This window comes from Paenibacillus sp. P13VS, from assembly GCF_015143645.1.
In the GTDB taxonomy this organism is placed as follows: domain Bacteria; phylum Bacillota; class Bacilli; order Paenibacillales; family Paenibacillaceae; genus Paenibacillus; species Paenibacillus xylanilyticus_A.
The window spans coordinates 1-57671 of record NZ_WYEV01000001.1 but is presented as its reverse complement, the minus strand read 5'-3'; the positions used below and the strand labels follow the sequence as shown (position 1 = coordinate 57671).

The window sequence follows — 57671 nt, the reverse complement described above, 5'->3', positions numbered from 1 at the left end:
TTATCGCTCATCGTCTGGCTACGCTTGAACAGGTTGATCAGATCATGGTACTGGGGGATGGCCGGATATTGGAATTCGGTGCGAGGGAAGACCTGGCGAACAATCCGAATTCTCATTATGCACGGCTGCGAATGACAGGCAGAGAGGAGGAACTTGCGTGAATGTGGCAGGATTTATTGGACGGCTGTTTCGGTTTAGAATGGTATTATTTATCATTAACGGTTTGTTGTGGTGCTTGTTTCATTCATTGCCATTAGCTATTGGTATTGGGATGCAATGGTTTTTTGACCGGGTAACGATTGGCTCCAGTGATTACCTATGGCTGGCAGTGCCGCTAATATTCATTGCGCTAGTTAGATTAGCCAGAGTAGGCACGTTCTTTGCCGCTTTCTATGCGTGGATTACATATGTCTTTCACATTCAGGCCATTCTTCGTACCAATATGCTGGCTGGCATTATGCGCTGGCCTGGACGTAATCTTCCAGCATCACCCGGAGAAGCGATGAGTCGCTTTCGTGATGATGTGGACGAAGTTGTTGAGTATGTTGAGTCCTGGGTAGATTTCTGGGGAAGGCTCGTGTTTGCAATTGTATCCATCGTCATTATGGCAAATATCAACTGGAAAATCACACTGGTCGCCGTCATGCCATTACTTGTCGTTACGCTGCTGAACAATCTGTCAGGCAATCGCGCACGTAAATACGCCCAGACCAATCGGGAAGCGACAGGGCGGATTACAAGTTTTATAGCGGAAACGTTTGGCGCAGTGCAGGCTTTGAAACTGGGGCAGGCCGAGCAGCATGTTTCAGCCCGGTTCAATCAACTTAATGAGGATCGTCGTCAAGCAGCCCTAAGGGATAATCTGTTCAAACAGTGGATGAGATCCCTGAATCAACATGTGCTCAGCATATGTACAGGATTAATCCTGCTGATGTGTGCAGCTGAAATGAGAACCGGACAATTCACTGTAGGTGACTTTGCCTTGTTTACCTCGTATCTTGCGAACATAGGCTTTAGCATTTCCTTATTCGGGTACATGGTATTTCAGCATAAACGACTGAAGGTTTCCTTTGACCGCATGCGCAAGCTGTTTCGTCCTGGTGAAGAGGATTGCATCATCGAATCAAGAGAGATCTATCTGTATGAGGATCCGCCGGAACCGGTTGAACTGCAGAGAGAAAAGAACGATAAACTTAGGGAGCTGGAAGTCAGCAATCTGACATACCATTATCCTAATTCTTCAAAAGGAATTCAGAATATTAACCTCCGACTGAAACGTGGACAATTTATTGTGATTACCGGACGAATCGGATCGGGAAAATCTACACTGGTGAGGACGCTCCTTGGATTATTGCCGAAACAGGAGGGACGTATTCGGTGGAACGGGGAAGAGGTAGATCCAGCAACATTCTTGATGCCGCCTCGTGCGGCTTACACGCCCCAGGTCCCTCGATTGTTCAGTGATACATTGAAGGAGAACATTGTGCAAGGCAAAAAGGGCAGAGTAGGCGAATCGCTCACACGTGCCATTCGCCTGGCTGTAATGAAAAAGGATATTGAACACCTTGATCAAGGATTGGAAACCTCCGTTGGTCCGAGGGGTGTCATGCTGTCAGGTGGACAGATTCAGCGTGCAGCCACGGCACGGATGTTAATAACTGAAGCGGATCTGTACATCTTCGATGATCTATCGAGTGCCCTGGATGTTGAGACGGAAAAGCAGGTGTGGGAGGGGTTATCCAACGAGCAGCATGTGACATGTATTGCCGTTTCACACCGGCGAGCAGCACTTTCCAAGGCAGATCATATTATCGTATTAAAAGATGGCCGTATTGAAGCCGAAGGAAGCTTGAGCGAGCTGCTTGCGACCAGTGAAGAAATGCAATTGCTCTGGCAGGGAGAACAAGCGCCTGTGAAAGTGGGATAAGATCAGATTATTAAACCATAAAACAAGCCGTACAGTTAACTCTCTGCAAGAGTTTGTCTGTACGGCTTGTTTGTATTCAAGATTGCTGCAATTCTTTATCTGAGCAGCTGTGCGATCAGGGAATAAGCGATGATCACCAGGAATACAATCGTAATGTGATTGATGGAGAAAATAAACATTTTATGTGACCATTTCTTGGTTTGGTTCCGATCAAATGTTGCCACGCTAAGAATGAGCCATGCCAAGCTGACCAAGAAAGCAACAATCGCCACTAACGGGCTAAGCGGCCAGAATAAAAAGCTGGAAAGCAATAACAATACCAGATACACATTCGTTTGAATATACGTGCGTCTGATTCCTTTGACAACAGGAAGCATTGGGACACCAGCTGCCTTATATTCATCAAATCTGCGGATGGCAATACCGTAGAAGTGAGGCATTTGCCACAAGAGCATGGTAACAACCAAAGCCCAGATTTCAAAATGTCCAAGTTCCGGTGAGATTGCTGCCCAACCAATCAGTGGTGGAACGGCACCGGATAAGCTGCCTACTTCCGTATTGTATATTGTTGTACGTTTGGTCCACATGGTATATGGGAAGACATAGAGCAACAATCCCAGGATACCAAACACGGCTGCTGAAGGTGAAGCAATATACAGTAGAATGCCCCCGAGCACCGTAATCGTGATCCCCAGAATAAGTCCGGACTTGGTATCAACTTGACCCGTAACGGTCGGACGTGTTCTAGTACGTTCCATAATCGCGTCAATATCCCGGTCGTACAAGTTGTTGAACACACCAGCAGCCCCGATGATCAGGGAGGAGCCAATGACAGACAGTATGATCGGCACAATGTTGGCTATGAATGAGGCATCAAATACATACAATGCCAGACACAAACCGGCAAGCATGGCGATCAGATTGGACTTGATGATTCCGACTTTAATCGTATCAAAGAATACTTTCGGAATGGAGCTATACTCTAGTTCAATTTTGGGTTGAGACCCCTTATTCAGTGTTTTCAAATGCTCACTTCCTATATCTATACTTATATATCTCGTGCCCTTATTATAGCATTTAGTTTACTATGTGAATTAAAACACGTTTTTGTTTAAAAATACTGTCAATTGATTGTGAACAATTTAAAAACAAGGTTTTTTTTAATTGTTAAAATTGAATTTCTGTGCTACAGAATTCATGAAAAAAACAAAGATATCATAATAAATGAGAAAATTATACTTGCATTTTTGAAATTAAGGGTCTATTGTAGATATCAAGGGTCTTTAATTGTGTTTAATTTCATTCTCTTTATTATAGCCTATCTGGTTGTTATTGTCAGGGTTTACTGTTTTAATCCATAGGCTGTGAAGAAGAGAATCTTTTTTTTAGGTCAATTAAGGACTTTATGTATCTGGAAAGGGTGTTTAAAATGAATAAAACAGTAGATGTGATTATTATAGGCGGGGGACCATCCGGTCTGAATGCTGCACTGGTCCTCGGAAGAGCCAGAAAAGAGGTTGTTGTTATCGATGAAGGGAAACCTCGTAATAAGGTGACTCGTGAAACTCATGGTTTCTTGACAAGAGACGGGGCAACACCTAGTGAATTCCGCCAAATTGCCAAAGAGCAGATCCGCGCCTATCCTTCTGTACATATCATGGAGGAAACAGCCGCTGCGGTCACAGGAACGGAAGGTTCATTTGAAGTAACTACGGTAGAAGGAAAGATCGTAAGAGGCCGGAAGCTTCTTTTTGCAGTCGGAAAAAAAGACCAGCCTCTCGACATTGCCGGACTGTCCGCGGTATATGGTAAGAGTGCCTTTGTATGCCCATACTGTGATGGCTGGGAGTTGAGGGATCAACCCCTTGGCATCATTGTGAGTGGGGATAAAGCCGTACACATGGCCAAAGTCATATCGGGTTGGACGAACCGATTCACCATATTAACGAACGGAACTGGAATGACGGAGGAACAGCGGGAGGAGTTGAAGCAGCATCAGGTGTCTGTATTGGACACGCCGATCCAATCCATTGAATCAGAGGAAGGAATGGTTAGGCAGATTGTGCTCGAGGACGGAAATACCGTAGAGTGTACAGGCATTTTCTTCGCACCCAAGCTTGTCATCGGTTCGCACCTGGCTCAGACACTGGGGTGTGAGGTAACGGAGTCAGGGACAATTAAGGTAGATGAGTTGGCCAAAACGTCCGTACCGGGTGTCTTCAGTTCGGGAGATGCTGCGTCGGAAATATATCAGGCGATTACTGCAGCTTCGTTGGGCGCGCTCGCGGCAGTTAGCATCAATAGTGAGCTGAACGCCGAAGCCTGGGATCATTCAGGAAAGTTATAAATGTTGATAGTAGAGTAGATCAGATTGGTTTTCTATGAAAACGTGTGGGCAGGTAAATGGAATGTTGATTTTTTCAGAGATCGAGTACGAGCAAACGTACTAGAATCAAGGCGGTGAAGAGCCGTCTTTTTATATTCCTAATCGATAATCCAGTATCTTCGCTTCTTTTAATATGAAGATAACAAACTGTTAGCGTTTCCATAACATTTCTTTGATAAAGTTGTTGACAGTACTTCTCGAAACGGGTTTAATTATGTAGACCGATTGTTATAATTCAGATTAAGGAAGTGGCTCCATTGAGTGAAAAGTCTAATGCTAAAGAACAAATTGTCAGCACAGCAGCCAGACTGTTTTTTTCACAAGGATATCATGCGACCGGTCTTAATCAGATTATTAAGGAGAGCAGTACGCCAAAAGGATCGTTATATCATTATTTTCCGCACGGCAAGGAAGAGCTCGCACACGAGTGCATCCAGAAAGCCAATGAACACATCATGCAGAAATTCGAGGATACCTTCGCAGCCCATGAGACCACAGGAGATGCCATCCAGAGGTTTATTCATGACATGGCTGATGAAACGGAAGCGGCTGGTTTCACGGGGTTTCTGCCATTCAGCTTTTGGGCAGCCGTGGAGACTTCCTGTATCAGTCATCAACTGCGTGTGGCATGCCAGGGTGTATTCGCCAATTGGCAGAACATCATTATGAAACATCTGATGATGGAGGGCGTTGGTGAGGAGAAAGCACGAGAAACGGGTCTTTTGGTCATCTCTTTAATGGAGGGAGCACTGATTATCAGTCTGACCAATCAGGATAAACAGCCTCTGCTGACGGCTGCTGATTATTTGTCAAGTGTGGCTAAGAATGCCAGAGGGATTCAATAAGTCTGCACAAAGAGAGAAACAGTTATAATGTTTGAGGAGGATGGATCGTGGAGGTTTCCATGAAGGCTGGTTCTGTACAGGACCAAGAAGAAACAAAGCAATATAAGGTACTGCCCATATTATTCGCGATGCTATTGAGCGGATTCATTGGCCTGTTTGGTGAAACAGCGCTTAATGTGGCACTGACGCCGCTGATGACCCTGCTTGAAGTTGGACCTACAACGATTCAATGGTTGACGACAGGTTATCTGCTCGTACTGGGTATTTTGGTGCCGGTTTCCGGTATGTTATTACAATGGTTTACAACAAGACAGTTGTTTACAACGTCTCTGATATTTTCGATTGCGGGAACCCTTGTTGCTGCAATTGCACCAAGTTTTGAACTGCTTTTGGTTGCAAGGGTACTGCAGGCTGTAGGTACAGCTCTGTTGCTGCCATTGATGTTTAACACGATTTTGGTTATTTTCCCGATTGAAAAACGTGGTGCTGCCATGGGATTGATCGGTCTCGTAATCATGTTTGCTCCAGCGAGTGGTCCGAGTATTTCCGGATTGATTTTGGCTAATCTGAGCTGGCACTGGATTTTCTGGATTTCCTTGCCGTTCTTCATTATCTCGCTGGTGTGTGGTCTGCTGTTCTTGCCGAACATTTCAAAACTGACCAAGCCGAAAATTGATGTAATCTCCATTATATTGTCTACCCTCGGTTTTGGCGGGATTGTATATGGATTCAGCAGCGCGGGAGGACATGGGGAAACAGGCGGAGGCTGGACCAGCCCTGTTGTGGTAATTACTCTGGTTGTCGGAGTATTGTCCCTGCTGCTGTTCAGCATCCGTCAGTTGCGGATGAAGCAGCCAATGATGGATCTGCGCGCTTTCAAATATCCAATGTTTACGATCGGTTTGATTCTGATCTTCATCTGTATGATGATGATGTTGTCATCAATGCTGATCCTTCCAATGTATCTGCAGCAAGGTATGGCTGTTACAGCACTGACTGCAGGCCTGGTATTGCTGCCGGGCAGCTTGCTGAATGGATTCCTGTCTCCGGTTATGGGACGTTTGTTTGATAAATTTGGTCCAAAATGGCTCGTTATCATTGGCCTGGCGATTGTGGCTGTTGTACTGTTCATGTACACTGGCATCACGCCAACAACGGCTTTGGGAACAATCATTACGATGCATGTGTTCATGATGATCGGGATTTCCATGATTATGATGCCTGCTCAAACGAACGGTTTGAACCAGCTGCCGCCTGAGTATTACCCTCACGGTACAGCGATCATGAATACATTACAGCAAGTATCCGGTGCGATCGGTACTGCAGTTGCCGTAAGTATTTTGAGCGCGGGTCAGACTCGCTTCTTGAGCAATGTAACTAACCCGGAGAGCCCGGAAAACCAGCTCGCTGGTTTCACGTCAGGGGTACAGAACGCATTTGTGTTTGCACTGGTTCTTGCCGTGATTGGTCTGGTGATCTCTTTCTTCGTTAAACGGGTGAAGGTTGGATCACAACAAGGTCAACAAGGCCCTATGCATTAATTCAATATCACTTAACATTAAACGATGTTCTCCCAGTATGGCTGGGGGACATCGTTTTTTTATATTTTGACAACATGACATAGAACGGGTCCCATTCATTAGAGTGGAAAAAAGTCAGCTGCAGTACGTCAAAAGTCACATATATAAACATGAAAGCAAATAGTTCATGTTCTGGCGAAATTGGATATGTTCAACTTCTAGTTTAGCGACAATAATAGTGAAGTGAAGTTAGATTCATCATTAAGTGGAAAACGTTTTAGCTTTGATAATCGATCAAGGAGAACTCTTTTATGAAAATCATTCAACCATTACCACCACATCTGGAAGATATGCTATTGCATTATGAACGGAACGGGCACCTGAACATGCAGGCTTCGCTGCTGGGAAAACAGTCTGTCGTCTATAAAGTAAAGGAGTATTGCCTCAAAGTGTACACCAAGCGTGGGAAGATCGGTGGAGAACTCGAGAGCGAAGCCATCATGTCCATGCAAAGAAACCGTCATGTCCCCAAACTGTATGCCTACTCTCCAGGACATTTTATCTTGACCGAATGGATAGATGGATATAATCTGAGACAGTATCGAGAGTACTTCGGGCATATTCCGTGCAACCTGATCTACGATATGTTATATTCCGAACTTGAGCAGATTCAGTCTGGCTATCGGGATTGGGATGTGATACGTTATGAAAATTTGCTCTGGACCCACGAGGGATATGTGAAAAGAACTGATTTTTGGCTATGTGAGCCTGCAGGACCCGAGCGAGAAGGTATGGAAAAAGCGGTGATCCGTAAAATCAATCGCGTTCAGGCTGGTGATGAAGCAGAAGTGAGGGGAATACAGGAATATCTGTTTCGGCACGGCCTTACAGCTTCAGAAGTTCAGCACGCTTTGGAGCAGTTTCAATCCTAGGATAATGAATCCATTATTTCATAGTGAACCAGCCATTATGAAGAACAGAGGGTAATAAAATGACCAAATACGAAAATCAGATTCCAACATCGATGAATATGAGCTTGAAGGCTATGCTGAGCATGCTTCGGGATTCCCTTAAGAGTGGTCAGGAACGAAGACCTATGAGTCATATACCGATAGTGAAAAGTGAGTTTATCGAAGCGGTAAACATTGATGATCATCCGCAAGTGACATGGTTCGGACATTCGGCATTTCTGCTTGAAATGGAAGGAACCCGATTGCTTTTTGATCCCATGCTGGGTAACCGTCCATCTCCGGTATCCTGGGTGGGGACGAAGCGCTACAATGTTAATTTGCCAGCCCAGCCAGAAGATTTTCCGCCACTGGATGCCATCATTTTATCTCATGATCACTATGATCATCTGGATTATTCCTCGATTCGGAGGCTGATGAATAAAACCGAACGGTTTATCGTACCGCTTGGCGTACGTCGGCGTTTGATTCAAATCGGTGTGCCTTCGGATAAAATTACTGAGCATGGCTGGTGGGATGAACTTCAATTCAAGGGTCTGACACTGGCATGCACGCCTGCAAGGCACTTTTCGGGGAGAGGATTATTCGATCGTAACTCCACGGTATGGTGCTCATGGGTGATCTTGGGACACGAGACAAAGGTGTTTTTTAGTGGGGACAGCGGGTACGGACCTCACTTCAAGGAAATCGGCGACAAGTATGGCCCCTTCGACTTGACGATGATGGAATGTGGACAATATGACGAACGGTGGGCCAACATACATATGATGCCGGAAGAGACCGTACAAGCCCATCTGGATGTAAAAGGAAAGCTCCTCATTCCTATTCATTGGGGAGCATTCACCTTAGCCTACCATGCCTGGACTGATCCAGTTGAACGAATTACCCAGGCAGCACGTAATGCACATATCAATATCGCAACTCCGAAAATTGGAGAAAAGGTGCAGATCCATACCGGAATTTATCCGATGGAACATTGGTGGAAATCCGGTTTCTAATCATCTTACAGCGTCTACTCAGCACATGAGTGGACGTTTTTTTGTTTATTTTAACATTGAAATTGCACTATAAATTAAGAGGATGTCCTGGAGATGGATGAGGCAGCTTCATGGAGTGCAGAGCCGCACATTGATGGAACTGAGGAGTTTATTACCGTCTTTGAAGGGGAAATGACAATTCATGTCGGGGGAGAAGAGTTTACGGTGAAACAAGGGGAGTCCATTCGCTTTCGAGCAGACAAGCCGCATCGTTATCTAAACTCTGGAGTTTCAGAGAACCGACTTAGCATGGTTATTCATTACCCGGGTAGATAAATAGTAGGTGGGAGTCTGCAGCTTGGAGTTATTTTCAGATGTCCTTGAAACAAAAAAATAAAGTAGCCAGTCAAGCTCGGCTACTTTATGTGCAATTATCTATTTCACTCAGATCATGAGGGGGAATCCAGTCCAACCGTTCAAGGTTTGATTTCTGCTTGACGTTGGATTTCTTTGGCGCTTAGCGCTTTGTCATATACTCTCACCTGATCCATTTTGCCTTGATAGAACGGATCGGCAGCATATCGACTTTTGCCCAAATAGGCTTCCGCAGCTTTTAGATCCTTCGGATTAAACGTAATTTCAGAGCTGCTTACGACTGATTTGCCGTTTACATATATGGTGCCCGTATCTCCTTGCAATGTAACAGCCACATGAACCCATTGGTTGATGGGCAGTGCTTCAGTCGAGATCAGACTCTGATCCCGGCCCTGATCATGAATGGTGAATTGCAGAGCACCGTTATGCTGGGATGGTGTAAGGAACATATGTCTGGTCAGGCCATTGCCGAAGTCGAATATACGCTGCCAAGCCCCGCCGCCATCCCAGTTTACCCAAGCACTGAACGTAAAGTCCGTGGTGTCTGTGAGGAGTCCAGGCAGTTGAATGTAGCTGTCTTTTCCGTTAAAGGCAGCAGCCTGATTCTTGCTGCTAATTGCTGAGCCTACTACATTAAAGGACTGTCCATGATAACCGTTTTTACTATAATCCTGTGCGATTTTAGCGAGTTTTTTGTTATCAAACGTATACTCGCCCAGCAGTGGGCCAGCAGCCTGTTCAGGCACGATCACGCTGAACGTTCTGGTGGCCGTAGCCGTACCTTTTCGAATGGTTGCGGTCAATTTTACTTTGGCATCCCCTTTGCCGCTGCGTGGCCGATGGACTGCTCCGTCAGCCGAAATAACAGAGGGAAGAGAAGATTTCCATGTGATCTGACTATCCCGTGTACCTGTGGTGGGAAGGGAGAGGTCATAGAAAATATTCTCCGTATTTCCAAGCGTCAGATCCTTTTTCACCGCCTGTACCACATCCTGATCCTTCATGGCGTTCATCTGACTTCCCCAGACCGCTACACCGGATGAAGAGAGAGCACTGAAGGTCAGCACGTTCTGCTGTGAATCAGCATCCCATTCCTGGGTGAAGACGCCTTCGTATACCACATTGTTGGACGTTATTCGTACCTTATTGTCCTCCAAGAGGCTCCATGTCCCTGTTACAGCACCAGTAACCTGGCCATTTGCTGCAAACTGAACAATCTGGGAGGACTTGATTTCGGCTGTGATATCCTTCCCGTGATTAACCCACTTATATGAACCGGCCGCACTTTGTTCGGTCACTTGAACAGGATTGCTCTCTATGCCTGCATAACGGTAAGGAGATACGACAGGCCATCCTTCGGAATTCATATGCATCTCATGAACCCGTACCTCATGTTCTTCTCCGCGATTCGGAAAGCGGGAGTGGAAGATGAGGAAGTGCTTGCCGGTCTCTTCATCATAATAAGCAGAGTTGTGTCCTGGAGATACATATCCTGTCCCCTGGCCGGTGCCGGGGTCCCCGATCTGCCTCTCGAACAGGTAATTCCCGAGCAGTTTTACGCCAAATGGCTCAATGGATTTGTCATCGAACAACGGTTTATCCTTGTCTGCCATAACCTTGATCATATCGTTGCCTTCAGCATCGTAGAAGGGACCGTCCGGTGTTTTGGAGCGGGCAACACGAATGTTATATCCACCGTCAGCCGCGAGTCCACCATAAGACAAGTACAGATAATAATAATCGGTTTCGGGACTATAGAGCATATAAGGGGCTTCGATTCGGCTGTGGTTACCTCCGGTCACTTTCTTGCCATAACCTTGATTCGGCAGGGGTTTGCCGGTTGTCTCATCCATTTCAAGAATGAAAATCCCTCCGGAGTAAGATCCGTACACCATCCATAGCTTGCCGTCTTTATCATAAAACACATCCGGATCGACCACGTTTGGATGCTTGGTCGCATCATAGATGGTGCCATCTTCACTAATCTCATCCCACATGCCTGATTTCAGCAAAAGTCCCTGGTCCTTGTATGGGCCTTCAATGTTGTCCGCTACGGCGACGCCAAGGGCGGACCGCGGGGAATCCCCTTTGCAGGCATTGTAATACATATAGAATTTGCCATCTGCCAGTTGAATGACATCGGCTGCCCAGAGCGTATCCGTCTGAGCCCATTGCAGAGCTTCTGCAAACTCCTTGGTTACATTGGGAACGACGGGATTGTCATCCGTAACGCCTGAAGCGACGGAATCCCAGCTGATTAAATCTTTGGACTTCGCGACCTGCAGATGGGAACCGAAGACATAATACGTATCATCTACCTTGATGACGGAAGGGTCATGAACGGAGACGTTCTTAAACGCAGGCAGCTGATTTTCGTTTAATGTAGTGGAACTTTGCGAATTAAAAGCAGTTGAGGCTGTATTGTCCGCCAAAGCGGAGACTGGCGAAAGAGCTGGTGCAGAGAGCAATGCCGTGCTAAGTGCAATGACCAAATAACGCTTCATACGTGTCCCCTTTCTTCATTCACAAAAATATAAAACAAGTTAAAATACAATGATTGAACGTGGTAGTGCAGTCCTCCTTTCAGTTATTACTCGAATCAAGCGCTTACATTTGCTATAATATCAATTAATTTATATTTTTGTAAACCATGTTGTTCAAACGAATTAAAAAAAGCAAAACGAACAGTTAAAGTTTGAATTTATTTTGGATTTAACACCGATTAGAAGTTTTATGTTGAAAAACCAATTCGAAATGAGTACTATAACGAGTATATAATAAATTTATACTTTTATTAATGATTCATATATTTATGAATAATTGATATTCTACATAGGAGGCATAACGATGAGTAGTTATCAGGATCATATCATTGCACACTATAAGTTTGAGGATGCGGGCAACATTGGTAAGGATTACTCGGGCCAAGGCAAGGATGGCATTGCTGCAGGTCTTTCCGTACCGTCGGTGGCGAAAGTGAGCGGAAGGAATGCGGCTGCTTTTGCAGGGGGGAACAATGGAACGTCGTATCTTCAGTTACCTTCAGATCTATTTCAACATGTAAGCGATAAAACAGGCATCACTGTGGCAGCGTGGGTGCACCTGAACAAGGGATCCAATGTGTGGGAACGCATTTTCGACTTTGGAAAAGGAGAACAGGGCCCCAATCTGTTTTTGACAAGACAACTGAGAGGAACGATGTCTGCAGATGGGGATTTGGTTGTGGATCCGGGCCGAGGATTTGCAACGGGGGAATGGATGCATATCGCTTTGTCGGTAGCTGGTACTCATGGAGGTACGCTTAGCAGTGCTGGCCCGATCATTTATGTGAATGGAGAGAAAATAGCGGATGGGTCCATCAGTCAGACGTCCAGTGGTAATTATGCGAAGCTGCGCAGATGGTTCGATTCCTTCACGGATTCGGCCAATTACAGCCAGAATTACATTGGTCGCTCTCAGTATGCAGCCGATGTGGATTTTGCCGGATCCCTGTCTGATTTTCGGATATATCAGGCCGGATTAACCATGGATGAAGTCATCGAAGTCATGTGTGAATCATTAACCGATGAAGAGATTGTTGCGTTGGCAGGAGACAAATATTTGTCATTTCCGACCCGAATCATTACGAAGAACATTTCGCTGCCTGCTGACTTGCTAGGTGGTAAAGTGAAGGTCCACTGGCAGTCCAATCGTCCTGAAGTGCTGTCGCATGATGGAGAAGTACAACCCATTACTTCGGCACAGGAAGCAAGCCTGAATGCAATTTTGAGGAAAGGTGAAAGCACGCTGAGCAAACGTTTTGACGTATCCGTATTGCCGGAGGATCTGCCGCCTTATACCATAACCATCCACGGGGATCAGCAAGTCGCTGATATTAGTGAGGTCATGTACGGTTTGTTTTACGAGGATATTAACAATGCAGCGGATGGGGGAATCTATGCCGAGCTGGTTCAGAACCGTTCATTTGAATCTTTTGCATTTGATACATACTCACATACCTCCGGTGAATGCGGGTGTTCGACAGGGAGGAACCGGGATCCGTTGTTCGCCTGGTCTGGCGAAACGAGCAAAATGAATGTGCATCACGAAGGTGGATTGAATGAACACTTCAAACTCGAAGACCCGGATGCAAATGCCTACTATGTGACGGTTCAGGATGGAGCAACAATACGAAATCGCGGTTTTTCCGATACCAATCAGCATTGTGCCATGTCCATCAAAAAAGGGGAGCAGTACGTCTTCACCATCTGGGCAAAGGCAGATTCGGGCGGTACGATCACCATACAACTGCAGGATGGCTCGGAAACTGCAATCAGTGATTCTGTCAAGGTTCATGTAGATGGAGGAGGTACCTGGAAAAAGTATGGTGCAGTCAGCGTGGATTCAGATACGAGTAATCAGGCTCTTGTTCTTACCGGAACAGAGACAGCACTTGGACAGCTCGTGCTTACGTTTGAAGGAGACATTTCCATCGATATGGTGTCTCTGATCCCACGGGACGTATGGGGTGCAGTTCCTGAAGAAACAGGCATATCCACATCAGCACATGCCAACTACAAGGGGAATCCGAACTATCGACTGAGGAAGGATCTGGTTCAGGCTCTCGTTGATATGCATCCCAAGTTTCTGCGCTTTCCGGGAGGTTGCATCTCGGAGGGGTCCTTCATATGGGATAATGTGTATGACTGGAAGGATTCCGTTGGTCCGGTTGAGCAGCGCAAAGAGAACTACAATGTCTGGGGTTACATGATGACGATGGGTCTTGGGTACATGGAGTACTTCCAGCTCGCGGAAGATTTGAATGCTGCTCCGGTTCCCGTTATGGCCTGTGGAGTTCTGTGTCAGGCACGTTCGGATTATGCACATCCGGCTGGCGGTGCATTAAGAGAATATTACATCAAAAACTTCACGGATTTGATCGATTTTGCCCTGAGTACAGATATTGAACATAACGAATGGGCGGCAATACGAAGCCAGATGGGACACCCTAAGCCGTTCGATCTGCGCTACCTTGGTGTAGGCAACGAGAACTGGGGAACCGAATTTTTCGCCAACTTTGAAGTGTTCAAAGCATCCATTGATGATTATATGAAGCTAAACTATCCGGATCATGAGCTGCATATTATTTCAACCGTTGGTGCACAAGCGGACGATGATGCATACCAACAAGGCTGGAAGTTCCTGAGCGGTAACCTTACAGGTTCGGCCCAAGTAGCGTTTGCCGATGGACAGAAGGTCATTGAAGAAACGGTAACCTGGTACGAGAAGCAGGATGATTACATGGATACCATTGCAGACGAACACTATTATCGGTCCAATGATTACTTGCTGAATAACGTGGATCGTTATAACTACTACCATCGGGCTTATCATGAAGATGGGCAAATCAACTGGAAAGAGACTTCCAAGGTCTTTGTAGGGGAGTACGCATCCACGGACAAAAATACACTGGCGGGTGCCGTTGCAGAAGCAGCGATGATGACGGGCTTCGAAAACAATGCGGATGTCGTTCGTTTGGCTGCCTACGCGCCATTGTTCAATAAAGTGCTGACGGATGGAACCTATCGCTGGACACCGGACTGCATCTGGTTTGACGATGAAACGGTATGGTATACCCCGAACTACTACGTTCAGCACCTTTTTGCGAAATACGTTGGAGATCAAGTGATTGGCACTTCGTTTAAGACGTACAGCAATGGAAAACAGGTGGAACTCATCCCTCACGGAGGGATTGAGATTGCAGCAGGTAATGCAGACATCGTCGTGAAACGGGTTACGGTCACATCCAATCAGGATGGCGGCGTGCTGTTGAGTGAAGATTTCAGGGAGCAGACGGAGCTGAGTGAGGCGTGGGGTCTGATTCCTGGTTCGAACGGATATACACTTGAAGCTGGAAACGGACTTGTGCTGAAGGCGCAAACCAGCGGCCTGAACGGGATATATCTTCTGAATGAAGAATGGACAAATTACAAGGTGCAGGTGGAAACCAAGCGCTTGGCGGGTGATGACGGTTTCTATGTTGGTGTGGGACTTACGGATATTTCATCTGACAAAAAGGATGTCATTGAATATGCGATTGGTTACGGTGGTGATGCAACGGGAGTGAAAGTGTACAAACAAGGTATCGAAGGATATACGCTCGGTGATTATTCTTCAAGTTCAGCAGCGGGTAACCTGAGAGCTGCGAATGATGAACCGCTGGAGAGCGGTACCGATTATACGATCATTGTCAATTATGGCGGCGATACAGGGAAGAACTTGATCTGCTCCTATACGGACGGACATACAACCAGTAAAGTACTGGATTATAAGCTCGAAGCATATAATCGTGAGGTGTTCCATTCCGTTACGAGAGATCAGCAGCATGTATATGTAAAACTGGTGAATGCCGATAGCGTGGACAAAGCCACACACGTCCATCTTGAGGATCTGAATGTGAAATCTGCAGCACGGTTGATCACACTTAGCGGAGATCAATCATTGGTTCATGTTCCGAATGTGAACCAAAAGAATGATGAGAAGGTGGTTCCACAGGAACAGGAGATTCGTCTTGACGGTGAATCCGTGGTTCTCCAGTTACCGGCTCATTCAGTCAATGTCTTGATTCTGGATTTGTAGTTTCACTTGGCGGAGATCAGATTACTCAGGAAGTCAATGAAGTCATTAATGCCAATAAATAAACAAGAAGTGCCACGGTACAATTGAATTTGTATTGTGGCACTTTTGGTGCACGAATATCCTTTGAATATACTGGAACTATAGTGTGTTCCATGTGGAGTTGAAAGAAAGGGATGGCTTCGTTTCTTATTTGCGTTTCAGCAATATAACCCCGGAGATCGCCGATGTGTTTTTACGGTATACGACTTTAAAACCGATGTCATGATCCAGCAGACAGTTTAGAGCATTGATTAACAGAGCACCGGGTACCAGGGAGAATGTGCATGGTGATGTGTCTCCAATCACACGAACACTTTGGATTCTTCGAGCAGATCCCGGTACAAGCGGGTTTCTGGACCAATAGATTAACACGAGATCAGGTTGACGTGGTGCTTTTGCACAAGTTCGACAAGCCATCGTATCATCTCTTTTCTATTAATAATAGGTTCGCTATATTAAATGAAAGGTAGTGATAGGATGTGCTGGACGAACTACTCCATGCGATATAAACAGGCGTTTACCAAGTAAGAAAGCTTAATAGTGAAGTCGGTTTGATAGAGAGGAAGGAAAGGGAAAGGACCTCTAACGCGAGATCCTTTCTCTTGCGGGAACAATGATTACGAAGGAAGCTTCGTCGGAATGACTGCAATTCAGCCAGTCAACTTACTTTTTGGTTCCGTGCTGTTTGGTTGGCAGCTTGTCGCTGGGTGTTCCTTTACCATTGTTCTTGTTATGACGGGCCTTCTCGGCGTTCTCATTTACCTTTTGCACAAATTCATGGGTGCTTTCCATGGACGATCCAGCTCCTTTATAATCAAAATGTGTACCCGGATCTTAATATAACCACCCGAAGTCCGTTATATGAAACTGGACAAGGAGTAGTACGATGTCTAAACTAAAACAAACAGAAGGAAACATAACCAGAAGGAGCGCGGGTCCAAACATGTTGCAGAAATTCGGTTTTACGCAATACGAAAGTCAGGTTTACGAGGCAATCTTCGCTCAACAGGAACCACTCGATGCATCATCCATCGTCAATCACTCCAATGTGCCCAAAGCCAAAATTTACGAAGTATTAAACCGGCTTATTGATAAAGGAATTGTATTAACTACCATGCATGGCAAGAAAAAATTGTATACGGCCGTGGATCTCCAGTCCGTTATTTTGAAGATCAAGGCGGATTTTGAGAAGGACATTGAGGAATTGAACACCTATAAAATCAAACGAACGTTTACGGATGAGCATATTTGGACATTGAAGGATGAAACATCGATTGGTTCCAATATTGAGCAGCTTATGGCAGAGGCCGATTCATCCATTCTGTTTCTAGCTTGGAATGAGAAGATGGAGAACTACCGTACGCTCTTGGAACAAAAGGAACAGCAAGGTGTGCATGTTGAGGTATTGTCAGTGGGAGGATTAGAGACATCCTTAACGAACAAGTACGCTTTAATTCCCATGCTGGACAAGCTGGAACCATTGCAGCTGCTGATTGTAGACCATGCCTATCTGCTGTTCGCAGGCATTGAAAATGACTCCTGGAAAGCGATTAAGACGACGTCCAAGCCGATTGTCAAAGCGATGACGGATTATTTTTATCATGATATTGCCCTCACTCAAATCACCAAAAAATATGGAGATCAACTGCTGCAGGACGAAGAAATATCCAAGCTGCTGGCCCGGTTGATTTATTAGAAAGCTATTCTTTTATGGAATAGTTTTTTTTATTGAATTTTCACTCTCATTAGGTTACTATCGTAGTTGTAACTTTTGAGGAGGATTCATGAAATGAATAAAAAAGTATATTTGCTTGCGATTGCGGCATTTGTGGTTGGAACCGTGGAACTCATTTTGGGTGGTATTCTCGATCTGATTGCTGCAGATCTTCATTTGACTCTGGCGAAGGCCGGTTATTTAATATCCATCTTTTCGTTGGTATATGCCATATCTGCACCGATTCTGTTAAACGTAACGGCCAGATTTGAACGTAAAAAGGTATACATGTACACCCTGCTGATCTTCCTGGTCAGCAATCTTATTTCCGCTTTCAGTGCCAACTTTTATATGCTGATGGCAGGCAGGGCACTCGGGGCTGCGACAGGCTCACTCATTTTTGTATTGTCCCTGACACTTGCTGCTCGCATTGTGGAGCCGCAGTACAAAGGACGTGCGGTAGGGATCATTACGATGGGTGGCAGTGCATCACTCATTCTCGGTGTGCCGCTCGGAATATTTGTTGGTAATCTGGCCGGATGGCGTGAAGTCTTTATTTTTATTGCCATTTTGACTGCCATTGTCATGGTAGCCATTGGTCTTGTCATGCAGCGGGTTCAGCCGGTGCCTGTCGTCTCTCTGAAGCGTCAGTTTGCTGCACTGTGGAATCCGAGGATGTTAGCGATTCATGCGACCACCTTATTGGTGCTGGCGGGTCATTTGACGTTATATGCGTATTTCACACCATTTCTCCAGGAAACGATCGGTGCAAGTTCGACTATGGTTACCTTTATCTACATGATGTTTGGCATCGCGGCTGTTGCCGGTGGGGGACTTGGGGGCGTATTATCGGACCGCCTGCATCCGGCAAAAGCCATCGTCATAGTGTTAATTCCTTTCATTGTAAGCATGGCTGTGATCCCATTCAGTGTTGAACTGCCTTTAATTGCATTCCTCATCCTGATGAGCATCTGGAGTGCCTTGAGCTGGACGGTTACGCCAGTGCAGAATAGTCTGATTATCAAAACATCTCCAGAAGCAGCGGAATCACTGATCAGCACCAATTCGGGAATTGCCCACGCAGGGATTGCCCTTGGCACGTATGTTGGCGGGATGGTGATTGATCATTCCACTATTATGTATAACGGCTGGGTTGGTTCGATTCTGATTCTTCTGGGCTTGGTCTCGGCCATATATTCAATTAGTCGCAAGGAACAATCGGTACAGGCCCCTGCATAAGAATGATACAAAAAGAGTGCATCAGTCTATCGAATCAGGGTAGATGGTGTGCTCTTTTTAAAATTCGTAAACCTGAACAACGCAGAATGAGTGTCATGCCAATGATTCGTTTTTATAGCAGCCGTTTTTAATCACTTTCAAGATATTGTATAGTGATTACATTGACGTTCGAAATTTGGAGGCTGGAACGCTTATGAAAATAGCAAACGCTAATTTGATGAAAGAGATTAATATAAACAACGTGCGCCAAGTCATGAAACAGGTGGAGACAGCAACCAAGCCACAACTTGCGTCGTTGACCAAATTGAGTGTGGTTACGGTGAATTCACTGGTTAAGGAATTGTGCGAGCTTGGGGAGCTGTACGAGGATGAGACAATTCCATCCAACGGGGGGAGGCCCGCGCTAACTTATCGCTACAATTATGATTTCAGTCTGGCCCTGGTGATCTATATGAATGACAAGCAAGGACAGGATGTCATTACGGCAACCGTCATCAATTTGGAGAATACCATTTTGCTGAAAGAAGAACATACCCTGCCTGAATTTGACCAAACACAATTTCTCGGAATCATTGAACCTATCCTCGCTGAGCATCCTTCCATCAAAGGCATTGGTATCGGGATTCCCGGGCAAACGGTGAACGGAGAGATCACGGTAAGCAGTCATCAGCAGCTGAAGGGTTTCCGTATGGCTGAAGAGATTGAAGCAAGGTTTGGACTGCCAGTCATGGTGGAAAACGACGTGAATGCTGCAGTTAGCGGTTATTGTTCCCAGCAGGAACTGGATGAGGGAAATAGCGTGATTGGAATTTACTTCCCGACCCATTATCCTCCGGGCATGGGCATTTACCTTAATGGCAAAGTCGTTAAAGGCAAGAACGGCATGGCTGGGGAAATTAAATTTCTTCCCTTGGAGATCGATTGGTACAGTCCAATGGAGTCAAACGTATTTGCTGAAACGGTATATCGAATCATTCATACCGTAAATGCGATCCTCGCACCGGACAGGGTTGTGATTTATCAAAGTCAGGTAGAAGCAGAGGCGTTTATTCAGGGCTGGGAATCGTATCAAGCGGAGCAGCTCATGCCTGTTTTCCCGGAAGTCATTTTAAATGAATCATTTCAGGAGCATTTTGAAGCAGGCATGCGGTGGTTAACCTTAAAAGAGCTTGAGCCTAACATCATTCAGATTACGTGAATCGTTCATAATAATAAGAACCCACCCGCAGATTCAATAATTATTCAAATTTGAACCATTTTTGCTTCCAAGCCATGCGTTATACTGAATGTGGAGAACGTTACATAATTCACAAACGAGGATTGGAAAGGTGAGATGGAATCTGATGAAGACTGTGATTGGCCGATTCAAAATTGCAGGAATATGCGAAGGTGTTTCCTTGCTCTTGCTTGTTCTTATTGCCATGCCTTTGAAATATTTGGCGGATATCTCTTCTCCGGTGGCCATTATGGGCATGATTCACGGGATACTGTTCCCACTTTATCTTATTGCATTGGTACATTTGGCTGTTGTAAAGAGGTGGAAGGCGGCACGCTGGTTCAAGGGTGTCGTGGCGGGTTTGCTGCCATTTGGAACCTTTGTTTTTGAGTCTTATTTGAAGAAGAGAAACTGGAATTAAACTTTAAACACATGATGAAAAAGGGCGATCAGCCTACTGTAGAGCACAGTAGCAGAAGAGACGCCTTTTTTTGTTGTCTTGATCGTGACAAATTAAAACCCTTGACTTTTACGTTCACTTAGGCAGGTACTTGACAGGGGTATGGTATAGTATAAAAAGTTTGAGTTCATAGAATGTAGATGTAAGCAGGAGGTTTAATCGTGTACCAATATAAGGATCAGGAATATGAAGCAGTGCATTTTGACGGGCATGACTTGAGATACGGAGAACTGATGCGCTGTGTTTTCAAGCAGTGTACCTTTATGAATGCCTCCATGGAAGAGATCGAGACGAGCAATTGCCGGTTTATCGAATGCGATTTCAGAGGAGCGAGCATGAACGGGTCGTTTCATACGGAATCTGCTTTTGAGAACTGTACATTTAGCGGAGCTAACCTTTTTGTCTCCAAATTTACATCCTGTAAAATGACCGGCTCTGATTTCTCGGGAGCACAGATGGACGGCGTTACCCTTATCAAGGGGGACTGGTCCTATACGAATCTGAGACACACGAAGCTGGTCAAACAGGATCTGCGGGGCATTCGCTTCTACGAAACGGATTTTTCGGATACGGATCTCGGGAAGGCAGATCTCAGAGATTGTGACATGACCAGAGCAACACTGAGCAGGGCCAAGCTAATGGGAGCGGATCTGCGCGGAGCTAATCTGGAAGGCATTGATCTGAAATCCCTGGATGTCAAAGGGGCACGTATAGATACGGAACAGGCTGTATTGTTTATGCGTTCTTATGGCGCAAAGGTAGATTGACAACAAATTAAAATGGACACAAATCCGTATGAATCTACAGGTTTGTGTCCATTTTCGTGCCATCATGAAGCCGACGTTATATGTAATCACTAAGAAGTTAGCTTTGTTTTGAAAATCTGTTAAAAAGTTACGAAGTGCTTATTTAACTGTACCCGTTTCACGATCTGACAGTAGACTGAATCCGTTGTCAACCGAAGCAGCGGAGGCGGAAGCAGCGAATGAAGCGAACAGACAGAGGGCAGCGAGGAATAACATGCTTTTTCTTTTCATAGATAAACCTCATTTCATATAAGATGGTTATACTTATCCAGTGTAATCCATATTGTATGATTTTGGAAAGTGGAATTTTAGATTCAGTTGAACTTCGCCTGTAATGAATAGATCATCCACTTCATTGTGCATTTTATAAGTGCATTTAATCATGGTACACTCATACTTGCTATATTATTTTGAATTGAGACGGAGGCGCCAATGAAAGAAATATATGAGTTAACATCCATGGACATGGTTGATTCGTTTATCCAACAGCATGACCTGACTTTTCTGTACGTCTCCAGGCAGGAATGCAGTGTGTGTCATGCCTTGCTGCCCAAGATCAGAGAACTGCTCCAGCCTTATCCGTCGATTGCTCTGGGACACATCGATGCGAATCAGGTGGAAGAGGTGGCATCAAAGTTCCTCATTTTCACCGTTCCGATGATGCTTGTTCTGATGGAGCAGAAAGAAGTGGTGCGGGCGGATCGGTTCGTTCGTCTGGATCGTTTGGCTGAGCAATTGCAGCAGATTTACAGCTCATACGCATAAAAAAAAGCATAAAGTTCAGTATTAAAAAATTTAATTGTTGTGCTGAAAGCGGTTTTATGCTAATTTAACAATATAAAAACGTTTTTATAGCAAAGGACTAATCATTATGGCTAAGATTACGATCAAAGATGTTGCAAGGGAAGCAGGCGTTTCCATATCCACCGTTTCCAATGCGCTGAATGGTGTGGACGTACTGAATCCGGAGACCAAGTCTCATGTGCTGAAGGTGGCTGAGCGGTTAAATTACGTTCCCAATCTGAATGGCAAGCTGTTAAAATCCGGACAAACCAAAATGCTGGGCTTCTTCACGACCAGTGTATCAGGCCCGTATTTTTACAAACTGGTTGAGTCCATGTCCCGCGAGTGTGACCGTCTTGGCTATGGGCTTAATGTATTTGTCACCAAGGATAAGCAGGTCATCATGAGCAATATCATGGGGCGCCGTGTGGATGGTGTCATTATTTATGAAGAACTGCGAATTGATGAGCAGGATATTCTGTCCATGCAAAAAGACAAGATCAAGGCAGTCTTCCTGGACCGTGTCTATCAGAGTGAAACGATGGGAAGTGTCATATTCGACTCGTATGTGGCAGCATATGAAGCAACGAAGTACCTGATCTCACTTGGACACAAGAAGATTGCTTACATCTCCGGTGTGGATACGATGTTTGACAGCGTTCAGCGTAGAGACGGGTATCTGGCAGCTTTGCGTGAATATCAGCTTCCGGTGGATGATGACTATATCATTCAGGGTTATTTTGAGGAAGAGAGCACATACAGTGCCGTTAAGTCCTTTTTGCACCTGCATCCAGGCAAGCGCCCCGATGCATTTCTCGCGGGGAATGACCTGAGTGCGGTTGGCTGCATTCATGCATTAAAATCCGAAGGGTATGAGGTTCCTCAAGATGTAAGCGTGGTGGGTTTTGACGATATTGATATCGCTCCGTATTTTTCTCCGCCGCTCACGACAGTAAGGAATCAGATTGCAAGGCAAGGAATACTGGCCATTAACCAATTGGTTGGCATGATCAAGAAGGAAGAGCAAGGTTCAGCTCAAAAATTATCGGGTGAACTCATCGTCAGAGGTTCAAGCCACGTAAAGATCGGCCGGAATGATATCGAAGCATAGTTGTGTAGGATCATTTCGGTCTTTTTTTAAATGAAGAAAGCAGAATATGGGGGTTTTTATGCACAAAAATAAAAACGTTTTTATGATTATGGAAAGTCAGAGGGGAGCTATGGAACGTGAGTAAATTAGCTGTTGAGAAGGCAGCCGGGAATACGCCAATTGGGTCAGGTCCTAAATACAGAAAGCCGCTAGGACAGCGGGTTAAAGAGTTCTTCATTGACTATCGCAGACAGTGGGAAATTCAGTCCATGATTATACCGGGCATTATCTTTATGATCATTTTTTGTTACGTTCCGATTTATGGTCTAACGATTGCTTTCAAGAATTACACGGTCATTGATACGCTCGCTACCGCACCGTGGGTAGGCTTGGAGAATTTTAGAATCATCCTGTCGGATAAATATTTCTGGGATGCAGTTGTGAATACGCTGGGCATCAGCTTTCTCAAATTGGGGATCGGCTTCGTCATTCCCATTATTCTTGCGATCATGATCTACGAGCTGAACAGTGGACGGTTCAAGAAATTTGTGCAAACGATTTCATATTTGCCGCACTTTTTGTCCTGGATCGTACTTGGCGGCATGCTTATCACCTGGTTTTCTACGACGGGGCTGTTCAATCAGATCCTGCTCAGTCTGGGCTTGATCTCGCAGCCGCAAAACATCCTGCTGGATGCCGGAAAGTACTGGTGGATTGCTACATTATCGGATATTTGGAAAGAGGCTGGCTGGGGGACCATCTTGTATCTGGCCATTATGTCGAAGATTGACCCCACGTACTATGAAGCTGCCAAAATTGATGGTGCAAGCAGGCTTAGACAAATCTGGAACATTACGCTTCCAAACATGAGATCCATCATTAGCTTGAATCTGATTCTAACGGTAAGCGGTTTACTCGGCTCCAACCTGGATCAGACACTGGTTCTGATGAACTCGCAAAACCGTGAAAAAGCAGAAGTCATCAACTCTTATGTATATCGTATGGGGATGTCTCAGGGTGACTTTTCGTATGCGACAGCGGTTGGACTCGGTGTCTCGATTGTGTCCGTCATTTTGCTGGTTACCGCAAACAAGATCACGAGCAAGCTGAACGATAATCAATCTGTGCTGTAGAAGGAGGCGTAACGCGTGAATGGAAAGGTGGCAAAAGAAGATCTTGATAGCCGGATCTTTGATACACTGAATATTATTTTGCTGGTCATATGTACCATTGTTATTGTGGTCCCGCTCTGGAATGTGGTTATCTCTTCCTTTAGTTCCGGCAGGGCGCTGGCGGAAGGCGGGTTCATCTTCTGGTCACCGGAGTTCTCGCTGGAGAACTACCGGGCTGTATTTAATGATTCAAGCATTTGGCAAGCCTTCTTCATCTCGGTTTCCAAAACGACGATTGGAGTGGTTACTCACGTATTTTTCTGTGCCATGGTGGGCTACGGCCTGAGCAAAAAATACATACGGGGCCGGAAGCTATATGTTGCCATGGGTGTAATCACGATGTTCTTCTCGGGCGGGATGATTCCAACATACCTGTTGATCAAATCACTCGGCTTGCTCAACAGCTTCTGGGTGTATATCATTCCGGCGCTGTTTAGTTTCTATGATGTCGTCATTCTGATGAACTTCTTCCGGAACGTCCCGGATTCTCTGGAGGAGTCAGCCAAAATCGATGGTGCCGGAGACTGGCATATCTTCCTCAAAATCTTCATCCCGCTCTCCATGCCGGCAATGGCTACCATTGCGCTGTTCAATGGAGTGGGGCAATGGAATGATTTTATGACAACCAAGTTGTACATTACGGATCAGTCATTATATCCACTGCAGATGATGTTATATGAGATTATTGTGCAATCCCAGACGCAATCCATGCAAAATATCGGAGGCTCTGCAGTCATTGAAACCACGACCAAAGGTGTGCAGCTCGCCACGATCGTCATTACCACTTTGCCCATCGTGCTGATCTATCCCATCCTTCAGAGATATTTTATATCAGGAATGATGCTGGGAGCTGTCAAAGAGTAATGCCAACTCTGCCAACTCAAGTTGGATCTAAAAAGGTTTTTGAATGCCTGTGAAGGCATTTACTACATTCTGAGGAGGAATCTCGATGTTAAACATGAAGAAGGCCATCGGTCAGACGGGGGTTAAACTGAGTGCTGCCCTGCTGACAGCAGTATTGTTGGTTACAGGATGCGGAGGAGGAGCAGGTGGCTCCGGTGAGGGGAACTGGGTTTCCATTGAAGACCGATACACGGTTGATCCAGAGACGCCGGCTTGGCAGCTGGACAAAAAAGAGGAGGTAACGGATCTAACCTGGTACGTTAACGCGGACTGGTGGAATACCGATTTTGGCAAAGACATCGTCACGAAGAAAATCAAAGAGGATCTGAACATCAACATCAAATTCATTACAGGGGATGACACGAAACTAAATACCTTTTTTGCCGGTGGGGAGATGCCGGACCTGCTGACCGTATTCGATTCTAACTCTCCTGTCGTGCAGAAGGCTGCAACCTGGGCGCTGCCGCTGAATGATCTGGCTGAGAAATATGATCCGTATTTCAACAAGGTGGCTGCTGCAGATACTCTTAACTGGTTCCAGCTGGCTGATGGCAAGACCTACGGATATCCGAACTATTCCAATACACAAGCCGATTATGATAGCGGTAACATTCCGGCCAAAACAGCATTTATCATCCGTAAGGATGTCTATGAGGCACTGGGAAGTCCAGTCATTGGAACACCGGAAGAATTCCAGAGCGTAATGAAGCAGATCAAAGAAAAGTTTCCAACGTTGATCCCATTCGGATTTAACGCCATCGGAGAAGGTACTGGTTCGCTGGGAGATACGCTGCAGGATTTCATCGGTGTACCTCTGGAGAACGAGAACGGCGAGTTTTATGATCGTAATTTGGATGAAGACTACCTCACTTGGTTGAAAACGCTGAACACCGTATACAGAGATGGCAATATCAGTGATGACAGTTTTGCAGATGACGGTACGGCCTTCGAGGAAAAAGTGAAATCGGGAAAATATGCAACGATGCTGCTGGACGGCACACCACAGCAAGGAGGCAATCTTCAAATTTATATGAGTGCTAACCCTGGCAAGGAGTATATCGCAATTGACGGTCCACAGAGTACCAAAGGCCATGCTCCAACGTTGAATCAATCCGGCATAACGGGCTGGATGATCAACTTTATTTCCAAGGACAGCAAGGATCCGGCCAAAGCCATTCAGATCTTCACGTATCTGCTCAGTGAGGAGGGGCAGACGCTGATGAACTACGGTATCGAAGGTGAAACCTACGAGACCCAAGCGGACGGTACGGTTGAATTACTGCCAGCCGTGAAGGACCTGCAGCTCAACAATGCGGATAAGTTCAAAAAGGATTATCGCATGGGCGAATTCATGTTCTTCGGTCATGATCGTCACAAAGCGTTAAGTGCCGATGCTTTTCCGGAGTCGATTAAACAAATGCAGGAATGGGGCAAAGGCAAGCTGAAACCTCATTTTATTCTGGAGAATATCAATCCGGATCAAGGAACACAGGAAGCACGTGCCTTGTCAGCCATCAACACCAAATGGAATTCGACACTGGTAAGCATGGTTCGAGCGAAGGATGATGCTGCATTTGATGGTGCACTTGCCGCTTACAAGGCATTCCTGGATGAAAATCGCTGGGATGAGATCGTAAAGGTTCGCAGTGAGAAGATGAAACAGAATAAGGAGAAATTAGGCATCCAATAAAAGAAAACCGGAGGGGATCAGATGAGCCAATTCAAGATCTATCGATCAACAGGAGAACATGAACTATTTAAGCCGGTATCAGAAGAACAATTGAACTTGCTTCAATCGAACCGGGAGCCAATTGAAGTCAAGCTGGATGATCAGCATACTTTTCAGGAGATGGATGGTTTCGGAGCTTCATTTACCGATTCGTCAGCGTATCTGATTCATCAGATATTGAGTGAAGAACAGAGGGAGAAGCTGATGATCAGGCTATTTCACCCGCAGGATGGCATCGGCTTGTCGGTCATTCGCAATCCAATGGGCGCTTCGGATTATGCCAGAACGGTATACAGTTATAATGATCTGCCTGAAGGGGAAACTGATCCGGATCTCGTTCGTTTCAGTATTGCGCATGATGAGGAGGATGTAATTCCCTTAACCCGCAAGGCGATCGAATTAAATCCGGATCTGAAGCTCTTTCTTTCGCCCTGGAGTGCTCCGGGTTGGATGAAAACAAGTGGGTCCATGATAACGGGACAACTGAAGCATGAGTATTATCCGGTGTACGCCGAATATTTTGCCAAAACCATCAAAGCGTACGGGGAACATGGACTGCCCGTCCATGCAGTGACACCGCAGAATGAGGCATTGTATGAACCGGGCCATTATCCAGGCATGCTGATGCCTGCGGAAGCACAGGCCGATTTTATCAAGAATCATCTAAAACCTGCCTTTGTCAGCCAAGGCATTCAGACCAAGATTCTCTGTTATGATCACAACTGGGATGAACCGGGTTATCCACTTACCGTGCTGGAGCAGGCGGGAGAGGACGTTGACGGTGTTGCCTGGCACTGGTACGGGGGTGAAGCATCGGCACAAACAAAGGTGTATCAAGCGTATGCTGGAAAGGAAGTACATTTTACAGAAGGATCAGGAGGGGAATGGATTCCACCGTTCAAACAAGCCTTCTCCAATGTCATGCGAACGGGAATTCAAATATTACGCAACTACAGCAAGTCTTTTGTACTTTGGAATATGGCGCTTGATGAAAACAATGGGCCGACGGTTCCGGGCTTCGGTCGCAGTACTTGCCGGGGAATCGTGCAGGTGAATCAGCAAACAGGTGAGCTTGTGTATACGCTGGATTATTATGCTTTGGCTCATTTTAGCGCAATCATTCGCCCGCAGGCCGTTCGCATTGAATCCAGTTCCAGCCAAGAATCCATAAATAACGTTGCCTTCCGTAACAAGGATGGTTCAATTGCCGTAGTGCTCTTCAATGAGGGAGAAGTGTCCGAAAATATCCGATTGAACATACGCAACGATAAGCTTTTGAATCTGACAATGGAGCCACAAAGCGCCTGGTCTATATTGATTCCTAATCCATCATAAGAACAGAGAAAAGCCGATATGCAGAGAGAAACTACTCTGCGTACCGGCTTTTTGCATACCTTTTATATCATCTGAATAGCCAGATTCGGTGTTCCTCCACTATCATCGACGAATAATACATATTGATTCCCACTCGTTCCAGTCAAGACAAGGCCGGGTTGATTCAGGACGCCCGGATTATAATATAACAGCTGCTGCAGAGCTGGTAAGACAGCAGGAAGCGTTGGCTGATTCAGAGCCATGAGCTGGGTAGCTGCTTTTACACTGTCCCCTGCCTCGATCACTCCGCCGACACCAAGATTATTCGTAATGGATGCACTATCGTTAATCTGCAGGCTGTTCGCAATGGTCTGGCTTCCGTTGACCTGCAGGTCTACTCCGATCGTTTCATTGCCATTCACTTGCAGATCCTGATTGATGGTCTGGCTTCCCGTTACGAGAATGCTATTAAATGTTGGCAAACATATCAACTCCCATCTGGTCTTGATATATTCTATGAGGACAAGAACCGGATGGACACGGGGTTCTTGCACATTTATGAGGAGATTTCCCACTCACTCCTGGTTGAACACCTAAAAATACAACTCTAGAAACCTAGCCAGTCTTCCATGCATATTGTAGGCAGTGAGCGTCAATCCGCATGAAACGGGAGGGATCGGTCATCACTAAAAAGAGACGGATGCAAGTCAAATCTCAAAAAAACAAGCTCTCTGCAGAACTGCCCAACCGAATGTTGATAAAACAGATGAATGCCACGTTGAATCGGAAACTGAAGTCAATTCAGCATCATCTGACCGCCCAACAGGCGGATCTGCAGCAGCATTTGATGCAAACGCTACAGGATGTCATTCATCCACCCAAGGAAGTTCCTCCGGATGTCGTCTACAAACAATTGAATGTTCTCTTCATTACGCCTTGTAATGATCGAGCATCCTCTTCCATTTCCATTCTCGTGGAACAGAGTTTGAGGCATCTGGTGAAAAGCATATATGAAATTAAGGCGATTCAGCCTGTTGGACCTTATTTGGAACGTTCCAAAACAGACTTGGTTCTCGTACTGGGCGGGGAAGATGGAGAGATTCTGCCAGAGGAGAGCATGGAAGCCTTAAGGACTTCACCGGTCAAAAAGGCATTATGGTTAACCGACCTATCCGGTGTGAAACATTCGGAATCATTCATTTCCATATTTGACTATGTCTTTACACAGAAAGCGGAGAACGTTCCAACCTATGGACGCATGAGTAATGCACGATGTTATGAGGTTCCTTTTCCGCCCGATCCAAACGTATATTACCCGCAGTCCGTACTCACGCAAGATGAGTCGGATGTCTATATCATTGGAGATGCTCAGCCGGGCAGCAGCCTTGTCGATTTGGCGAATCATGCGTTGTTATCCGGCAAAGTGGTTCGAGTGGAGGGAAAAGGGTGGAAGCGATTCGAATCGTTTATCCCCGTGCATGCTCATGAGGATCGGGCTGCGTTATACAATGGCAGCAAAATGATTATTCAGGACAACTCTCCGGTTAGAAGCGTGTTGGAGGTAGCCTCTTGCGGCACGTTTCAGCTGAATTCGATATCGACGAATAGGAATCTGGATACGGACGTGTTCCAAAGCTATAACTCGCAGGAGGAGCTCATAGAGAAGTTTGACTTCTACTGGAACCGGGTGGATCAGCGAAGACTGGCGGCTTCCAGGGCGATGGCTTATGTCAAATACAATCATTCCTATCTTCAGAGCAGCCTGCAGCTTCTGGACCGCATCTTCCGATAAATCCGGCTGACGTATGGAGGAATCCCGATTGAAACTTATTGCGTTGTATTTACCTCAATTTCATCGTATTGCCGAGAATGACAGGTGGTGGGGAGAAGGTTTCACCGAATGGACCAATGTGAAAAAGTCAGTTCCCTTATACTCCGGGCATGTTCAGCCTAGGAAACCGTTACAAGAGTATTACTATGATCTGACCGACCCTGCAGTGCGCAAATGGCAGGCAGATACTGCAAGGAATCACGGAATATACGGATTTTGTTATTATCACTACTGGTTTAAGGGCAAGCGTCTGCTCGAAAAGCCGTTTGATGAGATTATACAAACCGGGGAACCTGATTTTCCGTTTTGCCTGTCGTGGGCAAATGAAACCTGGACACGTAAATGGGATGGTCAGGAATCGGACGTTCTCATTTCACAGGACTATGGAGACGAGAATGACTGGAAAGACCATTTCGAATATTTGGTGAGGGCATTTAAAGACAAACGGTATATCCGGGTAGACGGCAAGCCCATGTTCCTTATTTATCGGCCTGCCAGCATCCCCCGTTGTGAGGATATGATTCGGTACTGGCGCAAGCTCGCAGTGAAGCACGGGCTAGAGGGTATTCATTTTGTTGAAACGATAGGCGGGTTCCCGACTTACGCCAGTCAGGTGTTTGATGCAAGCATGGAATTTGAGCCGCATTATACCTTTGCCCATGGTCACACAAACGAAATTTGGATCGAGCTGAATATCGGCAGTCACAAGCATATTGTGGTGAACTACGACAAGGTATGGTCTGCCATTCTGGAAAGATCACCGCATCGAAACGGGGAGATCATCTACCCGGGTGCTTTTGTTAATTGGGATAATACACCCCGTCGGGGCATAGACGGGCAGAGTACCATCGGCTCGACTCCGGAGAAATTTGGGGTATATCTGTCAAGACAGCTGGAACGGAGCCGACATGGGTACAAAAGTGAGTTCATGTTCGTTAACGCCTGGAACGAGTGGGCGGAAGGGGCATACCTTGAACCGGATGAAGAGTACGGATATGCCTATTTGAAAGAAATCAAGAAAATCATCCAGGCAAGGAATCATTGAAATTCATAACTAGCTGTTGTAACTCACGGGGTTCCTTAGTCAGGGGACTCCTTTTGATGTTCAGAAACAGAGATACATAACCAGTATTATGTTACCAATCGTGTCGTTTGTTTGCGGAAATTTGTCGGGGTTAACCCGGTATGTTTCTTGAACAGCCTTGAAAAATAATACAAATCCCGAAATCCGAGATGTTCAGCGATCATGGTAATGGTGTTCGGCGTACAGCTGAGCAGCTCCTTGGCTTTGTCCACTTTTTTACCCGTAATGTAGTGAATGGGCGGTATGCCAACCTGCTGCTTGAAGAAGCGAATGAAATAGTTGGGATGCATATATGCGATCTGCGCCAGATCCTGAACGGTAATATTTTCTTCAATATGGGCATCGATATAGGCGAGGATGGCAGACATTTTCTCCATGACGGGTATATTCAGATACGTGATCTGTTCCAGATCCAGATTCATCAGATAGTGGGATATCAGCTCCATCAGTTTGCTTTTGGCCATCATGTGAGCATATACCTCACCGGATCTCGCATACAGAAGAATTTGATTGAAGATTTCATTGACCAATTCAGGGCGTTCTATGGTGCAAAAGTGAGGGAACTTCATAATTTGAAATAAATTAATTCCTCCGACCTTGGCGCTGAAATGACACCAATACTTCAGAAAAGGCTGATCGCTAATGACTGAATAGGATTGAGTGACCCCCTCTGGCATCAAAAAAAGCTGTCCAGGTACAGGATAATACTCCTGATCCCCAATCTTTAACCATCCTTCTCCTTCGCTGATCCAATAGAATTTGCTGTAGTCGGGGGTGTAATCCAGATAACGCCAGTCGCTATCGCACCGATTATAGTTGACCATGTATAATTCCACCTGCAGGTTGGACAGGTAGTTCGTAAGCAGCGTCTGATGATTCATGAGTGTATCTCCTTACAAGGTTATTATTGTGCATCCAAAAGTTAGTGTTCTGCATGTCCATCCCTTCAACCTACCGCTACAATACAAGGGAACAGGATAACGAAAGGGATGAGAATAAACGATGGAGCATACCGAATATTTGCAAAAGATTGAAGCCACCATTGCTGAAGGGCGATTCAAGGATGACTGGAAGTCACTCCGTGCGTATCAGGTCCCGGATTGGTACCGGAATGCCAAGTTCGGCATTTTCATTCACTGGGGATTGTATTCCATTCCGGCTTATGATAGTGAGTGGTACTCACGTAATATGTATATCCAGGGTTCCAAAGCCCATGAACACCATCTTGAAGTATATGGACACCCGAAGGAGTTTGGATATAAGGATTTCATTCCCATGTTCCGTGCGGAAAAGTTCGATGCAGACGAATGGGCCACATTATTCAAAAAGGCTGGAGCAAGATATGTGATGCCTGTCGCTGAGCACCATGACGGATTTCAAATGTATAAAAGCTCCATTTCCCACTATAACACAGTTGAAATGGGACCCAAACGGGATCTTATCGGGGAGATGAAGACCGCTTATGAGAAGCAGGATCTTACATTTTGCGTCTCCTCGCACCGGGCAGAGCACTGGTTCTTCATGTCCCACGGGAAGGAATTCGAATCGGATATCCAGGAACCCCTAAAACGCGGAGATTTCTACTGGCCTGCCATGCCTGAACCGGATCACCATGATCTGTATGGCTCGCCTCCTTCCAAGGAGTTTCTGGAAGACTGGCTGGTTCGCTGCTGTGAGCTGGTGGATCAATATCAGCCTCAAGTCTTTTATTTTGATTGGTGGATTCAGACTGCAGCCTTCAAGCCCTACCTGAAAAAATTCAGCGCATATTACTATAACAAAGGAGAAGAGTGGGGAATTCCTGTAGTCATTAACTACAAACATGACGCGTTTGTGCTGGGCTGTGCCGTTCCCGACGTGGAACGAGGGCAGTTTGCCGAACTCAAGCCCTACTACTGGCAAACCGATACGGCTGTCGCCAAAAACTCCTGGTGCTACACGGAAAATAACAACTACAAAACAGCGAATGAAATCATCAGGGATCTGGTCGACATTGTGAGCAAAAACGGCAATCTGCTTCTCAATGTTGGACCCAAAGCGGATGGCAGCATACCGGAGGAGGACCGGGATATTCTGTTAGCCATAGGGGAGTGGCTCGGCGTGAACGGAGAGGCCATCTATGATACTTCCTTCTGGCGTACTTACGGCGAAGGTCCGACAGAAGTGAAGGAAGGCCAATTCACAGACGGAGAACCCAAGATGTTTACCAGTGAAGATATTCGTTTTACAGTAAAAGACAGCAGTCTATACGCCACGGTTCTTGTCTATCCGGACAACGGAGAGGTTCGTATTCGATCCTTGAAAGAGAATTCACATCACTTCCAAGGAATAATCAAAAATATTGAGATTTTGGGATTTGATGAACGCCCGCAATGGGGAAGAACAGCAGATGCGCTGACGATCACAACAACTGATGTGAAGAGCGACTCGCCTGTTGTATTCAAGATTGAAATGGACTAAGCAAAGGATGGAGCCGGCAGCATTGTCGGTTCTTTTTGTTATTCCAATCGTTGTGTCGAGAGTGTGCTATGCAGTTCAGTTGTCTCTTACACAGCAAGTCTTAGTCATAAAGACATGATTTGAATCTATGACGGTACCAATGGTGCGCAATTGTGAAAAAAACGATACCAAGTTAAGAGAGACAACAGACATATAAAAGCATTAAAAAGTCTTATTTTCTATATTTTTCTAGAAAAGTGCTTGTACATATCAAATGGTGGCGATATACTATTCCATAAAAATCCATTTAAATTGCAATTTGGTTATTACATGTAATTTTAAAGAGATTCCCACATTACTCGCACAAATCGCAAATGAACGTTTCATTCACTCCCTGGCAAGCTTTCTGCTAACGCAAGTGATTACCCTCCTATATGAATGCTTATCAACATTCACTCTCATGTTTGGGCCTATCATTCTTCCATTTCTAAACTTCCAAGACTTACAATCTGCTGCTACCGTTTCATATCGCCTGTGTAACCAGACCTTTAAAGGAGGTGAGGCTCTATGTAATGATTCGGGCGTCTATTGGTGTCCGCAAAAGGCCGTAATTCCATTTTGATTTTAATTGAGAAGGGCTTAAGCATCAGAATAATCCAAAAACCGGGTAAAAGGAGTGGAAAAGTTTGATTAAGAGTAATCGGTTACGCAAGCCCATCTCCATGGGCCTCTCGCTTCTCCTTGCATTTTCGATTGTACATCCGGTTTCAGCTGAAAACTCCACATCACAAAAAATCGACATGAAATCAAGCCAGGCCAAGGTTTCGACATCCAAAGTCAACGCGAAATTGACCAAACAGTTTGAGGGTAGCGACTATGTCACCTATCTCGTAAAAATGAAGGAGCAGGTGGATACGTCAGCGGTCTCGAAACAGGCCATGGAAAAGGCGACGATCGAGAAACAGACGGCATCAGCGACCAAGCTGTCCGTACGAAATTCGGTTGTCAGCTCTCTCCGGGAAACGGCTTCGCGGACGCAGTACACGCTTGAAAGCTATCTCGAGAAAGAAATTGACAAAGGAAATGTCAAAGAATATAAAAGCTATTTTATCGTCAATTCACTCGCCGTAACGAGTACCAAGGAAGTCATGGAACAGATTGCTCTTCTGCCTGAAGTGGAGAAAGTTCTCCCTAACGAAACGCGTTACTTGCAAAAAGCTGAGGTGAGCAAAGAAAATGCAAGTGCAGCTCCGTCTGCAGCTCCTGCAAAAACACCGGTCAAGGAAGATGCAGCAACTTCCAAGGACTCGGCAGCTGCAACAAAGGATAATCTGACAACAGAAAATGTCGAATGGAATATCGATTATATCAATGCACCCGCAGTTTGGGAGAGAGGAATCGATGGAACAGGCATCGTCGTTGCCAACTTGGATAGTGGGGTTGATTACAATCATCCAGCTCTTCGCAGCAAATGGAGAGGATTCGATGCATCTGGTAATATCGTTGATCCAGAGCTTAGCTGGTATGATCCACATAGTAACGCTTCCCTGCCTGCGGATGAAGACGGGCATGGTACACATACGATGGGTACGATGGTGGGTTCGGAGGAAGATGGAAGCAATCAGATCGGTGTGGCTCCAGGTGCCAAATGGATCGGTGTGCGGATATTCAATCCGGAAACCACTGATGCCATCATCCTGGACGGCGGGCAATGGCTGATCGCTCCAGTGGATGCCGAAGGCAACCTGCATCCTGAGCTTGCCCCGGATGTTGTCAACAACTCCTGGGGTGGTGGTGCCGGACTGGACGAGTGGTTCCGGCCAATGGTACAAGCCTGGCGGGATGCACAGATTTTCCCTGAGTTTTCGGCAGGTAATGTGAGATTAACGAATCCAGGTGGCCCAGGCTCAGTTGCGAATCCAGCGAATTATCCGGAAAGCTTCTCCACAGGAGCAACAGATATTAACGGTAACCTGGCCTCATTCTCACTTCAGGGTCCATCTCCATATGATGAGATCAAGCCGGAAGTCTCGGCACCAGGAGTCAATATCCGATCAGCTGTTCCTGGCGGGGTATACGAGGGAGGTTGGAATGGAACTTCCATGGCGGGTCCCCATACGACTGCACTTGCTGCATTACTGCTCCAGGCCAATCATTCCCTGAGCGTAGATCAGCTGGAACAGATCATTATGGATACAGCAACACCGCGTACGGACAGTCAATTTCCAACTTCGCCCAACAACGGTTACGGGCATGGTATTATCAATGCCTTGGACGCTGTGGGTTCCGTGCTTGAAGGAATAGGAACCGTATCCGGACGAGTGGTAACGGCAGGAGATGATCTGGAAGAACCGGTACTCCAGCATACACCTGTGAATTCAGCCTTTACCGGACTCGATATTCCGCTGACGGCTCATGTAACGGACAATGTGGGAGTGGTCTCCGTAGAGGCTTTTGCCAAAACGACGGGAACAAGCCAGTATGTCTATCTGCCGATGAATCGCATAGCAGGAGACAGCAAGGATGGAACCTATTCCACTTCCATTCCGGCATTCCTGATTGAACCTGCAGGCGTGGAATATTATATCCGGGTTAACGATTACGGCAACAACGGATTTGACAGCCAGGTGTACAAAGTGGCTGTATCCAATGGAGTCCAGCCTGGATATGTTCAGGATTTTGAAGAAGATCAGTTGGGCTTCACAACAGGAGGTACAGGAAGCACATGGGTTTGGGGTGCGCCAACCAGCGGACCTGGCAGTGCAGCCTCCGGCGAGAAGGTCATTGCGACCAACCTGGAAGGTACGTATGCCGCAAACAGCAACGCCTATCTGCTCGCTCCACCTATTGATCTAACCGAAAGTCCTGAAGGGGCATTACTCTCGTTCAAACACTGGTTTGATCTGGAGAGCAATATTGACTTCGGTAAGGTATACATCGCGACAGAAGACAGTGACTATGTATTTGAAGAACTATTAAGCTTCACTGGCACAAGCGGTGATTGGAAAACCCAGTATGTGGACCTGCGTGAATATGCAGGAGAACAGGTGTTCATCCAGTTTAATCTGACCAGTGACAACACGGTACAAAAGGCAGGCTGGTATATCGATGACTTCTCTGTACAAGCACCAGATGATATCGCTCCGGGTGCACCTGTAGAGCTGAGTGCTACAGCTGACGTTTTGGGTAATGTGGCTTTATCCTGGAATGGACCTGACGATGAGGATCTAGAGTCTTATGTCGTGTATCGTTCGACAACTTCGGGTGCCGAATACGAGGCGATCGGAAATACAAGAGCGACAACATTTACGGATACAGCTACAGTAACGGATGCAACGTACTATTACACCGTTGCGGCTCTGGATTATAGCGGCAATGAGAGTGAAAAGTCGAATGAGGTATCCATCTCGGTTGAGGTGCCGGAAGACATTTACGTCGACCAATTTGACGGTAATGACAATAATGGCTGGACTCATTCGGGAACGAAGGATGAGTGGGAACGCGGGGTTCCAGTCAGTGGACCGGCGAGTGCCGTTTCTCCGCCAAATGTCTGGGCAACGGATCTGGACAGTACGTATGAGAATGGTTCAAACTACTCACTGGTTTCACCCGTTGTGGATTTGACGGATACCAATGATGCTACTCTGACATTCAACCACTGGTATGAAATTGAGAGCGGATATGATTTTGGCTATGTGGAAGCTTCATCTGATGGTGGAAGCACATGGTCAGAGCTGGGCAAGTTCTCACATAATTCGAATGGTAAGCAATGGACACCGGTCTTTTATGATCTGAGTTCGTTGACTGGAAACGAAGTTCAATTCCGATTCCGCCTGACCTCCGATAGCAGTGTGGTCAAGAGCGGTTGGTATATTGATGATTTCCGCATCTTGAGCATTGCTCCAGAGACGGTTACACAGGATAGTTCGGTAGTGCTGAGCAGTGACAAGCCAAAACCGGAATATGACAACTCCTGGTACAAGGTTACCCGAACCGATAAAGCAGAATTCAATCAATCCAAGCAGCAGCAGCCTGAGGCTGAGAAACCGGAAACAGGCTCCGTTAATCCACAAAGCCTGCCTGCAAGTGCAACGGTTACGGTCATTGAAACCGGACGTTCGGTGAAAACCGATCCATCCACAGGGAAATACAGCTTCACGCATGTGGCGGGTGATTATACTTTGAAAGCGGAGGCCTATGGTTATTATCCGCGTACACAAGCAGTAACCATTACCGACGGTAGTGGTGCAAAAGCCAATTTCAATCTGGAAGCTATACCTCATGGTACGATTGAAGGTATCGTTACCGACGAGCGTACAGGCGAACCGGTGGCCGATGCTTCCGTTCTGGTACTGGAAGATGCCCAGGTAGGCGAGGTTCGTACCGGGTCGGACGGCAGTTTCGTACTGGATGTGCTGGAAGGAAGTTATACCGTCTCCGTCAGAGCTGCAGACTATTACAGCAAAACCGTTACTGTGACGGTACCAGGGAATGGTGCTGCGGATGCAAGTGTGGCATTGAAGCCGTTTATTGGTTTCCCTGGAGAAATCGCATATGATGACGGTACAGCGGAGAATGCAAGAGCCTTTGTAGCCGCAGATAATGCCTGGGCGGTCCGGATGACACCTGAGCAAGCAACCGCTCAAGTAACAGGCGCATCGTTCCGATTCTGGAACACAGAGTGGCCTGTGCCTGGTGGAACCGGATTCCAATATGCTGTCTATGATGCTTCCGGAGCAAATGGAGCACCGGGGCGTTTGCTGGCTGGACCGTTTGAGGGAACAGCACTGCGCAACGATCAGTGGACCAGCGTTGAATTCCCGGAACCGGTCATCACGAGTGGAGATTTCTATATCGTGTATATACAATCCGTTGCAGGAACAAGTGCACCGGGACTCGCTACCGATGAGAACGGAACCAATGCCGGACGAAGCTGGCAGCGCGTAAGCGGCGTATGGGACACAGCACCGGCAGAAGAAGGTAACTATATGATTCGGGCGGTGGTGAGATATCCGGTAAACGCACCCGTTCTTACGGCACCAAGCAATACGTATTCCAATAAAACGACATTCACCGTATCAGGTACTTCTCCGGCGAATGGAGCTCAGATCAAAATCTACAATGGCAAAGATGTAGCGGGAACAACAACGGTAACCAACGGAACGTTCAAGTTTGACGCCAAACTTCGTTCAGGAGTCAATGCCTTTACTGCAGAGGCAATAATTGATGGTAAAGTAACGGATCGCTCACTTCCTGTTGTTATTATCCAGGATCTGACGCCTCCGCAATTGACTATTCTTACGCCTGAGGAAGGAAGTCGAACCAACGCTGAAGTGGTGCATGTTACAGGCAGCGCAGTGGATCAATTCCTCAACAAGGTTACCGTAAACGGCGAGACAGTCAAATTGGAGAAAGACCGAAGCTTCAGTCATCGTATTCTCGTCAATGAAGGCGAAAACACGATTACGGTCATTGCGACGGACGTCGCGGGCAATAAAACAACGGTAACCCGTAAAGTCTACGTGGAAACAACGCTGCCTGAGTTGACCAATATTGCACCTGCCGAAGATGTGCGAATTGCATCCGGAGAAACCGTAACAGTTTCCTTCGACAGTGCTCCAGGACTGCAGGCTTCATTCCGAATCCAGCTGCCGCTGAATCTGAATGCGGAAGGCGGATCGGAGATTCCACTGGTGGAGACAGAGCCCGGTCATTATACGGGAACATATACTACACCTTCCTCGTTAGTCCTTGAGGGTGGAGTCATTGTTATTCGCGTTCAGGATGCAGCGGGCAACAAAATCGAGACCGAAGCACCAGGTCGGTTATACGTAACTGCCGGGGAAGAGAACACTCCTGAACCGGAACCGGAAGTAACTGCAGAAGAGAATTTGCTTCCTTAAATCGCGAATGTCCATGAAGTAGAATCCATTCAATGAAGCAAGACCAGGGCCATGCGTTAGCATGAGCCCTGGTTCTTTTTTTGCATTTTCATGATTAGCCATTAAACCTTAATGGAAAGCCTTTTAACCGCAAAATCATGGAGAAGACAGCTTCTTAGTTTGTTGAACTCAGAACGTCGACTCTGAATGGGATGTCGTAATTTTGTATATTTGTTGTCGTCTGATTCTATTAAAATTAAATGAAGTCTGTGATAACTTATATTTAAATGTCAGGATATTATATAATAGGAGGTAAGACATCGTGACCATTCGAATTGGTAAAATAAGCTTGTGGCATGTGCATGCATGGGATTATATCAAGCAAGTCCAGGAACATGAGGACACTGAAATTGCAGCGGTATGGGATGACAATGTTCAGCGGGGGCAGGAAGCTGCCGAACGACTGAAAGTACCCTACTTTTCATCTCTGGAAGAGATGCTGGCACAGAAGGACATTGACGCCGTGATCGTGGATGCACCTACCCGTGACCACCAGAACGTCATCACCGCTGCCGCAAGAGCAGGTAAACATATTTTTACGGAAAAAGTCATTGCTTCAACGGTCAAAGAGGTGAATGCAATCCTGGCTGAAGTCCGTGAGCAGGGAGTCAAGATGACCGTATCCTTACCTCGCTTAAATGACGGGTATACGCTAACCATTCAGGATGTGCTCCAGCAAGGTTTATTGGGGAAAGTGACTTATGTCCGGGTTCGCCTGTCTCATAACGGAGCGATTGCAGACTGGCTGCCGCAGCATTTTTATAACTTGGAGGAATGTCAGGGAGGTGCTATGATTGACCTGGGGTGCCATCCGATGTATTTAACCAGACTCTTTTTGGGTCAGGAAGTGACAGGTGTGAGTGCCAATTTCGGCTATGTCACAGGCAAAGAGGTAGAAGATAATGCAGTTGCAACCCTGTTTACGGATTCTGGAGCGATCGGTGTGGTTGAGGCCGGTTTCGTGAACAGTCACTCTCCATTTACCATTGAAGTTCATGGAACGGAAGGCACCTTGTTGTATGGTACACCTGACGACAGGCTGCTGATCCGGACCAATGCGGGTACAGAGGCGGTTAAAGAGTGGACTGAGCTTCCGTTGCTGGAGAAAAGAGAAAGCGCATTCAGTCAGTGGGTTTCCCATATTCAGAATGATTCCTTGGCTTCTGAGAATCTGCAGATTGCCGCCGAGCTGACACGCCTGATGGAAGCTGCCAACACCTCTGCCAAGGAAGGACGCAGGATCTCCCTCAGTGATTTGCAAGGTTAGGCTGGTTGGGGAGGTACGACATTGAACCGATATCCTTTTGAAAAAATGCTTGAACGACAGGATCTCCTCGAGCGTTTGGATATATCCATTGCTTGGGGACATTACGAAATACGGGTTTTACGATTTCACTTAACGTCATTTCCGGCAGGTCGAATCGTTGATTTTCATAACCATGCGGAATTTGAATTTCATTTTATACCGCGGGGCAAGGGGAAAGTTATTCTGGGAGACCAGATGCATTCCTTGTCCGAAGGCATGCTTTATTTGACTGGACCTGGCGTCGTTCACTACCAAGAGGCCGATGCCGAAGAGGACATGGATGAACTATGTCTCCATGTGGATATTGTTGAGCAGCCCAGAGAGGATGTCGATCCGTGGGAAGCCGCAGAATCCGAGGAAACGATCGCCAAGCTCAAAGCGCTGCCCCTCGTTCCGGTGCATGATTATCACCGGGCCATGAACTGTTTTTTGGAAGCGTATGAAGCATGTGATCGTAAACTGATCGGGTATTATACATCCATTAAACAGCTTGTAATCAGCATTCTGCTGAGAACCGTTCGTGCCCATGATAACGGCGAAATCCGGGTTGAAGCACCGGAGCGGGATATGTCCATGTACAGGTATGAATACGCTGTCCAGTATATGGAGGCCAACTATTCCAATGCCGTAACACTGGAGAATGTGGCAGAGAAGCTACATATCAGCACCAGACAACTGCAGCGGATATTTTATCAGGTGCAGCCAGGCATGCCGTTCAGCCGTGTGCTGGAGGATATTCGCCTTGGGGCAGTGTGCCGCAATCTGGAGGAAAGCAATGGATCAATTGAACAAATTGCGCTCGTCTCCGGTTTTACCAATGCCAACTATTTGCATGCCGTCTTCCGCAAGCGCCTGGGCATGACCCCGTCCGCTTTTCGGAAGATAAAACAAACCAAATCAAAAGTGAGGGTGAATGGATATGAGTAAAATGTATCGAATTGGAATTGTTGGATGTGGCGGGATTGCGAATGGCAAGCATCTGCCAAGTTTGAGCAAGCTCGATAATGTTGAACTGGTTGCATTCTGTGATATTGTTCCTGAACGGGCTGAGGAAGCCAAAGAGAAATATGGCAGTGCCGAAGCCGAAGTATACACGGATTATCAGGAGCTGCTGAAGGATGAAACGATTGATATCGTTCATGTACTCACGCCAAATATTTCGCATGCTGAAATCTCCATTGCTGCACTTGAAGCGGGCAAACACGTCATGTGTGAAAAACCGATGGCCAAGACATCCGCCGAAGCACAGAGCATGCTTGAAGCAGCTGAACGCACAGGCAAAAAGCTGACCATTGGATACAATAACCGCTTCAGAGAAGACAGCTTGTACCTGAAGCAGATGTGCGAAGCAGGCGATCTGGGATCGATCTATTTTGCCAAGGCACATGCGATTCGCAGAAGAGCCGTACCAACGTGGGGTGTTTTCCTCGATGAAGAAAAACAAGGCGGCGGACCACTGATCGATATCGGTACACATGCACTGGACCTGACACTCTGGATGATGGACAACTACAAACCCAAAGTGGTTCTAGGCACGACGTATCATGAGCTCTCCCAAAAGGAAAATGCAGCGAATGCATGGGGCCCGTGGGATCCGAAGAAATTCTCGGTTGAGGATTCGGCCTTCGGCATGATCGTGATGGAAAATGGGGCGACCATCATGCTGGAATCCAGCTGGGCGCTGAATTCGCTGGATGTAGATGAAGCAAAATGCAGTCTTAGTGGAACGGAAGCCGGAGCCGACATGAAGAATGGCCTGCGCATTAACGGCGAGAAATTCAGCCGTCTCTATACGAATGAGATCTCCCTTAGTGCAGACGGCGTAGCGTTCTATGACGGGAAGTCGGAAAGTGCGCCGGATGTTGAGATGAGAAAATGGATTGAAGCGATCGATAAGGATCAAGAACCTGTAGTTACACCTAAACAAGCTCTGGTGGTATCGCAAATTCTCGAAGCTCTCTATGAATCTGCTCGCACGGGAAAAGCGGTGTACTTGAACGAGCAAAACTAATTTTTTCGAAGCCACACTAATTAAACGATGGGAAGACGCTGCTGATATTCGGCAGCGTCTTTTTCGTTATTAGATTAGGCATTTTTGTCGGATTAAAAAAATATTTGTGATATTTTGAAAAAAAACATTGCATATCTGTTTACTCGGAATTATATTATGAATAAGAGTTAATGGTATAAGGTTTAGACATTATATCGATCGGAGTGTTGATATGTTTAACCAAGCGACTTTCCAGTTTGAGAAAGTTTCTGCAATAAAGGTCAGTGAGTTTATCAGAGAACAGTTAGAGGAAGCTATTATCCTTAAAGAAATCATGAGTGAAGATCAGCTCCCTTCGGAACGTGAACTTGCCGAAATGTTCAATGCAAGCCGAATTACGGTTCGTGAAGCCTTATCTGCTCTTGAGAGTAAGGGATTGATTGAAAAACGTGTTGGTGCCAAGGGAGGAACATTCGTACTGCCCATCACGGCTAATGCACACAAAAGAACCAAGGAAGAAATCATGCGTGACTGGGATCAGATGTTACATGTGTTTGAATATCGGACAATCGTGGAGCCGGAAGGTGCTTTTCTGGCTGCTGAGCGGATCACCGCAGGCGAACTGGAGCTGCTGGAAGCATACATCAAACAGAGTATCGAGCCAGATTGTACCCGGGAATGGTTCAGGGCACTGGATGTCAAGTTTCATCTGACGATTGCCAAGGCGTCAGGGAATCCTTACCTGGAAACGGCCGTCAGACAGATTCGTACCAAGATTAATCCTGCGCTGGATCTGATGCCTTACGATGAAAACATTCGGGTTCTTAACCAAGGAGTACATACCGAGATACTTGAAGCGCTGAAATCACGTGATCCGGTGAAATCTCGAGATACGATGAAACGTCACATTGCATTTTCCGCTGATGCCATCTATTCACGGTTGGTCTCATCAGAACCACAGGAAGGGAATGAGCAATAATGGAACAAACAACACTATTTGAACTCGCACAGCAGCTGCAGCCGAAGCTCACGAACTGGCGGAGAGACCTCCATCGCCATCCGGAAATCGGATACGAAGAGGTGCGTACTTCAGGAATCGTGGCCGAACATCTGGAGAGCCTGGGGCTTGAAGTGACCCGTCATGTTGGCAGGACCGGGGTTGTCGGTTTGCTTCGCGGGGAAACGGATGGTCCAACCATTGCGCTCCGGGCAGACATGGACGCTCTTCCGATCCAGGATCAGAAATCGGCGGAGTATCGCTCCCAGGTTGAAGGCAAGGCTCACTTGTGCGGTCATGATGCCCACACCACCATTTTGATGGGAGCAGCTGAGCTGCTTACCGGTCTCGGCAGACCGAAGTCGGGCAACATCAAGTTTGTGTTCCAGCCAGCAGAAGAGGGGCTTGCCGGTGCACGCGCCATGATTCAGGACGGTGTACTGGAGAATCCGAAAGTGGATGCGATCGCAGGTCTGCATGTGACACCTGGCCAGGATACGGGTACCGTTGGTGTGAGTAAAGGGGTAGCTTTTGCTTCGGCAGACCGTCTGGTGATTCGTGTATACGGCAAAGGTGGACATGCTGCACGGCCGCATGAAGGCATCGATGCGATTGCCGTATCGGCTCAGGTCATCACAGCGCTGCAGAATATCGCCAGTCGTTTGGTGGATCCGCTGGAGCCCGTTGTAGTCACCATTGGCAAAATCACTGGCGGGTATATGGGCACAGCCATTGCGCCAGAGGTGGAGATGATCGGTACGGTGCGCACACTCTCACCCACCCTTCGTGAACGCATGCCTGCATTGATTGAACAAGTCGTTAGTGGGGTGTGCGCTTCCTTCGGCGCAGGGCATGAAGTTGTTTATGGCGATGGATATCCGGTCGTGGTTAACGATCATGCGATGGTGGACTTGCTTACCGAAACTGTTGATGGATTGGATTGGGCAAAAGGATGGAGCAGCATTCCGCCTTCTACTGGCGGTGAAGATTTTGCCTTCTATTGCGAACAGATTCCTGGCGTTTTCTTCCGTCTTGGTTCGGGCAATGAGGAAGAGCGGACAAGATATCCGCTTCATCATCCGATGTTTGATCTGGATGAAACAGCAATGCCGTATGGTGTAGGCATGCTGTCATCCATAGCACTTGAGTTTTTGGCAAGAAACACAACTTCTGAGGGGGAACGTTCCAAATGAAAAAAAGACAATGGACTGGCATGTGGATTACATTACTGGCTGTAGTATTGGTGCTCAGCGCATGCGGTGGAACAAGCACGGGTACAGACAGCAATTCGGCATCAAGTGGAACGGAAGGCAGCGGAGCTGCCAGCACAACACTTACGATCGCAGCAGCAACGGATATTGAGAGCTTCGATCCGCATAACAACAACAATACATCCAGTGAGGCGGTTCTGGTTAACGTATTCGATTATCTGATCAAAAACGACAGTGAACAAAATAAAGTGCCTGGACTTGCTGAATCCTGGGAACAAGTGGATGACACCACCTGGCGCTTCAAGCTGCGTGAAGGGGTTACGTTCCATAATGGTGATCCATTCACTTCAGCAGACGTCAAATATACAATAGAGCGTGTAGCCAAAGATGAAACGCTTAAACAAAACAGCTATTTCAAGAATATCGTTGAAGTTAAAGCTGTTGATGAGCATACGGTGGATATCATTACAGACGGTCCGGATCCGCTCCTGCTTAACCGCCTCTCGAAAATGGGAGCAGGCATCCTTCCTGCCAAATATATCGAGGATAATGGCATGGATGCTTTCCTGAAACAGCCGGTAGGAACCGGACCATATAAATTCAGCAAATGGACCAAAGATGATCGTGTGGTACTCGTGAAGAATGAGAACTACTATGGCGATGAACCGAAATGGAATGAAGTCGTATTCCGCGTAATTCCTGAGGCTTCCACACGGGTATCCGAACTGCTCGCGGGTGGAGTTGACGTCGCTGCATCGATTCCATCTACAGACATCGCCCGCATTGAAGGTGAAGCAGACAAGAAAATTGTCAAAGCGCCAATCCAGCGCGTGCTGCAGCTGATCTTCCGTCAGACAGAAGGCAGCATTACAGCTGATCCGAAAGTCCGTGAAGCCATTGATCTGGCCATCGACAAACAAGGTATTGTCGACAGCATTGCAGGCGGAGCAGGTATCGTCACTCGTACATCTGTAACGCCAGGTAACTTTGGTGCAGATCCGTCATTATACAAAACATCCCTATATGATTTGGAAAAAGCCAAACAGCTTCTGAAAGAAGCGGGTTACGCTGAAGGCGAAGCCGAGATGACCATTTCCGTTTCATCACAATATAAGGAACAGGTTGAAGTAGTTGCTGCCATGCTGGAGCAAGCAGGCTTCAAAATCAATATGGACGTGCTGGAGCCAAGTGCTTTCAGTGAACGTTACAGCTCCAAATCATTCAAGGAAATTTTCATGATCGGTATCGGCAACTCCTTGTTCGACGCTTCAAATAACTACAACCGTTACATGTTGGAAGAAGCTAAAGGAGAATCGGATTACAATAATCCGGAAGTGGAGAAATTGCTTCAATCTGCATTGGTAAATATGGACCCTGAGGCTCGTGAAAAAGAGTACCAACAAGTACAGCAGATCTTCGCAGAGGAACGTCCAGCCGTGTATCTGTACCAGATGGAAGGGGTCTACGGAACGAATGCACGCGTGAACTTCACGCCGCGCAGTGATGAAATGTTCTATGCCGACGAGATTACACCTGCAGCACAGTAAGACCCGGCAGAACAACTGGTCATTGCAACGATAGGCCGTGAACGGCAGGGACTGGGTTGACCAAGTTCCTGCCGTTCTTTTGTATCGCATGGAGGTGAATGAGGATGGGGAAGTACGTATTCAAATCTTTACTGCAAGTCATACCGGTATTATTCATTGTATCGCTGATTGTTTTCATATTGGTCAGGGTCACGGGTGATCCTGTTGCCCTGATGCTGCCCGAGACTGCCACAGCGGAAGACCGCGCGGTGCTAACGGAAGCGCTTGGGCTGGATCAACCGCTCTACACGCAATACATGAAATTCCTCGTCAGCGCATTGCAGGGCGATTTCGGTCAATCTTTTCGCTATGGACAACCAGCTCTGCAGCTTGTTCTGGAGAGATTGCCTGCCAGCTTCGAACTGGCTGTAGCAGCCATGTTTTTTGCGGTGCTTATGGCTGTGCCGCTGGGAGTCATTTCGGCGGTTAAACGTAATACGTTTACCGATCTGATCATTTCGGGGATATCCGTGATCGGTAAGGCGATGCCAAACTTCTGGATGGGTATCATGCTGATCCTGCTGTTCTCCGTTATGTTGGGCGTTCTGCCCGTCTCGGGCCGTGGTGGTCTGTCGCACTTGATCCTGCCCGCATTTACCCTTGGCGTAGGTCTGGCCGCACAGATGACCCGTCTCATTCGTTCCAGTATGCTGGAAATTCTAAGTCAGGATTATATTCGTACAGCACGCAGCAAGGGGCTTGGCCGGATGGTCGTGATTGGGAAACATGCGTTCCGGAATGGCTTGATCCCGGTTGTAACGATTATGAGCTTGCAGTTTACGAGTCTGATCGGCGGAACACTGATTACGGAAACGGTGTTCTCTTGGCCGGGCTTGGGACAGCTTCTGGTCGTCGCCGTCAATACACATGACATGGCGATTGTTCAGGCGGCCGTGTTTGTCATTGCATTAATCGTAGTTATAACCAATATTCTGACGGACGTAGCTTACCGGCTGCTTGATCCGCGCATTAAATTCGACTAGAAGGAGGTGCAATCTATGACAGGGAGCAATGAAATGCCAATTCCGGGTTCGGAACAGAAAAAGGAGAGTTCACATACGCAAGGGGGATTTCGCTATATATGGAAACAACTGATCATCAGCAAGACCGGGATGCTTGGCTCTGTGCTCGTTTTGTTGGTCGTTTGGATCGCCATATGTGCACCTCTGCTAACGAGTCACGATCCTGCAGCTGTCGATCCGCTGAATCGCCTCAAACCTCCTGCCTGGCTGGACGGAGGAGCCTCGGAACATTGGCTTGGTACGGATAATTTAGGCCGAGATATGTGGAGCCGAATCGTGTATGGTGCACGCGTTTCATTAATCGTCGGTATGGGGGCAGTCATTGTCTCAGGAGTGATCGGAGCCATACTGGGACTGCTATCCGGATTTTATGGGAAATGGCTGGATGCGGTCATCATGCGGGTGGGGGATGCCTTCATGGCCATTCCTACCATTCTGTTCATGCTCGTTGTGATGGCCATCGTTGGCCCGGGAATAACGACGTTGATCTTTGTCATCGGCGTGACCAACTGGGTTCCGTTTACCCGTATCGTTCGAAGTGAGGTTCTCAGCATCAAGGAGCGTGACTTCGTTCATGCTGCCAGGTCCATAGGAGCCAAGAATGGACGGTTGATTGTAAAACACATTCTGCCAAACATCCTGTCTTCCTTTATCGTCATCTGCGGTATGAACGTCGGAACGACCATTATTATGGAAGCTTCGCTCAGTTTCCTCGGTCTCGGCATTAAGCCGCCGGACGTTTCATGGGGAGGCATGCTCAGTGATGGAAGACAATATGTAGCCACAAGCTGGTGGGTCGCCACATTCCCGGGACTAGCCATTACATTCACAGTGCTTGGTGTTATTTTCCTCGGGGATTGGCTGCGCGATGTACTTGATCCACGTACGGAAACGAATAAAAAATAACAGGACTGGGGAAAGGGGACCTTCATATGAACAAACGACCGATCATACCGGAGGATTTATATCACTATCGTTCCATTAGCCAACCCGTAATCCATCCGAATGGACAGGTGGCCTACGTAGAACAGACTATAGATCGGCAAAAGAACGTGTACAACACCCGGATTCGGGGAATCTCGCTGGATGGCAGCAATGATGTCGAGCTCACGAATGGCACCAAGGACACAGCGCCGAGCTGGACACCGGACGGAACACGGCTTGCTTTCTTGCGTTTGGAAGAGGGCGGCAAAGGATTATGGATACTTGCGTCAGGTGAGGACGAACCTGTTAAACTTATTCCGCCCGAGCGAAAAATATTGGATTACGCTTGGTCGCCTGACGGCCAGTATATTGCCTTCACCAGCAAAGCGCAGTTAACAGATGCAGGTGACCAAGATGACCAAGATAAGCCGAGGAATCAAACGGCATCTGAGCTGCGTGGCAAAGTATATGAACGTACAACGCCGAAAGCGGAGGGATCCGGCTGGTGGGACGGTCTATACAGCCATCTGTTTGTTTATGAGGTTCGAAGTGGGGTGGCCACTTCAGTGATCACCGGATTATGGAACGTCAGTGGACCAACATGGTCCCCGGATAGCCGGAGCATTGCTTTTATCTCGAAGCAGGTGGAGGATAAGGAGGGCGATGCGGATCTGCTGTACTTCACTGACGTGTATACTATTCGGCCGGGAGTGAGTGAGCCTTTCAAAGTGACGGATTCCAGTCTGCTGGTGAGCCAGTTCTCCTATTCTCCCGATGGACAGATGTTCAATCTGATTGCCAGTGACCGGGAATTCGGCAGCGGCAGTCATAACCGATTATATACCGTCCCCGTACAAGGCGGAACGCCTAAGCCGATCACAGCGAAATTGGATATGCAGTTAGGCAACGCTGCACTTGGAGATATGAAATCTGCCGGTCCGTCTCCATCTCCGGTCTGGGATGTGAACCATCCTGAACGAGGCATGCTTGTACTCGGTACGCACGATGGAAGCGTGGATGTGTACCGTATCCATGCAAATGGAGACTGCCAGCCCATGACGGGAAAAGGGGAAAAGGATGTGTACCAATATACATTGTCACCTGATGGAGCTACACTCGTCATTGCTGCACTGACAGCTGATCACCCTGCAGAGCTATATCGGGTGGATGTTGAGACTGGCGAAATGATCCGGCTCACCCGGAGAAACGACGAATGGATCAACGCACTCCAAGTGAATGTACCTGAACGGATTGAATTTACATCCACAGATGGCTGGCGCATCCAGGGTTGGCTGCTGCAGCCTGCGAGGCAGGATTCGAGTGCCAAAACTCCACTGATTCTGCAAATCCATGGAGGCCCGCATGCAATGTATACGGGCACTTTCAGTTATGAGATGCAGACACTTGCAGCACAAGGGTATGCCGTTTTATGGGTGAATCCGCGAGGGAGTATGGGATATGGACAGGAATTTGCCAGAGCTTGTCGTGGCGATTTCGCGGGTGGAGACTTCCGTGATTTAATGGAGGCGGTTGACCATGCCCTTGACACATATGAACTATTAGATGAGTCACGTCTGGGTGTTGCAGGCGGCAGTTACGGAGGGGTTATGACGAACTGGATCGTTGCCCACAGCACTCGGTTCAAGGCAGCTGTTACCCAGCGCTGCATCTCCAATTGGCTGTCCATGTACGGTACCAGTGATATAGGCATATCTTATGTGGAGGGAGTCATTGGGGGCAATCCGGCAGAGAATGCTGAGCTGTTATGGTCCCGTTCACCGCTGGCTCATGCACATAAGATTGACACACCGCTTCTTATCATGCATGGAGAGCAGGACTATCGGACTCCGATTGCCCAGGCGGAGGAGCTCTATACCACGCTCAAACGTTACGGCAAAACAACCAAACTGATTCGCTACCCTGGTTCCAATCATTCGCTGCTGAAAAGCGGCAAGCCTTCACTACGAGTGGACAGTTACGAACAGATCAATGCCTGGTTCAATCAGTATCTTCGAGAAGAGGGGGTCTCAGCATGAGTCAGGTGCGGCTATCGATTCCTGTAGGGATGCTGGTGGAGAATGTTTTGACGAGTGGTGAACCGATTGAGACTATTATCGATCGTTTGCAGCGGAGAGATCTCGCTCCTTTGCTGTCCAAGATCAAGGAACCGACCATGGATTTGGAAGAACGGTTGCAGGCGGCAGAAGAAGTTGCCGAGGATTGGGCGGAGGCTCTTCGGAGCGGATACAAGTTTAAGTTTTTGCATATCAACGGTCTGAAAAGGGTGCTGGACTTTCGTTTTGATCGTAAGATTGATCGGGACTACAGCCAAGAGGAGTTAACGCTTCGGCATATCCAATTAAGCGCTCAAGAGATAGAATTGCTGTGCATGCTTATTGGCAGGCAGTGGGACGTGGTTGAAGAAGAAAATAATGAGGCAGGTGCAGTGCTCTCAACCGATACGCTCCCTCTCGTGGAGATTAAACTAAAATATCAATAATTCAACCTATATAAATCGCAATCCTATATGCCAAGGTCCTGGGGGGTTCCCAGGGCTTTTTTGGTTTTGTTGAGCGAAGGGCAAGATGTGCACGATTATGCGGTTCATGAAAAAGGAGCAGGATCCTTCGATGAGGCACTTATATTAGCCGTGACGGCTGATAGACAGGAACATAGTATAGTCTAAACGGAAGAATAGTACCTTTTTCTAAAGTGAAGGGAGTGAAATCTTTTGCCAAATAGTACAGGTCTTGTCTATAATCCCGTAACTGGAGCGACCCAATCCACTCAGGTCATTGTAAACTGCATCAATGATTCACTTAATGCCCCCGTCAATATTGAACTTGAAGTATTCCGGTGGGACACAACCCAAACTACGCGTATTCCAGTTGGTCATGAGCTGTTTCAATTGACTCCCCAAGCTACGAGAACATTTATCTATCCACTGCTTAACGCTGCTTTTTTTGAAGTGCAAAGTGATTATTTCAGTGCTACAAGCACCATTATCAATGTATATGCTATTGACTCTACAGGTCAAATTATCCAGCGAATTCTCCAGTCGGAAATGACGTTAATAGACCGATTTACAAATATCCCTTAAAGGAATAGAGGTGAGCATATTGCCAGTAGTGAATATTACCGGCGCCTTGGCAGGCAGCCAGTTTGAACCTTCCATTGCTGTAAATACGCTAAATCCGAATATTATGTGTGTTGTTGCTGTGGATACCAGTACAGGGCCCACGCTAACAGGTTTCTATCGTTCAATCGATGGTGGCAACACATGGTCGACGACAGTGCTTCCACAGCCAGCCGGATATTCGGGAGCAGAGGCACCTACCATTGACTATACTTTTCCAAGTACCTTTATAGTGACCGTTCACGTGTTCAATGGAATCAATGATGGGACAATTGTAAGTTATACTTCGTTTGATGATGGTGAAACGTGGCAGCCTCCCGTAATCGTGCAAGCAGGATATGGGACAATTGTTCATAATGATGAGCCATTCATTGCCGTGGATCGGTCTCCAGGCAGTCCTTATCGGGGGCATGCCTACGTGGGGTATACACCTCTTGCGACGACATCTTCTGCCATTTTTACGCAAAGATCAGTGAATCAGGGTTTGACCTGGGAACCACCGGACAGACAGTCCAACCCACGTGGGATCCATGACCGTGCAGCGTTAGCCGTTGGTTTTTCTGGTGAGGTCTATGCCGGGTATATTATTACAGGACCTGCCAGTCCTTCTGCATTACTGAGGATATCTTATGATGGAGGAATCATTTATCAGCCTCCCATTGAACGTCAGGCTACGTTTATCTCCTCAGTTGTACCAGCTCCTTCGCCACTACCAGTGCCAAATTATGCTTTTCGAGTTCAAACCAACCTGTGTCTGGGGGCCGACATATCCATTGGACCGAAAAGTGGAACCGTATACGGGGTCTGGAACGATGCCCGAAATGGTTACACGGATGTGTTCCTCAGTCAATCTCCCGATGGACTGCTCTGGTCAGCTCCCATAAGTATAACGGGTGCCCCTGCAGGTACACAGAACTTCTTCCCATTTATTACCGTGTCCCCGTTTGCCGGAACGATTCGGGTCATTTATATGACCAACCGGATCGACGGATTCCTTCTGGACGTATTCGTTGCTGAATCTTTTGACGGTGGGGTTACGTTCAGTAATCGTAGACTCACGACGACTTCTTTTAATCCGAATGGAAATAATCCGGTTCCCACACCGCTCATTGGGGATTATATTACGGCTGCTACTGCCGCTCCTGATAATCTGGCTGCCGTGTGGATGGCGACCACGCCACCAACAGGAAAACTGGACGTGTATTTTGGTACGTAACCATGCTTGGGGAGCCTTGGCAGGTCAGCCAGGGCTCAATCTATAATTCTTTTCTATTAGCCTACACCTGATCTATTCTTCTACATATGATGAAGGATCATTCATAGAAGAGAGGTTAAGCCTTGAACAAGACAGAGGGTGGACATGGGGTTTCCATAATTGTATGTACGAACCGGTCACAGTTTTTTGATAACATTCTGACGAATTTTAAGAGACAGCAGTACCGGAGCAAAGAGTTGATTATCATTCTGAATCACGACGGCATGAATCTGGAATCATATCGAAACCGTGTTCGAGGCCAAGCCAATATTCATGTATATCAGGTTCCTGAGAGAATCTCGTTGGGACAATGTTTGAATGCAGGGATTGAACGTGCCCGGTATTCGTTAATTGCTAAGTTTGATGACGACGATTATTATTCTGCCTATTATCTGAAAGAACAAGTAGGGGCATTAAGACGGACCCGAAGTGATATTGTGGGCAAACATTCCTGTCTGGTATATCTCGGGGCTTCGAAAAAACTACTGATCAGATCCCCTAAAGAAGCCAGTAAATTCTCAGAATTCGTGCAGGGGGGCACGATCCTGTTCAAAAAGGAAGTCCTCAAGAAGGTTCGATTCTCCGACCGTTCCGTGGGCGAAGATGTTACTTTTCTGAGGCAATGCAGGAGGAAAGGGTTCAAAACATTTGCGACCTCACCCTATAACTATGTCTATCACCGGAGGCAGAACAAGAAAAGCCATACGTGGAAAGCGGATGATACATTTTATCTGCAAGGCAGTAAGCTACTCACCGTTACAGATCAGTTTCGCCCATTCGCAGACAAGGAAATTTAATAGGCGGCATCTATGAAGTAAAAAGGCGCTCCTGTGAGCGCCCTATTGAACTATCGAGTGATCGAAGATAAGGCTGAAATCAAACCTGGTGTACACACGAGATCAATGCACACAGATTCAAACAGTTGCAGGAATATCATATCTAATCTTGAAGTAATCTTGTATGAAGTCTCATTTAAAGGAGGATGAAATGACGACAGCGTTAACGACCGTAATCATTGGTATAGTAATTGTTGTGTTCGGGCTGACCACAGGATTGATTCTCGTCTTAAATGTCACCAAAAGGCTGCGAACGGGTCAAGAGAAGATGCAGAACAAAAAGGAGATTTTGAGCTTCGGAATGCCTGCAGAAGCAATCATCCAGGATATCGCTGAGACTTCATCCAGCATGGATGGACGGCCTGGCGTGCGTCTTGATCTGTTAGTTACTCAGGAAGATGGTCAGACCTTTCAAACTATTGTGAAGACGTATATTCCAATCATACATGTCCCCAAATTTCAGAGAGGAAGCGTAATAGATGTGAAATACATAGAGGATGGGGCAGTGAAAAAGGTAGAGGTTGTGGATGCTTACATCCCGTAACAATTCATTTCAAACCAATTAACGTATAAAACCGCAGCAATGCGGTTTTTTCTTATGCCTATGTACTGTCATTAATCCTCATGTCGAATCCAAAGAATGCTATAAAATGATTTTCTTGAAAAATAACAAATTGATAAATATTATTTATCGAATAGCAACTAAATTCCTTTCATGAAAGTTTCATAACTTCGTTTACATCAAAGTGAAAAAGTCATATAATTGTCATCGGAAGGTTAACAACTAACTTAAAGTTATCTAGTATTAAAAAGAAACTAAAGAGACATCATGAAAGAAGGCTATTCGTAATGAACACATTTTTTGTTGATTCGAGCGGGAATCTGAAAACACAATTAAGAGGTAAAGAGGTTCTATCCAATCCAATTCTGAACAAGGGTATTGCCTTTACCGAAGAAGAGAGAAAAGAACTGAACCTGAACGGCATTTTGCCGCCGATGGTTTTAAATATTGAAGAACAGGTGAGCCGGGTTTATCAGCAGCTGCAAAATGAGTCTGATAACTTGCGTAAAAGCATCATGCTGAATGACTTGTTCAACCGAAACATTGTTTTATTTTATCGATTATTGAAAGAACATCTTAGTGAAATGCTGCCGATTGTATATACACCTACGGTTGGGCAAGCGATACAGGAATATAGCCATCAATACCACAGACCTGGCGGAGTGTACCTCTCCATTAACGATATGGACGGCCTGGAGGAGGCATTCCGAAACAGTGGTCTGCAAGCTGGAGACGTGGATCTCATTGTGGTAACCGACTCGGAAAGCATCCTCGGTATCGGAGACTGGGGTGTAGGCGGCATTAACATTGCCATCGGTAAACTGGCGGTGTACACCGCTGCCGTAGGGGTTGATCCAAGCCGAGTACTTCCTGTGGTACTTGATGTAGGAACGAACAATCCTACTTTGCTGAATGATCCATTATATGTAGGGAATCGTCATGAACGTATCCGCGGTGAGAAGTATGATCAGTTTATTGAGGCTTTTGTGAAGGAAACGACCAAATGGTTCCCCGACGTTCTGCTTCACTGGGAAGACATGGGCAGCGTAAATGCCAGAAACATCATCCATAAATATGGAGAAGAGCTGCTCACCTTCAACGATGACATTCAAGGAACGGGTGCAGTCACACTGGCTGCTGTAATGTCAGGTGTTCAGGTTACGGGTGTACCACTTCGTGAGCATCGTGTACTGGTATTTGGCCCAGGTGCTGCCGGTATTGGTAATGCGGATCAGATCAGGGATGCCATGATGGAAGAAGGACTTACGCAGGAGGAAGCGGAAAACCGGTTCTGGGCATTCGACTATCGCGGTATTTTGACGGACGAGATCGAAGGATTGTTCGAGTATCAAAAGCCATATGTACGCAAAGCGGATGAGATCAAAGACTGGAATCGGGATGAACAAGGACAGGTTAATCTGCTTGAAGCTGTGACTCGTATTAAACCGACCATCCTGATCGGTACATCAGGTGTTACAGGTGCCTTCAACGAACAGGTTGTGAAGGAAATGGCCAAGCATGTGGAACGTCCGATCATTATGCCGATGTCCAATCCAACTTCTCTCGCCGAAGCAGCTCCAAAAAGCCTCATTGAATGGACGGATGGCAAAGCATTGATCGCAACAGGAAGCCCATTTGAACCTGTAATGTATAATGATATTCAGTTCGAAATCGGTCAATCCAACAATGCATTTGTTTTCCCTGGTCTGGGACTGGGAGCTATTGTAGCCAAAGCTTCGAAATTTACGAAAAATATGTTTACAGCAGCCGCGATCGCGGTAGCAGGTGCAGTAGATTCTTCTGAACCAGGAGCTCCACTGCTGCCAAGGGTGAAAGAATTGCAGGATGTTTCTTACAAAGTGGCCGTTGCAGTTGCGAAAGCAGCAATCGAAGACGGCGTTGCCCGCCGTCAACTCGAAAACGTGGAAGAGGCGATTAAGGATGCCATGTGGCACCCTGTATATAGACCGATCCTTGCAGCAGTTTGATAACTGTGAACATGCAATAATTTGAATATGACAATACGTCACACCGAGAGAATACCTGTCCAACCGTACAGGTATTCCTTGGCTGTGTCCAAAATTGAAAATAACATATCACATGATCAAAATTTTTGTCATTTGTTGAAGTGTTGCAAATGCTCAGATCATAAATGGAGGTTTGACCAACATGTCAGTAAGTGACATTTTCATTATATTAATTCCTATATTTTTCGTAATTTTACTCGGTTTTTTTGGAGGCTATTTCAAAGTATTTAACTCTGCATCCTCCAAAGGCCTGAATACACTGGTAACCAAGTTTGCGCTGCCGGCGCATTTGTTCATTGGTATCACGACGACGAAAAAAGAGACCCTGATTGACAAGTGGCCATTCTTCATGACCATATTCCTCGGGATTATTGGCTTCTATGTTGTACTGCTGCTGGTGATGCGTTTCATTTTCAAAGTCAATCTTAGCCAGTCATCGATCTTTTCATTGAATGCTACACAACCTTCGTTTGCATTTATGGGGATTCCGGTGCTGGGTAACCTGTTCGGTGCCGCTGAAGTCACCATTCCAATTGCAATTACGGGCATCGTAGTTAATGCGCTGCTTGATCCAATCGCGACCATTGTCAGTTCTGTGGGGAAGAAAACGGAAGAGGGCAAGCAGAGTGGTCATGGCGAAAGCTTGTTTAAACTTACAGTGCATTCCATCATCCATGGTTTGAAAGAACCGCTTGCCTGCATTCCGCTTCTGGGTGTGATCCTGACACTTGTTGGCTTCCAGTCACCTCAGCTGCTGCAAAGCTCCTTTGATCAGATCGGTAGCATTACATCCGGAGCAGCCCTGTTTGCAATCGGGGTAACGGTGGGCATTAACCGGATCAAATTCAGTCTGAATGCCATCAGCATTTCGCTGTTGAAGGTGATTGCCCTGCCATTGTTTACGTACATGTTTGCATTGTTGATGGGACTATCTTCAACCGACATGACTATGGTCATCCTGCTAGTATCCTTCCCAGGTTCAGCCGTAGCTGCAATGATTGCTTCCAGGTTCGATACACTTGAGGTGGAGACGGCATCATCCTTTGTCATGAGCTCCGTGCTGTCATTGATCTCACTGCCGATCCTCATCTCCATATTGGTTTGACTCAGAAGAAGCCGCGATATTGGTCATAACCCTGTCAAGTAGACAGTACAAAAAAAGACAAGATTTAAGCTGCGGCCGTTTCCCGGTATTCTACCGGGGAACGGTCGTTTAGTTTTTTCTGAAATCGGTTTTGGTTGTAAAACAATATGTATTCACTCACTTGCTGTTCAACCTCTGCTTTGTTTGCTGCCTTATTCAAATAAATTTTCTCCGTCTTCAAATGAGAGAAAAAAGATTCAATACAGGCATTATCTAAGCAATTTCCACGCCTGGAGTGACTGCCTAGCATGCCGAGCTGGTTTAGTTTACGGTTAAATGGCTTCGACGTATATTGAAA

At 46.6% G+C, this 57671-nt stretch carries 48 protein-coding genes (1 of these 48 running past the window's edge); 40 read left to right on the top strand and 8 right to left on the bottom strand.

All coding sequences use genetic code 11. The features are described 5' to 3' along the window. Together GUA98_RS00235 and GUA98_RS00230 are read left to right on the top strand one after the other, a co-directional pair. Window positions 1–161, top strand: the final stretch of a protein-coding gene (locus GUA98_RS00235; protein WP_193721704.1) for an ABC transporter ATP-binding protein. The gene continues 1585 nt to the left of window position 1, outside the view; the window shows 161 of its 1746 coding nt (coding positions 1586–1746); its start codon lies off the left edge, out of view; it ends in the stop codon at window positions 159–161. Next, a complete protein-coding gene (locus GUA98_RS00230; protein ID WP_193721703.1) occupies window positions 158–1927 on the top strand; it encodes an ABC transporter ATP-binding protein in 1770 nt (589 codons plus the stop codon). Before GUA98_RS00235 ends, GUA98_RS00230 begins: the two co-directional genes overlap by 4 nt. A gap of 95 nt (window positions 1928–2022) precedes the next feature. On the opposite strand, the gene cyoE is transcribed toward GUA98_RS00230, so the two are convergent. Then, window positions 2023–2952 carry a heme o synthase gene (cyoE, locus tag GUA98_RS00225; protein WP_127535973.1) on the bottom strand — a complete coding sequence of 310 codons (930 nt, stop codon included), beginning with the start codon at window positions 2950–2952 and terminating at the stop codon, window positions 2023–2025. Between the two features lie 404 nt (window positions 2953–3356). Between cyoE and GUA98_RS00220 the strand changes: the two genes are divergently transcribed. The 6 genes from GUA98_RS00220 (at window position 3357) to GUA98_RS00195 (ending at window position 8959) form a co-directional block, all read left to right on the top strand. Continuing rightward, window positions 3357–4274 carry an NAD(P)/FAD-dependent oxidoreductase gene (locus tag GUA98_RS00220; RefSeq protein WP_193721702.1) on the top strand — a complete coding sequence of 306 codons (918 nt, stop codon included), beginning with the start codon at window positions 3357–3359 and terminating at the stop codon, window positions 4272–4274. 296 nt (window positions 4275–4570) lie between these two features. Further along, on the top strand, window positions 4571–5158 hold the full coding sequence (locus GUA98_RS00215; protein WP_193721701.1) for a TetR/AcrR family transcriptional regulator: 588 nt from the start codon (window positions 4571–4573) through the stop codon (window positions 5156–5158). 59 nt (window positions 5159–5217) lie between these two features. Next, window positions 5218–6699, top strand: a complete 1482-nt coding sequence (locus tag GUA98_RS00210) for a DHA2 family efflux MFS transporter permease subunit (protein ID WP_153980684.1) — start codon at window positions 5218–5220, stop codon at window positions 6697–6699. A 290-nt stretch (window positions 6700–6989) separates the two neighbouring features. Further along, on the top strand, window positions 6990–7610 hold the full coding sequence (locus GUA98_RS00205) for a hypothetical protein (RefSeq protein WP_193721700.1): 621 nt from the start codon (window positions 6990–6992) through the stop codon (window positions 7608–7610). A gap of 59 nt (window positions 7611–7669) precedes the next feature. Beyond that, on the top strand, window positions 7670–8644 hold the full coding sequence (locus GUA98_RS00200; RefSeq protein WP_193721699.1) for an MBL fold metallo-hydrolase: 975 nt from the start codon (window positions 7670–7672) through the stop codon (window positions 8642–8644). Window positions 8645–8737: 93 nt separating this feature from the next. Beyond that, on the top strand, window positions 8738–8959 hold the full coding sequence (locus tag GUA98_RS00195) for a cupin domain-containing protein (protein ID WP_153978285.1): 222 nt from the start codon (window positions 8738–8740) through the stop codon (window positions 8957–8959). A gap of 140 nt (window positions 8960–9099) precedes the next feature. Here GUA98_RS00195 and GUA98_RS00190 read toward each other — a convergent pair whose 3' ends face one another. After that, on the bottom strand, window positions 9100–11502 hold the full coding sequence (locus GUA98_RS00190) for a LamG-like jellyroll fold domain-containing protein (protein WP_193721698.1): 2403 nt from the start codon (window positions 11500–11502) through the stop codon (window positions 9100–9102). 343 nt (window positions 11503–11845) lie between these two features. Here GUA98_RS00190 and GUA98_RS00185 point away from each other — a divergent pair, with 343 nt between their 5' ends. Continuing rightward, complete coding sequence (locus GUA98_RS00185) at window positions 11846–15616, top strand: alpha-L-arabinofuranosidase C-terminal domain-containing protein (protein ID WP_193721697.1); 3771 nt, start codon at window positions 11846–11848, stop codon at window positions 15614–15616. A gap of 186 nt (window positions 15617–15802) precedes the next feature. Here the strand turns inward: GUA98_RS00185 and GUA98_RS00180 are convergent, their stop codons facing one another. Both GUA98_RS00180 and GUA98_RS00175 read right to left on the bottom strand, forming a co-directional pair. Next, window positions 15803–16072 carry a hypothetical protein gene (locus GUA98_RS00180; RefSeq protein WP_193721696.1) on the bottom strand — a complete coding sequence of 90 codons (270 nt, stop codon included), beginning with the start codon at window positions 16070–16072 and terminating at the stop codon, window positions 15803–15805. Between the two features lie 246 nt (window positions 16073–16318). Further along, on the bottom strand, window positions 16319–16447 hold the full coding sequence (locus tag GUA98_RS00175; RefSeq protein ID WP_095358309.1) for a DUF4023 family protein: 129 nt from the start codon (window positions 16445–16447) through the stop codon (window positions 16319–16321). A 151-nt stretch (window positions 16448–16598) separates the two neighbouring features. Between GUA98_RS00175 and GUA98_RS00170 the strand changes: the two genes are divergently transcribed. The 5 genes from GUA98_RS00170 (at window position 16599) to GUA98_RS00150 (ending at window position 21051) form a co-directional block, all read left to right on the top strand. Next, window positions 16599–17351 (top strand): TrmB family transcriptional regulator, encoded by a 753-nt coding sequence (locus tag GUA98_RS00170; protein ID WP_193721807.1) that lies wholly within the window; start codon window positions 16599–16601, stop codon window positions 17349–17351. 93 nt (window positions 17352–17444) lie between these two features. After that, window positions 17445–18608 (top strand): MFS transporter, encoded by a 1164-nt coding sequence (locus GUA98_RS00165; RefSeq protein WP_193721695.1) that lies wholly within the window; start codon window positions 17445–17447, stop codon window positions 18606–18608. Window positions 18609–18801: 193 nt separating this feature from the next. Further along, entirely contained in the window at window positions 18802–19806 is a 1005-nt protein-coding gene (locus GUA98_RS00160) for an ROK family protein (RefSeq protein WP_193721694.1), read from the top strand. Between the two features lie 145 nt (window positions 19807–19951). Continuing rightward, window positions 19952–20245, top strand: coding sequence for a DUF3817 domain-containing protein (locus tag GUA98_RS00155; RefSeq protein ID WP_193721693.1), 294 nt, complete (start codon window positions 19952–19954; stop codon window positions 20243–20245). A 200-nt stretch (window positions 20246–20445) separates the two neighbouring features. After that, window positions 20446–21051, top strand: coding sequence for a pentapeptide repeat-containing protein (locus GUA98_RS00150; RefSeq protein ID WP_193721692.1), 606 nt, complete (start codon window positions 20446–20448; stop codon window positions 21049–21051). Between the two features lie 138 nt (window positions 21052–21189). Here GUA98_RS00150 and GUA98_RS29905 read toward each other — a convergent pair whose 3' ends face one another. After that, on the bottom strand, window positions 21190–21321 hold the full coding sequence (locus tag GUA98_RS29905; RefSeq protein WP_260504145.1) for a hypothetical protein: 132 nt from the start codon (window positions 21319–21321) through the stop codon (window positions 21190–21192). Between the two features lie 201 nt (window positions 21322–21522). Here GUA98_RS29905 and GUA98_RS00145 point away from each other — a divergent pair, with 201 nt between their 5' ends. The 6 genes from GUA98_RS00145 to GUA98_RS00120 all read left to right on the top strand — a co-directional run bounded on the left by GUA98_RS00145 (window position 21523) and on the right by GUA98_RS00120 (window position 28102). Next, window positions 21523–21855: a thioredoxin family protein gene (locus tag GUA98_RS00145; protein ID WP_193721691.1), complete on the top strand. Its 333-nt coding sequence runs from the start codon at window positions 21523–21525 to the stop codon at window positions 21853–21855. Window positions 21856–21961: 106 nt separating this feature from the next. Next, window positions 21962–22984: a LacI family DNA-binding transcriptional regulator gene (locus tag GUA98_RS00140; RefSeq protein WP_193721690.1), complete on the top strand. Its 1023-nt coding sequence runs from the start codon at window positions 21962–21964 to the stop codon at window positions 22982–22984. 116 nt (window positions 22985–23100) lie between these two features. Further along, window positions 23101–24096 (top strand): ABC transporter permease, encoded by a 996-nt coding sequence (locus tag GUA98_RS00135; protein WP_321573816.1) that lies wholly within the window; start codon window positions 23101–23103, stop codon window positions 24094–24096. Between the two features lie 15 nt (window positions 24097–24111). After that, window positions 24112–24999 carry a carbohydrate ABC transporter permease gene (locus tag GUA98_RS00130; protein ID WP_095287395.1) on the top strand — a complete coding sequence of 296 codons (888 nt, stop codon included), beginning with the start codon at window positions 24112–24114 and terminating at the stop codon, window positions 24997–24999. A gap of 85 nt (window positions 25000–25084) precedes the next feature. Beyond that, window positions 25085–26728, top strand: coding sequence for an extracellular solute-binding protein (locus tag GUA98_RS00125; protein WP_193721689.1), 1644 nt, complete (start codon window positions 25085–25087; stop codon window positions 26726–26728). A 21-nt stretch (window positions 26729–26749) separates the two neighbouring features. Continuing rightward, window positions 26750–28102 (top strand): glycoside hydrolase family 30 protein, encoded by a 1353-nt coding sequence (locus tag GUA98_RS00120; protein WP_193721688.1) that lies wholly within the window; start codon window positions 26750–26752, stop codon window positions 28100–28102. 62 nt (window positions 28103–28164) lie between these two features. Here GUA98_RS00120 and GUA98_RS00115 read toward each other — a convergent pair whose 3' ends face one another. Then, complete coding sequence (locus GUA98_RS00115; protein ID WP_193721687.1) at window positions 28165–28563, bottom strand: hypothetical protein; 399 nt, start codon at window positions 28561–28563, stop codon at window positions 28165–28167. Window positions 28564–28781: 218 nt separating this feature from the next. On the opposite strand from GUA98_RS00115, the gene GUA98_RS00110 reads away from it, so the two are divergent. Together GUA98_RS00110 and GUA98_RS00105 are read left to right on the top strand one after the other, a co-directional pair. Beyond that, complete coding sequence (locus tag GUA98_RS00110; RefSeq protein WP_227779315.1) at window positions 28782–29873, top strand: glycosyltransferase; 1092 nt, start codon at window positions 28782–28784, stop codon at window positions 29871–29873. 28 nt (window positions 29874–29901) lie between these two features. Continuing rightward, complete coding sequence (locus GUA98_RS00105) at window positions 29902–30957, top strand: glycoside hydrolase family 99-like domain-containing protein (protein ID WP_193721685.1); 1056 nt, start codon at window positions 29902–29904, stop codon at window positions 30955–30957. An 86-nt stretch (window positions 30958–31043) separates the two neighbouring features. Here the strand turns inward: GUA98_RS00105 and GUA98_RS00100 are convergent, their stop codons facing one another. Then, window positions 31044–31877 carry an AraC family transcriptional regulator gene (locus tag GUA98_RS00100; protein ID WP_193721684.1) on the bottom strand — a complete coding sequence of 278 codons (834 nt, stop codon included), beginning with the start codon at window positions 31875–31877 and terminating at the stop codon, window positions 31044–31046. Between the two features lie 121 nt (window positions 31878–31998). Between GUA98_RS00100 and GUA98_RS00095 the strand changes: the two genes are divergently transcribed. The 18 genes from GUA98_RS00095 to GUA98_RS00010 all read left to right on the top strand — a co-directional run bounded on the left by GUA98_RS00095 (window position 31999) and on the right by GUA98_RS00010 (window position 57334). Then, on the top strand, window positions 31999–33456 hold the full coding sequence (locus GUA98_RS00095; protein WP_193721683.1) for an alpha-L-fucosidase: 1458 nt from the start codon (window positions 31999–32001) through the stop codon (window positions 33454–33456). 665 nt (window positions 33457–34121) lie between these two features. After that, window positions 34122–39338 (top strand): S8 family peptidase, encoded by a 5217-nt coding sequence (locus GUA98_RS00090; RefSeq protein WP_193721682.1) that lies wholly within the window; start codon window positions 34122–34124, stop codon window positions 39336–39338. Between the two features lie 301 nt (window positions 39339–39639). After that, window positions 39640–40644, top strand: coding sequence for a Gfo/Idh/MocA family protein (locus tag GUA98_RS00085; protein WP_193721681.1), 1005 nt, complete (start codon window positions 39640–39642; stop codon window positions 40642–40644). Window positions 40645–40665: 21 nt separating this feature from the next. Next, window positions 40666–41610, top strand: coding sequence for an AraC family transcriptional regulator (locus GUA98_RS00080; protein WP_227779314.1), 945 nt, complete (start codon window positions 40666–40668; stop codon window positions 41608–41610). After that, window positions 41603–42694 carry a Gfo/Idh/MocA family protein gene (locus tag GUA98_RS00075; RefSeq protein ID WP_193721680.1) on the top strand — a complete coding sequence of 364 codons (1092 nt, stop codon included), beginning with the start codon at window positions 41603–41605 and terminating at the stop codon, window positions 42692–42694. Before GUA98_RS00080 ends, GUA98_RS00075 begins: the two co-directional genes overlap by 8 nt. A 211-nt stretch (window positions 42695–42905) precedes the next feature. Continuing rightward, the gene (locus GUA98_RS00070) at window positions 42906–43652 is read left to right on the top strand and encodes a FadR/GntR family transcriptional regulator (RefSeq protein WP_193721679.1); all 747 of its coding nucleotides are present in this window, start codon (window positions 42906–42908) and stop codon (window positions 43650–43652) included. Next, on the top strand, window positions 43652–44863 hold the full coding sequence (locus GUA98_RS00065) for a M20 metallopeptidase family protein (protein WP_193721678.1): 1212 nt from the start codon (window positions 43652–43654) through the stop codon (window positions 44861–44863). The genes GUA98_RS00070 and GUA98_RS00065 overlap by 1 nt, the downstream gene beginning before the upstream one ends. Next, window positions 44860–46428 carry an ABC transporter substrate-binding protein gene (locus GUA98_RS00060; protein ID WP_153978312.1) on the top strand — a complete coding sequence of 523 codons (1569 nt, stop codon included), beginning with the start codon at window positions 44860–44862 and terminating at the stop codon, window positions 46426–46428. Before GUA98_RS00065 ends, GUA98_RS00060 begins: the two co-directional genes overlap by 4 nt. Window positions 46429–46532: 104 nt before the next feature. After that, window positions 46533–47450 (top strand): ABC transporter permease, encoded by a 918-nt coding sequence (locus tag GUA98_RS00055; protein ID WP_153978313.1) that lies wholly within the window; start codon window positions 46533–46535, stop codon window positions 47448–47450. Window positions 47451–47465: 15 nt separating this feature from the next. Continuing rightward, on the top strand, window positions 47466–48395 hold the full coding sequence (locus GUA98_RS00050; protein WP_153978314.1) for an ABC transporter permease: 930 nt from the start codon (window positions 47466–47468) through the stop codon (window positions 48393–48395). Between the two features lie 26 nt (window positions 48396–48421). Beyond that, window positions 48422–50449, top strand: coding sequence for an alpha/beta hydrolase family protein (locus GUA98_RS00045; RefSeq protein ID WP_193721677.1), 2028 nt, complete (start codon window positions 48422–48424; stop codon window positions 50447–50449). After that, window positions 50446–50913 carry a hypothetical protein gene (locus tag GUA98_RS00040; protein ID WP_153978316.1) on the top strand — a complete coding sequence of 156 codons (468 nt, stop codon included), beginning with the start codon at window positions 50446–50448 and terminating at the stop codon, window positions 50911–50913. The genes GUA98_RS00045 and GUA98_RS00040 overlap by 4 nt, the downstream gene beginning before the upstream one ends. Window positions 50914–51144: 231 nt before the next feature. Beyond that, window positions 51145–51513, top strand: a complete 369-nt coding sequence (locus GUA98_RS00035; protein ID WP_153978317.1) for a hypothetical protein — start codon at window positions 51145–51147, stop codon at window positions 51511–51513. A 28-nt stretch (window positions 51514–51541) separates the two neighbouring features. Next, window positions 51542–52765, top strand: coding sequence for a sialidase family protein (locus GUA98_RS00030; protein WP_227779313.1), 1224 nt, complete (start codon window positions 51542–51544; stop codon window positions 52763–52765). 122 nt (window positions 52766–52887) lie between these two features. Then, complete coding sequence (locus GUA98_RS00025; protein WP_153978319.1) at window positions 52888–53601, top strand: glycosyltransferase; 714 nt, start codon at window positions 52888–52890, stop codon at window positions 53599–53601. Between the two features lie 190 nt (window positions 53602–53791). Next, on the top strand, window positions 53792–54184 hold the full coding sequence (locus GUA98_RS00020) for a hypothetical protein (RefSeq protein WP_153978320.1): 393 nt from the start codon (window positions 53792–53794) through the stop codon (window positions 54182–54184). Between the two features lie 305 nt (window positions 54185–54489). Further along, the gene (locus tag GUA98_RS00015) at window positions 54490–56190 is read left to right on the top strand and encodes an NAD-dependent malic enzyme (RefSeq protein ID WP_095358288.1); all 1701 of its coding nucleotides are present in this window, start codon (window positions 54490–54492) and stop codon (window positions 56188–56190) included. 181 nt (window positions 56191–56371) lie between these two features. Beyond that, on the top strand, window positions 56372–57334 hold the full coding sequence (locus tag GUA98_RS00010; RefSeq protein WP_193721676.1) for an AEC family transporter: 963 nt from the start codon (window positions 56372–56374) through the stop codon (window positions 57332–57334). 64 nt (window positions 57335–57398) lie between these two features. Here GUA98_RS00010 and GUA98_RS00005 read toward each other — a convergent pair. After that, a partial coding sequence (locus GUA98_RS00005; RefSeq protein WP_193721675.1) for an IS3 family transposase occupies window positions 57399–57671 on the bottom strand: 273 nt, incomplete at its 5' end.

Bases quoted from the DNA above. Each gene is read 5' to 3' on its own strand.
- GUA98_RS00205 (WP_193721700.1), top strand. From the start codon at position 6,990: ATGAAAATCATTCAACCATTACCACCACATCTGGAAGATATGCTATTG.
- GUA98_RS00045 (WP_193721677.1), top strand. From the start codon at position 48,422: ATGAACAAACGACCGATCATACCGGAGGATTTATATCACTATCGTTCC.
- GUA98_RS00180 (WP_193721696.1), bottom strand. From the start codon at position 16,072: ATGGCTTGTCGAACTTGTGCAAAAGCACCACGTCAACCTGATCTCGTG.
- GUA98_RS00120 (WP_193721688.1), top strand. From the start codon at position 26,750: ATGAGCCAATTCAAGATCTATCGATCAACAGGAGAACATGAACTATTT.
- GUA98_RS00210 (WP_153980684.1), top strand. From the start codon at position 5,218: ATGAAGGCTGGTTCTGTACAGGACCAAGAAGAAACAAAGCAATATAAG.
- GUA98_RS00160 (WP_193721694.1), top strand. From the start codon at position 18,802: ATGAAAATAGCAAACGCTAATTTGATGAAAGAGATTAATATAAACAAC.
- GUA98_RS00075 (WP_193721680.1), top strand. From the start codon at position 41,603: ATGAGTAAAATGTATCGAATTGGAATTGTTGGATGTGGCGGGATTGCG.
- GUA98_RS00165 (WP_193721695.1), top strand. From the start codon at position 17,445: ATGAATAAAAAAGTATATTTGCTTGCGATTGCGGCATTTGTGGTTGGA.
- GUA98_RS00060 (WP_153978312.1), top strand. From the start codon at position 44,860: ATGAAAAAAAGACAATGGACTGGCATGTGGATTACATTACTGGCTGTA.
- GUA98_RS00145 (WP_193721691.1), top strand. From the start codon at position 21,523: ATGAAAGAAATATATGAGTTAACATCCATGGACATGGTTGATTCGTTT.
- GUA98_RS00065 (WP_193721678.1), top strand. From the start codon at position 43,652: ATGGAACAAACAACACTATTTGAACTCGCACAGCAGCTGCAGCCGAAG.
- GUA98_RS00040 (WP_153978316.1), top strand. From the start codon at position 50,446: ATGAGTCAGGTGCGGCTATCGATTCCTGTAGGGATGCTGGTGGAGAAT.
- GUA98_RS00020 (WP_153978320.1), top strand. From the start codon at position 53,792: ATGACGACAGCGTTAACGACCGTAATCATTGGTATAGTAATTGTTGTG.
- GUA98_RS00100 (WP_193721684.1), bottom strand. From the start codon at position 31,877: ATGAATCATCAGACGCTGCTTACGAACTACCTGTCCAACCTGCAGGTG.
- GUA98_RS00155 (WP_193721693.1), top strand. From the start codon at position 19,952: ATGAAGACTGTGATTGGCCGATTCAAAATTGCAGGAATATGCGAAGGT.
- GUA98_RS00110 (WP_227779315.1), top strand. From the start codon at position 28,782: ATGCAAGTCAAATCTCAAAAAAACAAGCTCTCTGCAGAACTGCCCAAC.
- GUA98_RS00015 (WP_095358288.1), top strand. From the start codon at position 54,490: ATGAACACATTTTTTGTTGATTCGAGCGGGAATCTGAAAACACAATTA.
- GUA98_RS00095 (WP_193721683.1), top strand. From the start codon at position 31,999: ATGGAGCATACCGAATATTTGCAAAAGATTGAAGCCACCATTGCTGAA.
- GUA98_RS00175 (WP_095358309.1), bottom strand. From the start codon at position 16,447: ATGGAAAGCACCCATGAATTTGTGCAAAAGGTAAATGAGAACGCCGAG.
- GUA98_RS00200 (WP_193721699.1), top strand. From the start codon at position 7,670: ATGACCAAATACGAAAATCAGATTCCAACATCGATGAATATGAGCTTG.
- GUA98_RS00170 (WP_193721807.1), top strand. From the start codon at position 16,599: ATGTTGCAGAAATTCGGTTTTACGCAATACGAAAGTCAGGTTTACGAG.
- GUA98_RS00055 (WP_153978313.1), top strand. From the start codon at position 46,533: ATGGGGAAGTACGTATTCAAATCTTTACTGCAAGTCATACCGGTATTA.
- GUA98_RS00070 (WP_193721679.1), top strand. From the start codon at position 42,906: ATGTTTAACCAAGCGACTTTCCAGTTTGAGAAAGTTTCTGCAATAAAG.
- GUA98_RS29905 (WP_260504145.1), bottom strand. From the start codon at position 21,321: ATGAAAAGAAAAAGCATGTTATTCCTCGCTGCCCTCTGTCTGTTCGCT.
- GUA98_RS00190 (WP_193721698.1), bottom strand. From the start codon at position 11,502: ATGAAGCGTTATTTGGTCATTGCACTTAGCACGGCATTGCTCTCTGCA.
- GUA98_RS00010 (WP_193721676.1), top strand. From the start codon at position 56,372: ATGTCAGTAAGTGACATTTTCATTATATTAATTCCTATATTTTTCGTA.
- GUA98_RS00050 (WP_153978314.1), top strand. From the start codon at position 47,466: ATGACAGGGAGCAATGAAATGCCAATTCCGGGTTCGGAACAGAAAAAG.
- GUA98_RS00140 (WP_193721690.1), top strand. From the start codon at position 21,962: ATGGCTAAGATTACGATCAAAGATGTTGCAAGGGAAGCAGGCGTTTCC.
- GUA98_RS00185 (WP_193721697.1), top strand. From the start codon at position 11,846: ATGAGTAGTTATCAGGATCATATCATTGCACACTATAAGTTTGAGGAT.
- GUA98_RS00220 (WP_193721702.1), top strand. From the start codon at position 3,357: ATGAATAAAACAGTAGATGTGATTATTATAGGCGGGGGACCATCCGGT.
- GUA98_RS00195 (WP_153978285.1), top strand. From the start codon at position 8,738: ATGGATGAGGCAGCTTCATGGAGTGCAGAGCCGCACATTGATGGAACT.
- GUA98_RS00125 (WP_193721689.1), top strand. From the start codon at position 25,085: ATGTTAAACATGAAGAAGGCCATCGGTCAGACGGGGGTTAAACTGAGT.